Source organism: Aphanizomenon flos-aquae FACHB-1287, assembly GCF_014698755.1.
GTDB lineage: Bacteria > Cyanobacteriota > Cyanobacteriia > Cyanobacteriales > Nostocaceae > Dolichospermum > Dolichospermum flosaquae.
On the sequence record NZ_JACJTO010000012.1, the window covers coordinates 57,672 to 99,760 of the forward strand.

The 42,089-nt window shown below is 37.6% G+C and carries 34 protein-coding genes; 20 read left to right on the top strand and 14 right to left on the bottom strand.

The genetic code is table 11. The features are described 5' to 3' along the window. Positions 1 to 211 precede the first annotated feature (211 nt). The 3 genes from gpmI to H6G44_RS08135 all read left to right on the top strand — a co-directional run bounded on the left by gpmI (position 212) and on the right by H6G44_RS08135 (position 2,931). Positions 212 to 1,810 carry a 2,3-bisphosphoglycerate-independent phosphoglycerate mutase gene (gene gpmI / locus H6G44_RS08125; RefSeq protein ID WP_190385987.1) on the top strand — a complete coding sequence of 533 codons (1,599 nt, stop codon included), beginning with the start codon at positions 212 to 214 and terminating at the stop codon, positions 1,808 to 1,810. A 77-nt stretch (positions 1,811 to 1,887) separates the two neighbouring features. Beyond that, the gene (secG, locus tag H6G44_RS08130; protein WP_190385988.1) at positions 1,888 to 2,121 is read left to right on the top strand and encodes a preprotein translocase subunit SecG; all 234 of its coding nucleotides are present in this window, start codon (positions 1,888 to 1,890) and stop codon (positions 2,119 to 2,121) included. A 12-nt stretch (positions 2,122 to 2,133) separates the two neighbouring features. Then, positions 2,134 to 2,931 (top strand): peptidase, encoded by a 798-nt coding sequence (locus tag H6G44_RS08135; RefSeq protein ID WP_190385989.1) that lies wholly within the window; start codon positions 2,134 to 2,136, stop codon positions 2,929 to 2,931. A 270-nt stretch (positions 2,932 to 3,201) separates the two neighbouring features. On the opposite strand, the gene H6G44_RS08140 is transcribed toward H6G44_RS08135, so the two are convergent. Further along, on the bottom strand, positions 3,202 to 4,170 hold the full coding sequence (locus H6G44_RS08140; protein ID WP_190385990.1) for an orange carotenoid protein N-terminal domain-containing protein: 969 nt from the start codon (positions 4,168 to 4,170) through the stop codon (positions 3,202 to 3,204). Between the two features lie 312 nt (positions 4,171 to 4,482). On the opposite strand from H6G44_RS08140, the gene H6G44_RS08145 reads away from it, so the two are divergent. From H6G44_RS08145 to H6G44_RS08160, 4 genes are all read left to right on the top strand, one after another. Then, positions 4,483 to 4,689 carry a glycogen debranching protein gene (locus tag H6G44_RS08145; protein WP_190385991.1) on the top strand — a complete coding sequence of 69 codons (207 nt, stop codon included), beginning with the start codon at positions 4,483 to 4,485 and terminating at the stop codon, positions 4,687 to 4,689. Positions 4,690 to 4,813: 124 nt separating this feature from the next. Further along, positions 4,814 to 5,500 (top strand): uracil-DNA glycosylase, encoded by a 687-nt coding sequence (locus H6G44_RS08150; RefSeq protein WP_190385992.1) that lies wholly within the window; start codon positions 4,814 to 4,816, stop codon positions 5,498 to 5,500. Positions 5,501 to 5,633: 133 nt separating this feature from the next. Next, positions 5,634 to 6,491, top strand: coding sequence for a Tab2/Atab2 family RNA-binding protein (locus H6G44_RS08155; RefSeq protein WP_375379348.1), 858 nt, complete (start codon positions 5,634 to 5,636; stop codon positions 6,489 to 6,491). A gap of 107 nt (positions 6,492 to 6,598) precedes the next feature. After that, positions 6,599 to 7,912 carry a TldD/PmbA family protein gene (locus H6G44_RS08160; protein ID WP_190385994.1) on the top strand — a complete coding sequence of 438 codons (1,314 nt, stop codon included), beginning with the start codon at positions 6,599 to 6,601 and terminating at the stop codon, positions 7,910 to 7,912. A gap of 134 nt (positions 7,913 to 8,046) precedes the next feature. Here H6G44_RS08160 and H6G44_RS08165 read toward each other — a convergent pair whose 3' ends face one another. Beyond that, entirely contained in the window at positions 8,047 to 8,682 is a 636-nt protein-coding gene (locus tag H6G44_RS08165; protein WP_190386020.1) for a Uma2 family endonuclease, read from the bottom strand. Between the two features lie 143 nt (positions 8,683 to 8,825). Between H6G44_RS08165 and H6G44_RS08170 the strand changes: the two genes are divergently transcribed. Together H6G44_RS08170 and H6G44_RS08175 are read left to right on the top strand one after the other, a co-directional pair. Then, on the top strand, positions 8,826 to 10,190 hold the full coding sequence (locus tag H6G44_RS08170) for a serine/threonine-protein kinase (RefSeq protein WP_190385995.1): 1,365 nt from the start codon (positions 8,826 to 8,828) through the stop codon (positions 10,188 to 10,190). A 389-nt stretch (positions 10,191 to 10,579) separates the two neighbouring features. Next, a complete protein-coding gene (locus H6G44_RS08175) occupies positions 10,580 to 10,870 on the top strand; it encodes a hypothetical protein (protein ID WP_190385996.1) in 291 nt (96 codons plus the stop codon). An 88-nt stretch (positions 10,871 to 10,958) separates the two neighbouring features. On the opposite strand, the gene H6G44_RS08180 is transcribed toward H6G44_RS08175, so the two are convergent. Then, complete coding sequence (locus H6G44_RS08180; RefSeq protein ID WP_190385997.1) at positions 10,959 to 11,108, bottom strand: type II toxin-antitoxin system HicB family antitoxin; 150 nt, start codon at positions 11,106 to 11,108, stop codon at positions 10,959 to 10,961. A 29-nt stretch (positions 11,109 to 11,137) separates the two neighbouring features. Beyond that, positions 11,138 to 11,353, bottom strand: a complete 216-nt coding sequence (locus H6G44_RS08185) for a hypothetical protein (RefSeq protein ID WP_190385998.1) — start codon at positions 11,351 to 11,353, stop codon at positions 11,138 to 11,140. 200 nt (positions 11,354 to 11,553) lie between these two features. Here H6G44_RS08185 and ftsH2 point away from each other — a divergent pair, with 200 nt between their 5' ends. Both ftsH2 and H6G44_RS08195 read left to right on the top strand, forming a co-directional pair. Beyond that, positions 11,554 to 13,440, top strand: a complete 1,887-nt coding sequence (gene ftsH2, locus H6G44_RS08190; protein WP_190385999.1) for an ATP-dependent zinc metalloprotease FtsH2 — start codon at positions 11,554 to 11,556, stop codon at positions 13,438 to 13,440. Positions 13,441 to 13,952: 512 nt separating this feature from the next. Continuing rightward, positions 13,953 to 15,494: an NAD(P)H-quinone oxidoreductase subunit N gene (locus H6G44_RS08195; RefSeq protein ID WP_190386000.1), complete on the top strand. Its 1,542-nt coding sequence runs from the start codon at positions 13,953 to 13,955 to the stop codon at positions 15,492 to 15,494. An 83-nt stretch (positions 15,495 to 15,577) separates the two neighbouring features. Here the strand turns inward: H6G44_RS08195 and H6G44_RS08200 are convergent, their stop codons facing one another. The 5 genes from H6G44_RS08200 to H6G44_RS08220 all read right to left on the bottom strand — a co-directional run bounded on the left by H6G44_RS08200 (position 15,578) and on the right by H6G44_RS08220 (position 25,524). Then, positions 15,578 to 20,455: a hybrid sensor histidine kinase/response regulator gene (locus H6G44_RS08200; RefSeq protein ID WP_190386001.1), complete on the bottom strand. Its 4,878-nt coding sequence runs from the start codon at positions 20,453 to 20,455 to the stop codon at positions 15,578 to 15,580. Positions 20,456 to 20,584: 129 nt separating this feature from the next. Continuing rightward, positions 20,585 to 23,203, bottom strand: coding sequence for a methyl-accepting chemotaxis protein (locus H6G44_RS08205; protein WP_190386002.1), 2,619 nt, complete (start codon positions 23,201 to 23,203; stop codon positions 20,585 to 20,587). Between the two features lie 31 nt (positions 23,204 to 23,234). Next, the gene (locus H6G44_RS08210) at positions 23,235 to 23,768 is read right to left on the bottom strand and encodes a chemotaxis protein CheW (RefSeq protein ID WP_190386003.1); all 534 of its coding nucleotides are present in this window, start codon (positions 23,766 to 23,768) and stop codon (positions 23,235 to 23,237) included. A gap of 13 nt (positions 23,769 to 23,781) precedes the next feature. After that, positions 23,782 to 24,147, bottom strand: coding sequence for a response regulator transcription factor (locus tag H6G44_RS08215; RefSeq protein ID WP_190386004.1), 366 nt, complete (start codon positions 24,145 to 24,147; stop codon positions 23,782 to 23,784). Positions 24,148 to 24,303: 156 nt separating this feature from the next. Then, positions 24,304 to 25,524: a response regulator gene (locus H6G44_RS08220; protein ID WP_190386005.1), complete on the bottom strand. Its 1,221-nt coding sequence runs from the start codon at positions 25,522 to 25,524 to the stop codon at positions 24,304 to 24,306. A 370-nt stretch (positions 25,525 to 25,894) separates the two neighbouring features. Here H6G44_RS08220 and hmpF point away from each other — a divergent pair, with 370 nt between their 5' ends. Beyond that, positions 25,895 to 27,643, top strand: a complete 1,749-nt coding sequence (hmpF, locus tag H6G44_RS08225) for a pilus motility taxis protein HmpF (protein ID WP_190386006.1) — start codon at positions 25,895 to 25,897, stop codon at positions 27,641 to 27,643. A 222-nt stretch (positions 27,644 to 27,865) separates the two neighbouring features. Here hmpF and tilS read toward each other — a convergent pair whose 3' ends face one another. Then, positions 27,866 to 28,861 carry a tRNA lysidine(34) synthetase TilS gene (gene tilS / locus H6G44_RS08230; RefSeq protein ID WP_190386007.1) on the bottom strand — a complete coding sequence of 332 codons (996 nt, stop codon included), beginning with the start codon at positions 28,859 to 28,861 and terminating at the stop codon, positions 27,866 to 27,868. Between the two features lie 718 nt (positions 28,862 to 29,579). Between tilS and H6G44_RS08235 the strand changes: the two genes are divergently transcribed. Then, positions 29,580 to 30,191, top strand: a complete 612-nt coding sequence (locus H6G44_RS08235; RefSeq protein WP_190386008.1) for a hypothetical protein — start codon at positions 29,580 to 29,582, stop codon at positions 30,189 to 30,191. 39 nt (positions 30,192 to 30,230) lie between these two features. On the opposite strand, the gene H6G44_RS08240 is transcribed toward H6G44_RS08235, so the two are convergent. Both H6G44_RS08240 and ccsB read right to left on the bottom strand, forming a co-directional pair. Next, entirely contained in the window at positions 30,231 to 30,917 is a 687-nt protein-coding gene (locus H6G44_RS08240; protein WP_311138919.1) for a sterol desaturase family protein, read from the bottom strand. Between the two features lie 195 nt (positions 30,918 to 31,112). After that, a complete protein-coding gene (gene ccsB, locus H6G44_RS08245) occupies positions 31,113 to 32,150 on the bottom strand; it encodes a c-type cytochrome biogenesis protein CcsB (RefSeq protein WP_190386010.1) in 1,038 nt (345 codons plus the stop codon). An 857-nt stretch (positions 32,151 to 33,007) separates the two neighbouring features. On the opposite strand from ccsB, the gene H6G44_RS08250 reads away from it, so the two are divergent. From H6G44_RS08250 to H6G44_RS08260, 3 genes are all read left to right on the top strand, one after another. Beyond that, positions 33,008 to 33,409 (top strand): GxxExxY protein, encoded by a 402-nt coding sequence (locus H6G44_RS08250; RefSeq protein WP_190386011.1) that lies wholly within the window; start codon positions 33,008 to 33,010, stop codon positions 33,407 to 33,409. Between the two features lie 694 nt (positions 33,410 to 34,103). Further along, positions 34,104 to 34,412, top strand: a complete 309-nt coding sequence (locus H6G44_RS08255) for a type II toxin-antitoxin system HigB family toxin (RefSeq protein ID WP_190386012.1) — start codon at positions 34,104 to 34,106, stop codon at positions 34,410 to 34,412. 107 nt (positions 34,413 to 34,519) lie between these two features. Continuing rightward, positions 34,520 to 34,951: a helix-turn-helix domain-containing protein gene (locus H6G44_RS08260; protein ID WP_190386013.1), complete on the top strand. Its 432-nt coding sequence runs from the start codon at positions 34,520 to 34,522 to the stop codon at positions 34,949 to 34,951. Positions 34,952 to 35,009: 58 nt separating this feature from the next. On the opposite strand, the gene H6G44_RS08265 is transcribed toward H6G44_RS08260, so the two are convergent. Beyond that, positions 35,010 to 35,222: a FitA-like ribbon-helix-helix domain-containing protein gene (locus H6G44_RS08265; RefSeq protein WP_190386014.1), complete on the bottom strand. Its 213-nt coding sequence runs from the start codon at positions 35,220 to 35,222 to the stop codon at positions 35,010 to 35,012. 133 nt (positions 35,223 to 35,355) lie between these two features. Between H6G44_RS08265 and H6G44_RS08270 the strand changes: the two genes are divergently transcribed. From H6G44_RS08270 to H6G44_RS08285, 4 genes are all read left to right on the top strand, one after another. Next, on the top strand, positions 35,356 to 35,586 hold the full coding sequence (locus H6G44_RS08270) for a hypothetical protein (RefSeq protein ID WP_242031684.1): 231 nt from the start codon (positions 35,356 to 35,358) through the stop codon (positions 35,584 to 35,586). Between the two features lie 105 nt (positions 35,587 to 35,691). Then, positions 35,692 to 35,934 (top strand): hypothetical protein, encoded by a 243-nt coding sequence (locus H6G44_RS08275; protein WP_028088699.1) that lies wholly within the window; start codon positions 35,692 to 35,694, stop codon positions 35,932 to 35,934. After that, positions 35,931 to 36,335: a type II toxin-antitoxin system VapC family toxin gene (locus H6G44_RS08280; RefSeq protein ID WP_190386015.1), complete on the top strand. Its 405-nt coding sequence runs from the start codon at positions 35,931 to 35,933 to the stop codon at positions 36,333 to 36,335. Before H6G44_RS08275 ends, H6G44_RS08280 begins: the two co-directional genes overlap by 4 nt. 502 nt (positions 36,336 to 36,837) lie before the next feature. After that, complete coding sequence (locus H6G44_RS08285) at positions 36,838 to 38,634, top strand: AAA family ATPase (protein WP_190386016.1); 1,797 nt, start codon at positions 36,838 to 36,840, stop codon at positions 38,632 to 38,634. 113 nt (positions 38,635 to 38,747) lie between these two features. On the opposite strand, the gene gcvP is transcribed toward H6G44_RS08285, so the two are convergent. Continuing rightward, positions 38,748 to 41,675, bottom strand: a complete 2,928-nt coding sequence (gene gcvP, locus H6G44_RS08290; protein ID WP_190386017.1) for an aminomethyl-transferring glycine dehydrogenase — start codon at positions 41,673 to 41,675, stop codon at positions 38,748 to 38,750. Between the last annotated feature and the right edge of the window lie 414 nt (positions 41,676 to 42,089).

Genomic DNA, 42,089 nt, shown 5'->3' on the forward strand with positions numbered 1-42,089 from the left:
GGTTTCTGCCAAACCCTTATCTGCTATTATAAGCGATCGCACAACAAAATAATTTTTAGTCAATTCATCCAAAATGTGGTTCGTACATTATTTTATACAGTATATGTAATTTTAAATAGGAATTATTAATTCAATATGCAGAATTTAACCTCCAGAGGTCGTTGACAATGGTATCATTCAGGAATTACAAAAAGTAAAGGGCGATTTTACTATGACCAAAGCACCTGTTGCTCCTGTGGTGCTAGTCATTCTAGATGGATGGGGCTACTGTGAGGAAAAGCGAGGAAACGCAATTAGCGCTGCCAAAACTCCGATTATGGACAGTTTATGGGCTGCTTATCCCCACACCCTCATTCGCACATCAGGAAAAGCCGTAGGGTTGCCAGAAGGTCAGATGGGCAACTCGGAAGTTGGTCATTTGAACATTGGCGCTGGTCGAGTCGTACCCCAAGAACTGGTACGGATATCAGATGCTGTAGAAGACGGTTCTTTAGCGGCAAACCCAGCCCTTGTCAAAATTTGCCAGGAAGTTCGTTCTGCTAATGGCAAGTTACATCTAGTGGGGCTTTGTTCTGATGGCGGAGTGCATTCCCATATTACCCATCTATTTGGACTGCTTGACTTAGCAAAGGAACAGCAACTTTCACAAGTTTGTATCCACGCCATTACTGATGGCCGTGACACCAAGCCGACAGATGCCATCAACGTTATTCAGCAATTAGAAGACTACATAGATAATACTGGTATTGGTGAAATCGCTACAATCAGCGGTCGCTATTATGCCATGGATCGTGACCATCGTTGGGATCGAGTCCAACGGGCTTACGATGTGATGACAACAGATAGCGCCGGCAATGGACTCACGGCTGTAGAGGTATTAAAATCATCCTACGCTGAAGGTGTTACTGATGAGTTTCTTCTCCCAGTTCGTCTGCGTCCAGGCGCGGTAGAATCTGGTGATGGGGTAATATTTTTTAATTTCCGCCCCGACCGGGCCAGAGAACTAACTCAAGCTTTTGTTAGTCACACTTTTAGCGGTTTTGAAAGACAGCCAATTCAACCGCTTTCTTTTGTAACTTTTACCCAGTATGATCCAGAATTACCTGTTTCTGTGGCCTTCGCACCGCAAAATCTGAGTAATATTCTGGGTGAAGTGATCGCCAAGCGCGGTTTAAAGCAGTTCAGAACGGCGGAAACTGAAAAATATGCTCATGTCACCTATTTCTTTAATGGGGGAATGGAAGATGCTTGTGTGGGAGAAGACCGGGAATTAGTCAGTAGTCCCATGGTGGCGACTTATGATCAAGCCCCAGCGATGTCAGCACAAGCTGTGACAGATGTAGCGATCGCTGCCATTAGAAAGGGCATCTACTCCCTGGTGGTAATGAACTATGCTAACCCAGATATGGTAGGGCATACAGGGCAAATTCCCGCTACTGTCACAGCTATTGAAACAGTAGATCGCTGTTTAGGTCGTCTCGTTGATACTATTGGTAAGGCTGGTGGTACAGTAATTATTACGGCTGATCACGGTAACGCTGAGTATATGCTAGATGAAGGTGGTCATCCTTGGACGGCACATACTACTAACCCAGTTCCGTTAATTTTGGTAGAAGGTGAAAAAGCCAAAATACCTGGATATGGGACAAATGTAGAATTAAGAAATGATGGCAAATTAGCCGATATTGCCCCAACTATTCTGAATATTTTACAGATATCCCAACCGCAAGAAATGACAGGGCAATCATTACTTAAGCCCGCAGAATATGATTTACAACTAACTCGCACTCCTGTAAAAGTAGGGTTGTAAATTCGTAAAATGGTAGGGGTTTAGCATTGCTAAATCCCCACTGAGTTGATAACTTCTTATAAACAACATTTCTAAATATGGCAATTACTAACATCATCCAAGGTATTTGGGCATTTTCCGCTCTAGGTTTGATAATCCTCGTTTTGTTACATAGTCCTAAAGGTGATGGTATTGGCGCTATTGGTGGACAAGCGCAATTATTTAGCAGTACCAAAAGTGCCGAAAATACTTTAAATCGAGTTACTTGGGCATTGGTCGTAATTTTTATGGGTTTAACTGTGGTTTTAAGTGCTAATTGGTTGCCTAAATAATTGAAACTGAAAATGGGAAAAATTACCCAAAATCAAAACTTTTGGCAAAGATTAATAGCAGTTCTGACTTTAGCAATAACTACAGGACTGCTAGTTATTTTTATGAATTTTCAAGTTAATGCTGTTGTTAGGAAACAGGGAACAGATAACAGGGAACAGGAGAAAAATATTCAATTATCTAATTCTACCATACCTATTCTCCAAAAACCCCATCCTTTACCACCAACTTTGGAAAAATGGCAAGATAAAACAAATAGTGGTGATTATTTTGATCAAATTAAATCTACTAAAGTTGGTTATTTAATTTGGTCAAATTTTCCAGTCAAGGTAAAAATAGAATCACCAATAAATATCAGTGAAAAGCAGTCAGAAATATGGATTAATAATGTTTTACAAGCAGTGCAAGAATGGAGTATTTATTTACCTTTACAAGTAGTTGAAAAATCCGCTGTGGCTGAGATTACAATTATGGGAAAAGCGCCACCTTTACAGCGTGAACCTAATGGTAAAATACTGCGTGCACGTTCAGCTTTAACCATTTATGATTTATATACTGAAAATAATATTTTATCTCACCGATTTACAATTCTGTTGAGTCCCAACCAAACTAATAATTATGTACTATCAGCAGCCCGGCATGAACTTGGTCATGCTTTGGGAATTTGGGGTCATAGTCTTTTAGAAACTGATACTATGTATTTTTCTCAAGTTCGCAACCCGCCATTTATTTCTGTTAGAGATGTAAATACTTTAAAACGGGTTTATGAACAACCTACAGGTTTGGGTTGGTCTGTTTTGAGGAAAGAGTAAAGATGATACAGTGTTTTCCCCTGAATATGAGGTACAAAGTTAAATCATGAAACTCTTGTGGTGCGGGCATCTTGCCCCCTAGATATATACCTTATAACACTGATAAGTTATCATTTAGCTTAGTGGTTTTTTGTTGTGCTTATGCGCTAGAGATAGTTCTTCCTCATCGGTTCTATGATAACAAGTTTTTCCGTCGGTGTCAAGAGCTTTTACCAGCAAATTGCGAGGCTGTGAAAAGTAAATTTGATTTTTGACAGCCTCATGATTTGATTAAACGCGACGTAGGTTCATAAGTTCTTGAGGAGAAGCTAACATATCAATAGCTACAAAGAATATTTTTCCGTCGGGATTAATTAAGAAACGCCAAGAAATATTCATACCAACAGTCACACCAAACCAAGGAGTTTGTACTACTCCTGTGATTTTCAGTTGCTTAGAACCGTCTGGTTGAACTTCACAGATACCTTGTTGCGGCATCATGTTAAGTCCCTGCGCTTCTTCACGCATATATTTAGTAATTGCTTCCCGGCCTATAATAGGCTTTTGGAATGGTGGTTGTAGAGCACCGTCAGTAGTAAATAGCGCAATAGCAGCATCAAAATTATCTGCATTCATGGCTTCAATATAGCCTAATACAGCGGGTTCTGTAATCCCGTCAATTTGCACTGAAGAGATAACAGGGGTTGTGCGTTGGAAAGCAGGTTCGGTACTTGCTTTAGGATAACTACTAGGACCAAGATCAGAAGTATCAAACCCCATATCCACTACAGTATTCCGCAATACAGTAATTTGCTGACCTGGATCAAGTTTTTGTGTAGTTTCTAATACAAATTTTACACCAGGAGACATTTGATAACCAGGGGGGATAGGAGCAATAACTCCCTGTTTCATTAATTCTCCTAACTCATACCAGAAAGCTAGTTTGGTATTAACGCTGAAGAAACCATAGGAACGGCTAATAGGAGTATCAGCGCGGCTGGCTAAATCCCGCATGACCTTTGTTTGTTCTTCGCGGGTCATTTGCTTAATTTGGTTCAGCAGACCTTCAGCTAGTTGTAAACGGGCTGAACCGGGAGCGGCGGGAGTAATGGTTTTACCCATTTCAGTGTAAGCATACCAAAGATAAGCTAATTGATCATCAACATTAAGTTGATCAAATAACGCTATAGTTGCAGGAATAGGACTAGGAACTTGAGTATTAGAAAAAATAGTTTGAGCGGACTGGATAGTTAAAGCCACAATCGTTATCTCCAAGATTATGTGTTTATTAGTCGCTGTTAAGACTTAAGCCAAAAATGTTTATTATGAACTTAATATCTATATGAAGTAATTTAATTGAGATCTTAATTTTTGTAAAGATCTAGAAATTACCAATTGACAAAACGCTTAATTTATGATCAGAAAATCTTTTTCAAAAGGGGCTATTTCTAGTACCATAATTGTTACAGGATGATCCGGTAAGCGATACAATTGAGGGTGGGGAAAGCCTACAGAATTAACAATTGCATATCGATATGGTTGTTTTAACACCAAATTTTAGAGGAATAATATATGATTATTTGGGTAAATGAACAAATTGATCCTTCAGGGATGATTTATGCTTGTATTGCCTGTTGTAATGAATCCCAGGCTAAAGATTGTCATGAATCGTTTAAGAATAATTTGACAAAAACACAACAATCAGAGGGCTGGGTTGCCAAATTGAGAACGGTTAAGTCTTGGGATGATGTACCCGTGAATGCGTTAAAGCTTGATTAGTACAAGTATATTGTCTAGGGAAAAAGCGACTCTATACCTATAGATATAGTGAAGTATGGAAAGCCTTAATAACCATTAATTGATAGGATATAACCTAGAGTTCCTAGTTATCATCGCCAATTCCATGCAGCACGAAACTCAACTTAGTCTATTTAATCATTCTAACTTAAACCAAAGAGACCTAATTCCGACCAGTAATAAAATTCCCATTACTCCTGGAACCTATGAAAATGTAGAGTCATTGGCAAAAGACTGTAATAACTGTTACCGTTGTCCATTAGCTGAAAACCGTACTCATGCCGTAGTCGGACGTGGTAATCTGCAAGCCGAAATCATGATTATTGGGGAAGCGCCGGGAAAAACCGAGGACGAAACAGGTTTACCATTTGTAGGTAGATCAGGACAACTACTAGAAAATATCTTAGCTTCAGTAAATTTAAATACAGAAACAGATATATATATTGCCAATATTTGCAAGTGTAGACCACCAGAAAATCGTGTTCCCAGCAATGAAGAAGCAGCAGCTTGTAAACCATATTTATTCGAGCAAATTCGCCTAGTTAACCCTAAAATTATCTTATTAACAGGTGCAACCTCAGTAAAAGGTGTAATTGGTGACAAACGCCCAATTACTAAAATTCGTGGTCAATGGCTAGAGTGGGAAGGACGGTTATGTATGCCTATTTTTCACCCTTCCTACTTATTGCGTAACCCTTCCAGGGAACAGGGAAAGCCGAAATGGCTAATGTGGCAAGATATACAGGCAGTCCGGGCTAAGTTTGATGAATTTAAGAATCAGGATAAAAATTAATTACAGTAAAAATCAGAAATTTGGGAACAATTTCCCCAATTAGTAACAATGATCCTGTAACTTGGTAAAATTAAAACATCACAATTTTAAGTCATCAGATTTTTACTGCTAAAACATGGGCAACCAGAGAAAAATGTACTGGGAACTTGATTTTTACTCCCGTCCGATTTTGGACGAAAATCAGAAAAAAGTGTGGGAAATGTTAGTGTGTGAAAGTCCTGTAGATATTGGTACACAAACAGATTCTCTGTTTCGCTATGCTAAATATTGCCCAAGTACCCAGGTAAATTCGGGTTGGCTGCGGACAGCAATTCAGGAAGCCATAGAAGAAGCAGGTATAGCACCTACTAAAATCCGCTTTTTCCGTCGCCAAATGAATAATATGATTACTAAATCCTGTGAAGATGTGGGAGTACCCGCAGTACCAAGTAGACGTACTTTAGTGCTGAATCAGTGGATACAACAGCGCATGGCGGAAGTGTATCCCCAAGAACCGGGATATCAAGGGGTGACTAATCCTTCTGTGCGTTTAGATAGACCCTTACCCCAGCGTTTACCAGATGCTTTAGAAGGAAAGCAATGGGCTTTTGTCACCTTAACGGCTAGTGATTTTACGGAAATGCCAGATTGGGAAATTGGCTTTGGTGAAGCTTTTCCCCTGGAATTGGCGCAATTATCCCCGGAAACGCGAATTCCGGGAATTTTGATTTTCTCACCCAGGGCGTTACCGATAGCGGGTTGGATGTCCGGGTTGGAAATGGCTTATTTGCACTTTGACACCAAGCAAGGTGACAGATTGATTTTAGAAACAGGAGCTACGGAAAGTTGGGTTGTGGCTAATATCCGCACTCCCGAACTTCTAGCAGAAGCACAGGGTTTTGCGGTAGCGAAGGAACAGGCTAATGGCGTACATTTTATCGGTGTCCAGTCCGATTCTCAAGCCCAAGATTTTGCGGGATTTTGGCTGTTACAGGAAATTAATTTACCCTAAGGAAGTGGGGAGATAAAAAAACTGTAACTGTTAATGACAGGCTAATGGGATAATGGGATGCGTCTATTAAGCGATTTATATCCACAATCCATAATTGATAAGGGGACATGGGTTCTGCAAATTTGTTACAAGATACACTGGCGGAACAACTGTTAGAACTTGCCCTCAAGTCTGGCGCTGAGGCTGCGGAAGTGTATCAATCACGATCACTTTCTCGACCAGTTTTTTTTGAAGCCAACCGTCTCAAACAACTAGAAACCAGTCAATCTGAGGGGACAGCCCTACGGCTATGGCGGGATGGTTGTCCGGGTTTGACGGTAGCCTATGGAGATGTTGATCCTCAAGCTATGGTGGAAAAATCTTTGGCACTGAGTCAATTAAATCCACCGGAGACAGTAGAATTAGGGAGTCATTCAGGGCATTCTTACCCTAATTTAGGCAAGTCTGTATCTGTAGAAACTTTAATTAATTGGGGCAAGCAAGCGATCGCCCTAATTCGTGATGTCTATCCAGATATTCTCTGTCATAGTGACTGGGAATGTGATATAGAAAACACCAAACTCATCAACAGCAAGGGTTTAGATTCTCATTATACTGACACTACACTTAGCTGCTATATGTCCGCTGAATGGGTTAGAGGTGATGATTTTCTCAGTGTTGCTGACGGACAAACCCAACGTTATGAACTCAGCCCTGAAAAAATAGCCAGCCAAATTTTACAACGATTAAATTGGGCTAAAAAAAATGTTCCTAGTCCTAGTGGTCGTTCTCCTGTATTGTTCACTTCCAAAGCAGCAGATATGCTGTGGGGAACTGTACAATCAGCTTTGAATGGTAAACATATCTTGGAAAAAGCCTCTCCCTGGGTAGATAGATTGGGTAAACCAGTAATTGCACCGACCCTGACCCTATACCAAAACCCAGCAGCAGGCCCCTATAGCTGTCCCTTTGATGATGAAGGTCAACCTACGCAGTTATTAATATTTATCGAAAATGGGATTTTACGGAATTTTTATAGCGACCGCACCACCGGACGACAATTAAATGGCGGTAGCACTGGTAATGGCTTTCGTCCTGGGTTAAGTAGTTATCCCACTCCTGGGCTATTTAATTTCCTAATTCAACCTGGTGATCTTTCTCTCTTAGAATTGATTAAAAAAATGGATAATGGCTTAATTATCGATCAAATATTAGGTGGTTGTACTGGGCTATCTGGTGATTTTTCTGTCAATGTTGATTTAGGCTATCGGGTCAGAAATGGTCAAATAATTGGCCGGGTTAAAGATACAATGGTTGCAGGTAATGTCTACACAGCCCTAAAACAGGTAATACAACTGGGTAAAGATGCTGATTGGAATGGTTCTTGTTATACACCATCATTGATAGTAGAAGGACTATCTATTACAGGGAAAAATAGTTAAAATGCCAATATTACTGACTTTATGCTTCATATTTTATACAATTTGAATAATAAAGTAGGTATGGAGTGCTACCCTACATTAGAAAGAAATAAAGAATTTAAAGCTTGTAGAGAGGAATTTATTCCTCATTTGACTTACAAGCTGTTTAGCCAATTTCTAAAAGCCTTTAATGTCGCATTTCTTCCTATAGTTCGACTGTTTTCTAAATATTGAGGAATGACTGCAATTAAAGGTAAATTAGGAAAATTTAAACTAGATTTCGATTCCACATAAACACCATTTTCTAAAATATTAATTTGCAAAATTCCGTTTTCAAACCGCCATACTTCAGGAACTTTTAAACCTTCATATATGTTCAAATGAGTACGAGAAGTAATATCAATTTCTAAAGCTAAATCTGGAGGAGGGTCAATTGTTAAATCCAATCTTTTTTTCCCCCGAATTACAGCTTCATTTTGAATATAAAAACATTGATCAGGTTCTATACCTTGTTCCATAAATTGATTTTTAAAGGTCGTAGAACCAAGACTAATAAATTCAACATCTAACTGTTCTAACAATGCTTTGACTAAATCACTAATAATTTCTTTATCAAATTCATGTTCTGGTAAAGGACTCATAATTTCTAATATTCCCCTATCATAAGCAATTCGCGCAGCCCGGTGTTCTCCCAATTCTTCAATAATTGTTTCTAATTCTTTCCAAGTCACATTTTCTAATATAACTCTTTGTCCTGGTGGTACATGAACACGCTTTAATTCTAACAACATCATTGCCACTCCTTATGATTTGAATTTTTTAACATTATAACATCCGATATCCCCAACTTCTTGAAGATGTCGGGGATTTAACCAAGTCCATGATATAATTACCATGATATAATTAAATTAATCTTCACCATATCTACAAGGGTATGATAATCTGGCAACCAGGGCAACAAATTAATAACGGTAGATTTATCATTCAGGGTAAACCCTTGGGTAGTGGTGGTTTTGGGACTACCTACAAAGCCTTAGAACCTAGCACGGGTAAATTATACGCCATTAAAACCCTCAATCAGCAAATGCAATTGCGAGAGGATTTTCCAGAACAACAGGTTAAGTTTATTAACGAAGCCTTGACAATTAAAGGTTTTGATCATCAGCATATTCTCAAAGTCCATGAAGTTATTCAAGCAGGTGAGCTTTTTGGCGTGGTGATGGAATATATTGATGGAGTAACTTTATTTCAATATCTTCGACAAAAGGGACAACTTACCGAAAGCGAAGCACTATTATATATAGATCAAATTGGTCAGGCTTTAGAATATGTTCACGCTAAAGGTAGTTTACACCGGGACATTAAACCTGCAAATATTCTCTTACGTCAAAATAAACAAGAAGCGGTTTTAATTGATTTTGGTTTAACTCGCAGTATTGCTACTAAAAGTATGACAGCTTCTTTAACAGAAGGTTATGCACCTATTGAACAATATCGTCGCAAAGGGAGTTTTGGACCCCATACCGATGTTTACGCTTTAGCTGCTACTTTATATTATCTGCTGACGGCTGACGGACTCAACCAAGAGGGTGAATTTAGTCCCGTACCCGCACAAAACCGGAAATATGATGATGAACCTTTACCAGCGCCAAAACATTATAATTCTGGCATTAGTCAGAGGGTGAATGATGCTATTTTAGCAGGGATGGAAATAGAACCGGAAAACCGGACTCCGACGGTGTTGAAGTTTCGGGAAAATTTGGGTTTGGTAGTTCAACAACCCATTAATTTTGATATTCAACAACCCATTAATGTAGAGACGTTCCATGGAACGTCTCTACAAACATCTAATATGGACTACAGGAAACTGCGTGACTACCTCGCACAAGGGAAATGGAAAGAAGCAGACGAGGAAACAAGACGGGTAATGTTAGCAGTTGCGAAACAGGAAAAGGAAGGTTGGTTAGATGATAAAAGTATTGATAATTTCCCCTGTGAAGACCTGAGTATTATTGATAAGTTGTGGGTAAAATACAGTGATGGTAAGTTTGGTTTTTCTATCCAGAAACGAATTTATCAAGGTTTCGGTCGAACGAGAGAATATAACAGCGAAATTTGGAGACAGTTCGGGGACAAGGTAGGATGGAGAAAAGGAGGCGACTGGTTGTACTACAAAGATATTACTTTTGACAAGAAAGCACCAGAAGGCCACCTACCGGCATCGATCCCGAGGTGGAGATGGAGGGGGTGGAGATGGGGGGTCGGGTTCTTCTCTCGCGTCGAGACTTGTAGACTGTAACATTTAAGGGTTACAGAAAATTATTAAGTCAGAATCAGGATAACCAGGATTTAAGGATTAACAGGATGGTAGTTTATAGATGGTTTAAATTATTCAAGAACAATCATTCAAAAACATCCTGAAAAATCCCCAAGTTCCAAAAAACAATCATCCAAAAACATCCTGTAAATCCTCAAATCCTGGAAATCCTGATTCAGACAAAAAAATCACCAACTCCCACCAAAAATCATCCAACAACATCCTGAAAATCCTCAAATCCTGGAAATCCTGATTCAGACAAATAAAATCACCAACTCCCACCAAAAATCATCCAATAACATCCTGTAAATCCTCAAATCCTGGACATCATTTAGATATAATATAATAAATTGCCAGCAGGAGTATTACTTATGACGGTAAAAAAACTTATTCAAGCAGAAATTGACAGAATACCAGAACAAGAGCTAGATAATCTTTATCAATGGATAAAAGAATTTACAGATAAAATAAATAGTCTAAAAAATGGGATTTTCTCACCCCAAAATATACCACGAGAAACCTTGGAAACAGCAGAAGAACATCTTTCTTATCCTTACCATGATTTAGATTATCTTGCTGGAATATGGACGAAAGAAGATGAAACTGAATTTTTACTTAATACTGAACAATTTAATGAAATAGATCAACAATTATGGCAATAAAATCAATCTTACTAGATACTAATGCCTATGTTTAAACGTAATCAAAATGAAGCAGTTTCAATAATTGGAAATGTAGATATTATCGCTATCAATTCTTATATTGAATAGCAAGTTTCAAGTTTTCTTTCGCTTCCTCAATGGTTTCACCTTGACCATTAGCACCAGAAATTTCTGGACAAATTGCCCAGTATCCTCCTTCCGTTGCTCTCTCAATGATGGCTGTTAACTCTGCTTTCATAACAATTTCCACAAGAATTCCACTATATTTTAAACGATGACACTATTACCCATCACGAAAAATCTCTCTAAAACTATTACCTTCGCTTCTTCGTTTTTTCGTGGTTCATTCTCCATAACCTCTGTGTTGTATTGAGCTTTAAAGCATAAATAATATAAATGAATTTGGTAATCCTGTGCAGTCAAGCATAAAATTAGTAATAGAGATAGCAAAATATAAATTAGCCCCAAATCCTTACTAGGCATGACTTTGGGAATATTTAACTTTTAATTTTTAATTTTTAATTGGTATTAGTATGAGAATTAGGTTAAATTTAATTAAGATTCTAGACAAACTTCATGAATCTGCCATAAGCAAACTGACGTTTTATGGCTCAAATTACAAAATGGATTTATAAACATCCGTTACAAAAGCAGTCATATTAGTATCTAGAGGTAAATTAAAGATGAAATTCTCTTGGAGAGTCGTGGCACTTTGGTCAGTGCTGGCTTTGGTAATCGGCTTTTTCTTCTGGCAAGGATCATTTGCCAGCACTCCTGCGGACACAGGCAAAAATGCCGCCAATACCCGCATGACCTACGGACGCTTTCTGGAATATTTAGACGCAGACCGCGTTACCAGTGTGGATTTATACGATGGTGGGAGAACAGCAATTATCGAAGCTAATGACCAAGACATCGAAAACCGCATCCAACGTTGGCGGGTAGATTTGCCTGTGAATGCCCCTGAATTAATCCAAAAGCTCCGGGAAAAGCAAGTCAGTTTTGATGCCCATCCCATGCGAAATGACGGGGCAATCTGGGGAGTTTTGGGTAATTTAATTTTCCCAGTTTTATTAATTACGGGATTGTTCTTTTTGTTCCGTCGTTCTAATAATCTTCCCGGTGGTCCTGGACAAGCGATGAATTTTGGCAAATCTCGCGCTCGTTTCCAAATGGAGGCGAAAACTGGGGTAAAATTCGATGATGTGGCAGGAATTGAAGAAGCAAAGGAAGAATTACAAGAAGTTGTCACTTTCCTCAAACAACCTGAGAAATTTACCGCTGTGGGCGCTCGCATTCCCAAAGGTGTACTATTAGTAGGACCCCCAGGAACTGGTAAAACTTTACTCGCTAAAGCCATTGCGGGTGAAGCTGGTGTACCTTTCTTCTCTATCTCTGGTTCGGAATTTGTGGAAATGTTCGTGGGTGTGGGCGCTTCCCGTGTCCGTGATTTGTTTAAAAAAGCGAAAGATAACGCTCCCTGTATTATCTTTATTGATGAAATTGACGCGGTAGGTCGTCAACGAGGCGCTGGTATTGGTGGTGGTAATGATGAGCGGGAACAAACCCTTAATCAATTATTAACGGAAATGGATGGTTTTGAAGGCAATACTGGCATTATTATTATTGCTGCTACTAACCGTCCTGACGTCCTAGATGCCGCTTTGTTGCGTCCTGGTCGTTTCGATAGACAAGTAACTGTAGATGCTCCAGACATTAAAGGCCGTTTGGAAGTATTACAAGTTCATGCTAGAAATAAGAAGTTGGATAAAAGCGTATCCTTGGAAGCGATCGCCCGTCGCACTCCAGGATTTACCGGTGCAGATTTAGCTAACCTCCTCAATGAAGCGGCGATTCTCACTGCTAGAAGACGCAAAGAAGGTATCACTTTAGCAGAAATTGATGATGCTGTAGACCGCGTAGTTGCGGGTATGGAAGGTACTCCCCTGGTAGATAGCAAGAGTAAGCGGTTGATTGCTTACCATGAAATTGGGCACGCTTTAGTGGGAACTTTACTTAAAGACCATGACCCTGTACAAAAGGTGACTTTGATTCCTAGAGGACAAGCCCAGGGTTTAACTTGGTTTATGCCTAATGAAGAACAAGGTTTAATTAGCCGTTCTCAGCTAAAGGCCAGAATTACCGGGGCTTTAGGTGGTCGGGCTGCGGAAGAAGTAATTTTTGGAGCAGCAGAGGTCACAACTGGCGCTGGTGGAGATCTACAGCAGTTATCAGGAATGGCTCGACAAATGGTAACACGGTTCGGAATGTCTGATTTGGGTCCTTTATCTCTGGAAAGCCAACAGGGTGAGGTGTTCCTCGGTCGTGACTGGACAACCCGTTCTGAGTATTCTGAGTCTATCGCTTGTCGTATTGATGCTCAAGTCAGAATGATAGTGGAAGAATGCTATACCAATGCTAAACAGATTATGCGTGATCATCGTAGTCTCGCAGATCGTTTAGTTGATTTGTTAATTGAAAAAGAAACCATTAATGGTGATGAACTTAGACAAATTGTGGCTGAGTACGCGGAAGTACCTGATAAATCTCAGTTTGCTCCAATTCTGTAAGGGTTAATTTTCAATCATATCCCCGATTTCTTTGAGAGGTCGGGGATTTTGCCTTTTTATTGATTAAATAAAACCAAGGTTAAAAAACGAGTCTCAACCCCCTTATTTTCTCAAATTATTGCCATATCTCATCTTTAACCGCTTTGTACCCATTAAGATTAAAATCACGGGTTTAACAGGAATTCTGGGAATCAATAACTTTACAACTGCCTGTAACTTTTGCTATCATTTAACTTATCAGGGTGGAAACTGCTCACTTTCTGATCTGATATTAAAAAATACCTTCACTGTTTTCTGTAAGTTGGGTTAAGCAACAGCAAATACGCATACTTTGGGTTTCATTCAACCCAACCTACAAATCAAGGCTTTTTTCAATTTGGTGAAGCTATTGATCAAATATAAAAATTATCAACTGTTAAAGATAGAAAGATCAATGCAATTTTGGTCAAGAAGTATAGATAGAATAAACTTGTATCAGCCCTAATGTTTAATCGCTAAAACCTATATATCTCATGGATTTTGCTAATTTTGCATCCCAGTTAAATGCTGGAACGATTTTACCAGAAGGAATCGTCATGATTACCCTCTTGGGGGTTTTGATTGTTGATTTGATTTTGGGACGGACATCTGCTCGCTGGATTGGATATCTAGCTATACTCGGTTTAACGGCCGCGATTATCGCTCTATACTTCCAATGGGATACAACTACCCCCATTGCCTTTACTGGTAGTTTTAATGGTGATGACCTGAGTATTGTTTTTCGTGGTATCATCGCCCTGTCTGCCTTGGTGACAATATTAATGTCAATTCGCTACGTTGAACAAAGTGGTACGGCTTTAGCCGAATTTATCGCTATTTTGATGACTGCGACCTTAGGAGGAATGTTTTTATCCGGTGCTAATGAGTTGGTGATGATTTTCATCTCTCTAGAAGCGTTGAGTATTTCCTCTTATTTGCTAACAGGTTATACAAAACGGGACTCCCGTTCCAATGAAGCAGCGTTGAAATACCTGTTAATTGGTGCTTCCAGTACAGCAGTGTTTTTGTATGGTGTCTCGCTGTTGTATGGTTTATCTGGTGGACAAACAGAACTAAGTGCGATCGCTCAAGGCATCGCCAAAGCAGATGTTAGTCAATCCCTGGGTTTGGTAATTGCTCTAGTTTTCGTAATTGCGGGTATTGGCTTTAAAATTTCCGCAGCACCCTTCCACCAATGGACACCAGATGTTTATGAAGGCGCACCAACTCCAGTTATTGCTTTTTTATCCGTTGGTTCTAAAACTGCCGGATTTGCTCTGGCTATCCGTCTCTTAACCACCGTTTTCCCAATCGTAGCAGATGAATGGAGATTTGTCTTCACTGCCCTTGCGGTACTGAGTATGGTATTGGGTAACATTGTCGCCCTAGCCCAAACTAGCATGAAACGGATGTTAGCTTATTCATCCATTGCCCAAGCTGGGTTTGTGATGATTGGCTTAATCGCAGGAACTGATGCCGGTTATTCCAGTATGATTTTCTATCTCCTGGTATATCTGTTTATGAACCTATGCGGCTTTACCTGTGTAGTATTATTCTCCCTGCGAACCGGAACAGACCAAATTTCTGAATACTCTGGCTTATATCAAAAAGATCCTCTTCTTACATTAGGGCTAAGTATTTCTTTGTTGTCTTTGGGTGGTATTCCCCCACTAGCTGGGTTTTTCGGGAAGATTTACCTATTTTGGGCTGGTTGGCAAGCTGGTCTTTATTGGTTAGTTTTACTCGGTTTAATTACTAGTGTGGTTTCTATCTATTACTACATTCGTGTAGTTAAGATGATGGTAGTCAAAGAACCTCAAGAAATGTCCGAGGTAGTCAAAAATTATCCCCAAGTTCGTTGGGACTTACCAGGACTTAGACCCTTACAAGTGGGTTTGATAGTCACTTTAATAGCTACTACTATTTCTGGAATTTTATCCAATCCCCTGTTTACCTTGGCTAATAATTCTGTTACTAATACTCCCATGTTACAAGCCGCCAAAGTTGCTAGTACACAAGTTACAGGAAATAGATAACGGATAATGGGTAATAGGGAATAGGGAACAGTAAAGATATCCTCAAGGTGATTAATTGCCCATTATCTATTACCTGTTATCCATTAAACAGTAGCTACCAAATTTTCCCCTTTTAGCATTCGAGCAGCCGCTTCTAAAATAGCTTCTTCCAAATAAGGTTTGGTAAAGTAGCCACTAGCACCGAGTTGTAAAGCCATTTGTCTATGCTTATCAGCACCACGAGAAGTGAGCATCGCAATAGGTAAATTGGTGAACGAACCATCATTCTGAATCCGTGAGAGAAATTCCAACCCATCACAACGTGGCATTTCAATATCACAGAAAATGATATCGCAAGGTAAACCAGAACGGAGTTTATCCCAAGCTTCTTGGCCATCACGGGCTTGTTCTACACGATAACCGACTTTAGTAAAAGTCAGAGATAGAAGTTCTCGAACTGTAATCGAGTCATCAATAATTAATACCACCGTTTCCACCTTATTAGTAGGAATTGGCTGGTCGGGTGAACCTGTATGCTGCCAATTTCCACCCATATTTTTAGAGATCTTACCTTGGAAGATATCAATAATTTCTATTACATCAGCAATGGGCATAATCATTCCATCACCAAGAACCGTAGCACCTGCGACACCACTGGGTTTAGGTGCTGGACCTTCAAACTGCTTAATTGCAATTTCCTGCTCACTCAGGACTTGATCAACTTGTAACGCAATCATTGTAGTACCAGAGCGGACAACGATTACAGACATGATATCATCATCTTTGTGAGTACCATAAACCTTCCCCCGGGTCAGGTGACGATTAAAAACTAAAATCTCTTTTAAAGGTTGGAAAGGCAGGACAGTATCCCTCCAGACAATAAATGATTGTCCATCAGCGTCTCGCTGAATATCTTTAGTGGGGATATTAAGAGTATCCTCCACTCCGTCCATGGGGAAAGCGATTCTGGTTTGGTCGGAAATGCAGAATAAAGCTTTACAAATACTCAGTGTCAGGGGTAGACGAATTGTAAAGGTAGTTCCTTTACCTATGGTGGAGTCGGTACTCACGGTTCCGCGAATTTCGCTGATATCATTGTAGACGACGTTCATGCCTACACCCCTACCTTTGATATCATCTACTTCATCGGCGGTGCTAAAGCTAGGAAGAAATAAAATTTGATAGGCTTCTGTCCGCGACATGGTTTTTGCCTGTTCAGGGGTGAGGATACCTTTTTTGACCGCCTTGTTTTTCACCCTTTGATGATCAATGCCCCCTCCGTCGTCACTGACAGAAATGATAGTTTGGTTTCCTTGTTGTAAGGCGCGAATATTAATAGTACCTACAGGTGATTTACCTGCTGCTTGACGCACTTCTGGGGTTTCAATTCCATGGGCGATCGCATTATTGACCATGTGAGTTAAAGGATCTGTGAGTTGATCCAGAATCATCTTGTCAACCAAGGTCTCAACACCTTCTGTCGTTAACTCTACCTGTTTGCCATATTTAATCGCATTATCTCGTACTCCTCGCCGCAAACGATCAATAGCTTGGGAAAATGGAACCATTCGGGCTTTTGTCAATCCTTCCTGTAGCTGATTAGTTGCTTGGCGTAACTGTCGGGATACCTGTTCTGTTTCTTCAGTAATAAAATCAATATCACTGGCTGACTCCCGAATTCGCACAATAAATTCAATCATTTCTTGGGCTAGAATATGGAAGGGCGTAAATCGATCCATTTCGATTTCACTAAACCCACGATTATCGGCATTGGATGAATTATCATGTTCTCTAGAGCGACGACTGGCCAAAAGAGAAGCTTCTAAGAGCGATCGCTCATAATATTCCTCCATTCTCACACCTACGTCTGACAGATGCTGCACCTGAACCAATAAGCTATCTAGTGACTGTCGCAACCGCTCATGATCCTGCTCTAAAGTATTGCGATTTACCACCAACTCCCCAACTAAATTACTCATATCATCCAGTTGTTTAACTGGAATTTTCATACTTTCTTCTCGAGGAGTCCGCCGAGTAGTTGGACGAGGGATTTTACTAGTAGAAGTTTTTCCCGATATCGTTGATATGTTAGATATTTTATCGGACTGTTCTAATAAGTTCTCTAATTCACTAAATTCCTCTTCTAATTTCTGGATGTCCTGAGCAGGTCTTTGAGCAGAAAAGGTATTTTGAGATTTAACTAATGGGGGAATCGGAGCAGGGGTGTTGAGTTTTTGTTCTGAAGTCGAGGAATGAGAAACAGCGGGTCGGCTATGTAATGTCACCTCCGGTTTGTTATCTTCATTCCCACCTAACAAGGCTTCTAATTCTGCAAAATCTTCGTCTTGAGTAGCATCATCATGGGTAATTTCTGTCGCTACTGGGGATAAAATCGCTTCTAATTCTGCAAATTCATCCACTGAAAATTCTTCTACTGTAGTTTCGCTGACAGGTTCATCTAAAATTGCTGCTAATACGGCAAATTCATCTTCTAAAAATTCTTCTACGGTCGTTTTTGAATCTAATTCTGTAGAAGTTTTGCCCCCCGCAAAAACTAAATTTGTTGTCGGATTTGATTGTAGTTCTAAATTAGAATTAGTAAAATCTGAGTTAGCTTCTGCTTCCAATAATGCAGTCTCTTTTTCAGAATATATTACTAACTCATTAATTAATTCTTCCGAAACGCTATTTGAAAAATCTGTTATATCCTCCTCAAAAAAGATTAAATTATCATCATTGCTATCTTCAACAGCCTTAACCAGTGGTGTATTTGCTCTTGTTTCCTGAGGAGTGCGGAGTGTAGAAGATGAATCACTAAATTTAGTTACAGACAACTTATTAAATACAATACCGGGAACAGTGTTAGAGTTTGCATCTACAACATCATCAAATAAATTATCTTCTTTATCTGATGTGAAAAATAGATCAAATGACTGTTCTTGTTCTTGAAAAACTGGATTAAACTCTTTTTTATTTGAACTATTACTGACAGGTAATTGCTGATTTGTTGTAACAACTTCAAAGAAGGCACTAGACAAACTTTCCTCTAATTCCTTAGTTCCATCCTGATTAACTAAAGTAGTGCTTTCTGATTCTGTTGTACTTATATCGTCCCAGAAGTTATCAAGATCATCCATTGAATTAGAAACATTTGTTTTGATTTCAGGTGTATCAAATAAATCATCAATTTCCTGGGTTAGCGACGACCTATTTTTTCCTACCTCTTCAAACAAATTATCTAATGATGAACTTTCTGGAACTGATGGTTGTGTTTTTGATACCTCTGCAGTTTTAGGAATAATTTTTTCTGGAGAACTAGTATATTTTTGTCCCGGCTTCTTAGCTGAAAATAAGGAATTATCAACACTAATTTCCGGTTCTATACCTATTTTAGAGATGGTAATATTTTCTGGTTTGGTTGTTTTGGCAGTAACCGATAATTGAACAGCTTCCGGTGGTAATTTGCTATTATCTCCGGTATTCGGGTATAACTCTTCTAACTTATTAGTGCTAATTTCCCTATTTTTCAGATGCGGTTGTTGAGATTCTCTAGAAATTAAAATTAATTCTGTAATTACATCATCTGATGGGAAGTCTAAATCTGTATTACTTGACCACAGATTATTATTTTCTCTAGATTCTAAGCTAGATATTTCAGTTTCCAAATCTGCTAAATATATAGCCTCATGTTCTAAAAAATTATCATCAAATAAAATATTTAAATCGTCGTTATTACTTGCATTTATTTGATATTCATCATCATCTTCAAAGAAGAGTAAACTATCTAAATCATCATTTATATTCAGTTCTTGACTATCATTATCTTTGGTAATTCCCAGTTGATAATTAGTAACATTTCCTAATATTTCTCCTTGTTGCCAATTATCATTTAACTCTTGTGTATCATCTGCAAATAAATCAGCAAGATTATTTAGCTCAGAAACTCCTATTTCTGAATGATTGTGAATTAAAGTTGATTGATGATGAGTAAATAAAGATCTAGATTTATCAATAAGTCCAGTTAGATTAGTCGCATTTACTGACGCTGGTGGTTTTACATTTAGTTCTGTTGTTCCTGTCAATAAAGGTTCCTGAATTTCTGTGTTCTCGAATGCTAATAATGACTGTTGTGGACGAGGACAAAGAGTTTCTAATTGTTGACTAATAGCAATTTCTGCATCTTTATTTTTGAGAACTAATTCTTGAGCCTGTTTAATTTCAGTAATAATGATTTTCGCTAAAGTCAGATAACTATTATTGGGATTGGATATAGCTAGGGCTGCCGATTCACACAAAGTGCACCAATTTGATAAATTTAAGTCCCTGCCAATTTTTGATAATTGATGACAGCATTTTTGCAAATTTTTGCGGGAGATCTCCAAGTTAGTTTGCTTAAACTGCTGTAGCATTTCCCGAAGAATTTCTAATACCTGAGCTTGGAAATTTTTCCAATCCTGATGTTGTCTAGTGTCTATAGGTGGTTTCTGTGGGGGAACAGATGTCTCTACTTGTAAATGGGTTGTGGGTAAGTTATTAAGGTTTTTTACTCCACTATTTCCTTGTTTCAACAACGTTTCTATATGGTCATTCAGCCATTTTAGAACTGGTTCAGTTTTAGACATCAGAGCTTGAGCTTTTTCCTCCGACAAACCAAAGGGATTGCCAAGATTTTCTATCAGGGCTTTTAAGGTATCACAGACATCCAGTAGTAAAGATTCTAACTTTTGGTCTACTTGAATAGGATTTTCCTTAAGAATCTTGAAACAATCCTCAAGACGGTGTGATGTGTGCTGAATACTACTTAAACCTAACATAGCCGCACCACCTTTGATAGAGTGAGCGGCACGAAAGACCTCATTAATCATTTCTGAATCTTCCAAGGTAGTTTGGAGATTCAGTAATCCTTGTTCAATAGTGTTTAAGTGTTCTCTGGCTTCTTCGAGAAAATAACCTAAAATCCGTTGTTGTTGTTCCTGCTGCATAGTTAGTTAAATAGGGTTTTTAGTTGTCAGTTGTCAGTTGTCGGTGGTCAGCGGTAAGATTCTGTATTACCTGTTACTTATTACCTATTACCAATTACTTATTACCCATTACCTTTCCCCTGTCCCCTGTCACCTTGATTCGATAGCATCCACTCGGAAGCGTTCCACAGAGGAAATCAAGTCGCGGGATACCCCCACCAAATGTTGCAATGCTCCAGAAACCCGCTGTGCTTCTTGAGAAGTTTCTTGAGCCGCTAATTCCACAGATTGCATTACCTGTGCTACAGCGCGAGAAGTTTCCGTTTGTTCCATGGTATCACTAGTAATTGATCGTACTAAAAGATCAATATGATCAGCTACTTGAATGATGTTATCAAGCGATCGCTTGGCCTCTTCTGCTAATTTAGTTTGATGAATTACCTGTTGTGTACCCTCCTCCATTGCTGTCATAACTGAGCTAGTTTCGCTTTGAATTTGCATCACAATTTGTTCAATTTCTCTTAAAGACTTAGCAGACCGATCTGCTAACTGTCGCACCTCATCAGCCACAATAGCAAATCCTCGACCCGCTTCTCCCGCTCTTGCTGCTTCAATACTAGCATTAAGAGCTAACAAATTGGTGCGAGAGGCAATTTGTGAAACTATGGCAATGATAGAGTTAATTTCTTGAGAAGATTCTGCCAATCGTTTCACTTTTCGGCTAGTTTCTGCCACTGTTTCCCGAATTTCCAAAATCCCCGCTACCGTATTTTCGACCGCTTCCCCCCCTTTCTGAGCGATTTTACTAGCATCACGGGCTACAGCTTCCGCTTCCCTAGCTGCTTCTGCTACCCGTTGGATAGAAGCTGTCATTATCTGTACAGAATTCAGTGTCACAGCTAACTTTTCCGCTTGTCGTAAAGCATCCCCAGATAAGGCTCTAGCAAAGGTTTCTGAATTGGTTGAACCTTTAGTGACATCACGGGCTGCCACTTTTACCTGTTGAACAATATCCCGGAGGTTTTGAATTGTCAGGTTAAAAGCATCAGCTACCGCTCCAAGTACGTCCGCTGTCACTTCGGCTTGAACTGTTAAATCTCCTCTGGCTGCTCCTTCTACATCATCAAGAAGACGAATTACCTGCCGTTGCAGGTTTTCTTGAGCTTCCTCCATCTCCATAGCTTTACGTTGGGTTTCATTGGTAGTTGTGAAAATCACCCTAGTCATATCATTAAAGCTAGTAGCTAAGTCGCCCAATTCATCTTGTGAATAGACTGTCGCTTCTACGTTCAAATTCCCTTGATTGACCAAATCAAACTGATTTTGCAGATCCTTAGTAGTACGACGGATTTGTGTAAGAGTGAGATTACCCATCAACCCAGCGGTGGCTGCACCTGTAGCTCCTGCGACCAAGGCCATTAATAAACCCGTGTTTCTTACGGATTCCTGTTGTTTAGTTGGTGACATTGACAGGGCTAATGCAGTAGCTGACGCTATACCTACCATTGATACCAAACCCACAGTTCCAGCTATCCACCATTGTTTCTCGTCTAAGGAGGCATTTTTAAAGCGTGCAAATAATCCCTGTTCAACAGCTATATTGGATTTTACCTTGGCAACCTCTGATTTCGTAAACACAGGCGCTGGTTCTTTAGCGCCAGTACCAGGTCCAGTAATTGTGAATAGTTCTGGATCACTATGGTTATGATCTTCATAGGCTTCAATGTTTTCATCATCGAATGAGTTATCAATTTCATATATGGAACTTCCCCGACTGTTCAAAGATCCTGATTTCCATCTCTCATCTTCCGTGGGTTCTAATCCTGGTGTATCAGGGAGATCATCAAATTCATCAAAGTTGTTTAAAAACCCTATGTAATTGTTATTACTGTCTACATGAGAAATTTTGCTGATATCTTCAGCAGGATCAGTCTCTAAATTCGCCTCATCTTCTGCCCCGAAAGCAGATTCAAACTCGTCCAAATCAAAATCGTCATCCTCAAAGTCATCTTTTCTTTGCCGTTGTGGTGGTGGAGAATTGTTGATTTTGATAGATGATCTTGATATAGATGGGCTCGATATTGGTTCATGCTTATCAAGCGATAATTTAGTGTCCCCAATAGTTGAATAACTATCACTCCTGACTGAACCAACCTCGCCTACGTTGTTATTAATATCACTATGATTATAACTGGGAGCAATTTCTTCTGGCCAAAAAGGTGGTAATTGACCTGATATTAGCTCACCAGTAAGATTAGCAGTGGGTAGGCTAAATGGATCATCACTCATTTCATCATCCAAAAAATTGCCGTGGAAACTATCTGGATGACTAGCAAAGGGATTATCTTCTTGAGAATCTAGGGATGGTTTGTATTCTGCAAAAGAGTTTATTTCCGAACCACTGCTATTAAAATTCCCTGTTGTCCCCGAATTTAAAGATGCTTCATTTTCTACCTGATGATCATAGGCAGATTCATAATCATCAAATGGCTGTATATACTGATCTATAGTTGCCAGACAATTATTAACAAACCCGATAATTTCTTGATCATCTGTCAGGTGTAATACGCTTTGATATTCACTTTTAGCTACACTGTACTGTTGTAGCATATAGTAAATATGTCCCCTCAGTAAGCGTGAGTCAGGGTCATCTGGGGAAAGTCTTACTAACTCATTAATAACTTCCGCTGCTAATTCATAATCTTGTTGTTCATAGGCTGTTCTTGCTCGATCATAATTGATGTTTTGATATTCCATACGTGTTTCCATTTCCTCCCTCCCAAATTTATTCTGCTTAAGTTCACCCGGCCCATCGCGCACTTCGCAAAATTGCTATTTGATCCAGTAGTCGCAAATGTTTTTTTTCTTTTTCTGTATTAAGTAACCACTCTCCACGCAAAAACGGAGCCATTGCATCTGGGACATTATTTTGTGGCATTAGGTACTTTACATCAAGCCAGTCCATTCCACAAATTTTTTCCACTCCTAAACCCACCATTGTATCTTGATCTTCAATAGCAATGACTGGTATTTCCGAGCAGTCTGTGTTTAATGGGGTTGTTTCACCAAGAAATTGACCTAAATCAGCTACCCAGATCAAACGTCCCCGTAAATTTAGCGTACCTAAAAGTAAGGAAGACGTATTAGGGATTGGTGTAATCCGATCAGGACTAAGTTCAATGACCTCTCGAATTCCTGTGGCCTGTAATGCAAACTCCTGACGTGAGGGCAAGTAAAACCGCAAATGCAGCTCACCTTCAGGCGCTTCTAGTGGTAATTTGGGACGGAATTGATCTTCCTTGCTGTCATTTAAAAAGTCTGGGTTGCTAACCATGTTATTTTCATCCTTAGCCTCGCAGCAGTTGTTTAATTGTTCCTACCAACTCCGTTGGTTGAAATGGTTTAGCTATATAGGCATCTGCCCCTTGCCTAAACCCCCAAAAGCGATCAAATTCTTCACCTTTGGAAGAACACATCACTACAGGAACGTTTTGGGTTTTGGGATCGGATTTTAAGCGTCTACAGAGCTCATAACCATTCATCAGGGGCATGACAATATCCAAGACTACTAAATCTGGAGGTGCAATTTGAATCGCTTCTAAAGCTTCTGCACCATTGCTTGCATGGATAACTTTTAAACCACTAGCTTTCAAAAGATCTGTAATGATCTCCCTTTGGGTAATACTGTCTTCAACAATTAGAATTGTGTTCATAAGTGTCTATGTACCTCCTGATTTAGATTTTCCTCAACGGAAAATAATTTGCTCTCACTCACAAGAATAACTGTATAAATTAAGGCTATCTTCTCTAATTTACTGTATCATAAACTGAGTTAGACAAGTAATTTTACTCTTTCACATTTTTACCGATCAACAAGTCTTATATCGCTGTATAACTGGACAACCATCTAAATTAAGGTATTGCTCTACTATGATTAGCAATTCTTGATCTGTAAAGGGTTTAGTCAGATAATCATTTGCTCCTGCCATCCTGGCGCGAATACGATCCATAAATTCGTCTTTGCTGGTTAGTATAATAATTGGTACAGTTTGAAATATTGTGGAATGCCTCAGCATGGTACAAATTTCATAACCATCTAATTCGGCCATCATCATCTTACAAAGAATTAAGTCTGGCTGAAGTTCAAAAACTAGACTCAGAGCTTGCAAGGGATTGGTAATTGAAATCGTTTCATAACCCTGTAATGCTAAAATTGATTCTATCGTTTCACAAATCACTAGTGTATCTTCAATACATACTATCCGCCTTTTATATTTTTTTACCGCCATGGTTTGTTTTTCTTGACCAAATCTATCTATCTCTGAATATACCAATTCTAGCCAACCTTGTTCCACATAAGGATATATCGCTTTTGCTAAGGTTAAAGTATCGCGGTTGAGATAGCGAGCTAATTGGCGCAAAGAAGTTTTCCCGTCAGCCCATTTATGTAATTTTTTGACTGTATCTTCTGATAGTGAGGTAGTTAATTTAGCTTTATCACTTAAAATGAGTAATTGTTCTGTAGACTGAATATGTGGGTATAATTGCTTCCATTCTTTAACCTGTTTAGTAATTTTAGCAATTAGTGGCGCAATTTCTAAACTAGTTAGTTGCGGTGCTAGTGCTGTCCCCCGTTCAAAAATGAAACTGCCTTGATGTAAGCTCAAAAGATCAAATAAGGTCTCTTGTACTAAGCCATAAATAATTATCCGAGCAATTTTTGGAGTAATAATGTTTTGCTGCAAAAGTGCCCAGATATAAGTGTACTCTGGAAAGTTGGTAACTGCACGACAAGCCAGTTGTTGAGATTCAACTCTCGGTTTAACTCGATAACGGCGTAAATAATCGTCAATTCGCGCTAAACTACTGTCACCTGCTTGGCAATAGACAATTTGACCATTGAGAAAAAATATAAACCATGATTGCGGCTTACTTTCCCCTCTTTGGGGATTTTTATCAGTTTCTTCTTCGCTGAGTTTATGACTTTGACGTGCTGTGTGGGTTTTCACCCATAGCTGTCCAGTTCGCTGTCCTAATTCGATTAGTTTTAGGATGCTGCAAATATCAATCTCATTTAAATTTCCCTGCATTTAGCTACAAATTACTCCTGACGCTCCAGTTTTATTCCCTCAAACTCCACAACACCACTATTTTTATTTCTATATGTTACACTCAGTCCAAATAGATAATTTTTTCAGACGCGGGAATTTTTTGCTAGGACGCTCCTACCGGTCTTTGAAACTTATTTTGAGACTATCTATTGGTCAAAAACATAATTATGGGGTAATAAAAATGATTTTAATTAGGGATAAGCAAGTGTTAAGATATACCATGCGAAGGAAAGCAAATAATAATTAAGTTTAAGTCTGTAAAACAGATGCTAAATTCATCTCATTATCAATTTAATCGATTTATCAAAAGTATAAACCAGACAAAAAGTACATCAAAAGGATCAGGGGTGTGCTATATTTAGCAGAAATACAAAAACAGAGGGGTGGTCTACTTGGTGGCGGTGGTAAAAGTGAACTAAAATTACTTGCTTCTCAACGTAGTGACCAAAATTGGAGTTCAGTACCAGATGAAACGATTGTTGCTGATGAAGCAAGTAAATTCAATGACGGCGCATTGGTGCTTGTGGATTTAAGTCCTAATCGTCAGGTACAGCGGATTCAAGAAGCAGGTCGTCCATTAGTAAATATTTTACAGAATCTCTCCCGACAGGTAGAAAGGTTCAAACTCAAGGAAGAGGAAATTGACCAGTGGAAACAGTCGCTGAATTTACAGGTTCAAGAACTGAATCGCCGGGAAATGGAAATGGAATCTCTTTGGGAGCAAGTACAAAAACTAGAGAATGATTCTAAAAATGTAGAGAGACAACAGCAATCAATTGATACATCTCGCACAGAGACTGAACGCTTACAGGCAGAGCTTGAACGTAATCGTCAGGAGTTGGAAGGCGCGTGGGAACACTTACGAGTTGAACAGCGCTCTTTGCAAGAGACTATGTCGAAAGTTCAAAAGTCTCAATTTGTAGATGAAGAGCTTAAATCTGTACTAGATAGTTTAATTAATCGCTTATCTGCGCCAATTCTTTCCATTGACGAGGTGAGGAAGTATCTTAATTACGCTTTTGAATTTTCTGATCAGCAGCAGAATAATTTAAATATACATTGGCAAAAGTTGGAGGTTCAACGTCACTCAGCTAATCAGCAGCAGAAGGAGGGAGAAGAACTGGTGCAAATTCTGTTTAGTAACAAGCAACAATTGCAACAGGCACAAGATTATTTAGCACAACAACTTACCCAGATGCAATTAAAAACGGCTGTAGTTAATAGTAAACGGGAATTGGCTACTATACTCAAATGGCATCTAGGAAGTGAGGAGGAATTGTCTCAAAAGCTGCGTATTTTGGTAGTTAACACTGATGTTAAAGTTTCTAAACCAGAAGTTGATGTGACAGCTTTGGAGCAAATGCCCATGAAAGAATTGGAGAGAATGATCCAAGATTGTCAGGACAAATTGGAGCGTGATTCTGGCTTTGTACAGGAACAAGAACAGGAACTTAAATACAAGCAAGAACTTATAGAGGAAATTCAGCAAAAAATTGTTCATTCATCCGAAGAAGAAAAGGTTAATTTAGAATCAGAACTAGCTGATGAACAGGATCTTTACCAGATGCTAAACAAAAGTTTAGTCGGACAAAGATGTAATTTGATTGGTCAGCAAAAAACCCTCCAACAAAACCAAGTTGTTTTATGGCAAAGACAAGGGATTTTGTTGGATACAAAGGGTGAGCCTAGTGATTTTGAGTCCATAATTTCGGAACTTGAAACCCAAAAACAGCAAAAATCTGCGGAAATCGAAGGTCTAGAGATTTATATAGCTCAGATGCTAACTGCTATGGAAACAGATCAGGAGCTAATTAACCATGAAACCCAGGAAGTAGAAGAAAAGCGTCGAAAAGTCAACTCTCTAGAGGAACAATTCCTAAATTTACGAATGGCAAGTGCTGAATATATGGGAAGAATTAGTCTGTATCAAGAAGCTTTACAACCTATTCAAGATGCTCTTGATCGTTTACGAGAGCAGTTAGACATGATTGCGGGATCTTTAACTCAATTACAAGAATTTGATGATTCTCGGATGCAGGTTGTTGCTGAGTTGCGTCAGGTAATTGGGAGTTTTATGAATCTGTCAGAGGTTAATTAATACTAACCTTTGTTGATTATAGCAGTTCCCATACTCGTTAGATACAAAGTTTTTTAGTTTTAGGAACGGTGAACAATGAATAAACATATGTGTACTTGATTATAATGGGGGGAAATATATTTTAACAGATCCTTGTATCTTGTACAAGTTTCATGGCCAAATTAATCTCAATGTTACTGGAAAAGGCTTTTTAGAGCTTTTAGACTGGAATTTCTTGGCAGTTCAGAGGCTAATTGAGCCCGATAGTGTCAGGTAAATCCAGTCGCCTTGTACTGTGGCTGTAAAACCTCCAGGAAAAGGATCTGTTTGGGAACGATTGGGGGCTGTAATTAAAGCTGTTAATTTTTCAATGTGTTCAAAGTTGGGAGTATGGGGAAGTATTTCTTGGAGGATCTGACGCATGACGCGACGTTGTACTGCTAGGGGTGCTTTTTTTAATGTCCGCCTACTTATTTGTAAATCATCTTGATCGCTCTTTGCTGAGGCTTCTAGCCGCCATTGAAGGGCTGTTTGTTCCAGAAAGTCTACCTCTGCTTGTAGTAATTCTGCGGTTTGGGCCAAGTTTGCTTCTACTTGGGGGTTGAAATTTTCTTTGAGATATGGAATCAGTTCTTGACGAATACGGTTTCTTGCATACTGTAAATTTTGATTGGTGGAATCTTCCCAAATTGGTAAATTAAACTCTTGACAAAACTGTTCTGTTTGGGGACGGGTAATTTCTAATAAGGGGCGGACTAGGGTAATATTGTTGGTGAGGGGACGTTGCCAAGTTAGGGCTTGTAAACCATCTGCACCAGTACCACGGATTAAATTGTATAGTAAAGTTTCCGCGCGATCGCTGGCGGTGTGTCCGGTAATAATATATTGATAGTTATAACATTGGGCTATGTCTGTTAAAGCTTGATATCGCCAATTTCTGGCTGTAGCTTCAGTATTAATAGGTTGGTTGGCTGTTTTTAAATAAAAGGGTGTGTTCCAAGTTTTCGCTAAATTGGCGACGTGGTGGGCATTGGCTTGGGAGTCTTCACGCCAACAATGATCACAATGGGCTATAGCTAAGTTCCATCCCCATTTATATTGTAAATCTAATAGTAATTTAATTAAGCAGAGGGAATCTTGTCCACCGGAAACTGCGACTAATATATTTTTGTCGCGCTCAAATAAATGACGGACGCGGATGGTACGATGTATTTGGGCGTGGAGGGGTGTCCATGTCATAATAGATATTTAATCCAAGAGAGAAAAAGACCACTAATTACACATAGAACAACGAACTTATTGCTCCGATGAATTATAGCCCAGTGTTCCCACTATTGTTGTAGGAATAGTGTGCTTTTGAGTTTTTTGGATAAATTCTTTACCACAAGAGTTTCATGATTCAATTTTGTACCTCATCTTCAGCGGAAAACACTGATGCGGTGTGAACACTTATCTGAGGAGTTCCCTAGAGTTCTGTAGCTCTCGTAACAAAATTTTTATTAGGGTATATGTTTTTGTGTTTTTCTATGAAGTTATTAAATATACGCTCAAACTCTTGTTTATTCTTCCTGGATTTTAATTGTATTGGTTCTATATTCACTTTTATGACTATTTTACAGTAAGTTAATATCAATTATAATCTGTTGCTATTATGACTTGTAAAATGGTGGTATTTACGCAAGTAATCTGAAAAATTAAATCTCTATTATGGGGTTGACACTTATAAGTAAATATGTCACATTTGTGTTTGAGAGATATGTCACTGGATAGCAATATCAAATTTTGTGACATACCTGGGGTGGTAAGAAATGCTTTTATAACCAAAGCCAGTTAAATTCTGGACAGATTTTACTGATATCGCAGCAAAGTCAATTTTACACAGTCTCTAACTCAAAATAATTTCGTTTTTCAGGTTGAAAATTAAGGAATAACATTTTACTATCAGGAGCCATAAGTTATGAAATTGAATCCCAACTTAAAGCCAATTATAAGTTCTCTGTTCTCACTAGCTTTGTTGTCCATACAAAATCCAGCAATTGCATTAGTAAATCAAGGTAAATTAGAAAATTCTTCAATTAATTTAGGACTGAATATAACCAAAGAATTTACCAGAAAACAACCAATTCAAATTGCCACAGATGATGAATATTGGGGACCACAAGGAGATTTTAATATTTTGATGCCTGGAGATGTAGTAGAGAATAATAAAGAACTGCTGGTAACAGCAAATACGGCAACAGAAACAGTATATATGATCTTTCATGGAGATCTACCGACAGATACTGATTATTTAAGCTCGGAAGGGATTCGAGAAGTTTTACAAATCTCTCTGAGAAAAAACCTGGATATAAAAGGTAAAGTTGTGAAAAGCACAAATATGGTAATTGAAGGATATCCAGGTATTGAGTTGCTAGTACAACATTCTGATGGTAGTCTAGGACAATATCAAGGATATGTGGTCAAACGACGACTTTATTTAATCGGAGCTAGAGCAAAGGATGAATTAACCACAGAAGCGACTAATTTTTTCGATTCTTTTAGGGTGTATCCGAGCAAGATTGTTAATTAAATTTAGAGTGAGTATTGTCCTAAAATTGTCTGCTGACGGTTAAATATCTTTACCAACTCCCAACTTTTTTGTCATCACATCTGTATTCATCAATTTATCCCAAAACCGAAAATAAAGGCCATAATTGCAATTGAATTTATGATGATGAAAAGTATGGTGGGTTGGTGTAATCCAATTTTTACCCCAAAAACCAATCATCCAAGAACGGGGATAAATTTCATAACCGGTATGATTGACAACGCCAAATATGGTCATTAAAGTTAATAATAAAAGTACCATACTAATGTGAATGGGAATAATAAAAACTAGAATGGGAATAATAATTGCTTGAATAACACTCTCAAAAGGGTCAAAAGAAAAAGATGCCCAGGGTGTAGGATTAATAGATTCGTGATGTATTTGATGATAACGACGATATATTCTAGGAATGTGTAACCAGCGGTGTGTCCAGTAAAAATAAGTATCGTGGAGAAATAAATAAATAAATAAACTCAAAGGTAAATATAATAAACTATATTCCAGAGGATTAAAATAAACTTTCGTATTTCCTGAGACAATCATAGTGATCATTAAAGTGCCGGGTACGGCAAAAATGAGACAAGATAAAAGTGACCATTTAATTTCGCTGTTGATTTTGCTTTTACGTCCGTCGAAATCATGAAGACGACGACCCTCCCAAGATTTTGGACGACGAACCCAAAGCCACCAATAGAGAAATGAGGACACAACTAGGTATCGGATTGAAAGTACAAAAAACATAAACAAAGTCAAGATAGCAAATTGTATTAAGTTAGGGAGCATAGGGGTAGTATCTGAAGTTACAGGTCAAGCTTATCATCATTAAACAAAATGTTACTTAAAATATTAATTTGATTTCAATCCCCTCAATTTAAGAGTTAAGGGGGTTATTGGGTAAGATGATTACAAAAACCAACCGTAGGAGTGTAAACCTTTACCCAAAAGATTCACACCTAGGTAACAAATCCAAACTACTATAAAACCAGCAGCGGCTAAAATTGCGGGTTTTCGGCCTTGCCAACCGCGAGTTATTCTAGAATGTAGATAGGCTGCGAATACTAACCAGGTAATTAGCGCCCAAGTTTCTTTGGGGTCCCAACTCCAGTAAGAACCCCAGGCTTCATTAGCCCAAACACCACCAGCGATAATACCGATAGTTAGGAGGGGAAATCCTAAGCCAATAATACGGTAACTAATATTATCCAGGGTTTCAGCTAAATTTAGGCGTTGCGGTGAAAGGGTTTCAGTAGTTTCACTAGGGATAGTTGTGACTATATCTAAAACTGCTGTTCCATTCCCGGTGTTTTTGCTTTCTATGCGTGAAAAGCCGTTAGTTTCCGCTGTGGTTGTAGATGTAACTAACTCACCTGCTTTGAGTAGTTTATAGCCATTACTACGATAACCGCCATTACCGAAGGAACTACCTTGTAATTGGATGTTTTGTCCACCAGTAACAATTAAAAAAGCGATCGCTAATAATGCCCCTACCATTAAAGCAGAGTAGCTTAACATCATGACGCTAACGTGCATCATCAGCCAGTTAGATTTTAAAGCCGGGACTAAAGGCTCTGAAATCTGCATATTTGATGGTAGGGTTAAAGTAGCAAAAGCAGCAATTCCCATGGCTACAGGTGCAGTGACAACTCCTACCAAACGGCTACGACTGCTATTTTCAGCAATTAGATGTACAGCGGTAATTCCCCAGGTGAGGAAAAATAGAGACTCATAGAGATTACTGAGGGGAAAATAACCCGCTTCTATCCATCTTGCCCCTAATAAAGTAGCCATACACAGGTTAGCGATGGCCATTCCAGCAGTCCCCAAAGCCGCTGTCACGGATAAACTGGGAAAAGCTGCTCCCACCCAATACACTAACATTGTACAGAACAAGACAGCAAAGGAGGCGTTATCTAGCCAGTTCTGGAGTACAACCAGATTCATAAAAATTCTCTCCAGTAATACTTGAAAAATCAATTGCGATTATCTTGATTCTATCTGGTTTTGGGGATTTAATTTTCAAAATTCATTTGACTAAATTTGTCCACGTTTAGATATAATTTAGGATGGGGATGGTATTAAGACTTACGCAAATATCCTCCAAACTCTCATTTCTCTGTATTCTATGTACCTAAAGTGGTATGATCAATAGCAAATGAAGCTGCACTTGCTTCTTCTGAAGAATGACAGTATTCACAAAGAAATTTTGCTCTTTCTCTACCTAATTTTTTGCTTGTCTCGTTAACTGTTATGATTCAGTTTGTCAATGAAAACTATATTTAATTATTTCTACTTGTCCAGATTCTATTTTAAAAAACTCAAACATTTCTAAAAAACTACCATCTTTTAATATTTTTCATAAGGCTTGTTCTAACTTATGGATTTTTGTTAAAATATCTTTGCGGAGTTCGCATAAACTAAAGCATTCAAAAAAATCTATTTCATCTCCTAAACTTCCTGAGTTAAATTGTTCTACAAATTGTTCAGAAGTGAGTTGATATTTTTTTCAAACTTATCTATATCTAAGTTATATAGAGTTTTAGTGAAATAAAAGCTAGTTCCGTTTTTGCACCTGACTTAAGATTTAAGACAATTAATGGAATTAGGTAAAAATTAATGATTTGAGAAAAAGAATTAGCTGATCGTAGGGGTGGAATGTAACTGTATTTTATAGTCTTCAAATCTCACGAACAATTTATCAATAACAATCCTGTAAATCCTATAATCCTGGATATCCTGATTCAGACAATTACAATTTCAGCATCCCACCAATAACTTACAAATAACAATCCTGTAAATCCATGAACACAAGTAATACCCAAAATCTAAAATTAGACGAAATTACATATATAATCAATGGATGTGCAATGAAAATACACCGAACTTTGGGAAACGGTTTTCAGGAGGTTATTTATCAAAGATGTATGGAAATTGAGTTGCAAAAATCAGGTTTAGGTTTTGGAAGGGAGGCGGAACAAGTAATTTATTATGAGGGAATTGAAGTAGGAACAAGAAGGGCGGATTTTATAGTTGAAAATCAGGTTGTGGTGGAGTTGAAAGCGGTTATTTCTTTAGAAGATGTTCATTTAGCGCAAGCGAAAAATTATTTGGTAGCTTATAATTTTCCTGTTGGTTTATTGATTAATTTTGGTGGGTTGAAGTTGGAATATAAGAAGGTTTTTAATCCTAGATTTCAGGGTTAATTTGTCTGAATCAGGATTTCCAGGATTAGAGGATTTTCAGGATGTTGTTGTTTATTTGCAGTGGGGATTTGAGGATTTTAATTGTCTGAATCAGGATAACCAGGATTATAGGATTTACATGATGTGGTTTTTTATTTGAAGTGGGGATTTTGAGGATGTTTTTTGTCTGAATCAGGATAACCAGGATTTAAGGATTTTCAGGATGTAGTTGTTTGATTGTCTATAAAATGTAGAGATTTTGGGATGATAGATAAGTTATCAGTTAAATTATCCGCTGTTAATTCTTGACTATTACTGTAACTGGATTTTATAATCTTCAAATCTTCACAGACAATTTATCAAGAACAATCCTGTACATCCTAAAATCCTGGACATCCTGATTCTGACAATTACAATTTCAGCATCCCATCAACAACCTACAAATTACCATCCTGTACATCCTAAAATCCTGGATATCCTGATTCTGACAATTAAAATTTCAGCATCTCACCAATACTTTTAGTGATTTGTACGTAAGCCATAAGAGTAAAAAAAATTAAGTAAAATAATTATAAATTAAATACTTGCTTTTAAATTCGCATTTTGCTAAGATTATTTTACAGCCTTTTTAAGGCCTTTTAATTAATTCACTTAGAACTAATGTAAGAGGTAAGTATGATGTTGATTGCAAAATGTAGAGGAAAACCATACATATATGCGGATTATTTCAGAAACCAAACTTAAAAAAGCTTGTGAAAAGCACTCTGATGCCGAATTTAGCATACAAGCCTGGAAGAAGCTTGTAAAGGAGCAAGACTGGAAGAGTCCTAATGAAATAAAAGCTACTTCCGTTTTTGCACCTGACTTAGTTAAAAACTTTGTTATTTTTGACATTGGAGGAAATAAGTATCGGTTAATAACTTGTATTAACTATAAAACCAAAGTCATATATATCCGTGATTTTCTCACTCATGCAGAATATGATAGAGATAAATGGAAAGATGATCAATGGTTTAATAGCTAATACTAATGAGGATTGATGAATTAGGTAAAACTAAGATTGGTATTATTCAATCTTAGTCCTAATATTTTTAGTCCTAATATTTAAGCAAATAATACCATAATGAACGAATGTTGAATCATCACAGCAGCTATACACAATTACTTGTATCTTTCCCCCCACGTCCTATAAAGAATGAAGAAGATTTAGAAAAAATTCAAGCAGTTGTTGATAATCTACTTGACCAGGGGGAACTAACAGAGGAAGAAGAAGACTATTTGGATTTACTGGGAATTTTAATTTATGAATATGAGGAAAAACAAAATCTGATTCCAGATATCTATGGAGTAGAACTTTTAAAAGTTTTAATTGCGGAATTAAATCTGAAACAAAAAGATTTAGTTCCTATTTTTAAAACAGAGTCAATTGTTTCCGATGTACTTAAAAACAAGCGTAAATTAACAGTTGAACATATTGAAAAGCTGGCAAAGTTTTTTAATGTTTCAGTCGCTGTATTCTTTCCAAAAAATCCATCAGAAAGAGATTTTTTAGAAGTAGCATAATGCACTATTTCAATAACAAAATCAAAACCGTGCGTTACATTTCATTCATTAACGCACCCTACAATATTTCTGGTAATTCCAAATCTTCAAAATTGGCAAAGCGTTTTTCAATCAGAGTTGCTAAATTAATCGGATTTTGAGGATTTTCTGTGAGAACAAGACGGAGCATTTCTGTAATTTCTTGTTCTAGAGAATGTCCATGTTTTTCGGCTAGTTTTTGTAACTGATTTTGCAGATCATCATCAAGGTTAGAGATTGTAATATTAGTCATAATTAATTTAAAGTTAAAGGATATGTTTATTGTACACTATTAATCTGATTTTTTTGTCTGAATCAGGATATCCAGGATTTTAGGATTTACAGGATGTTATAATATTTATAAACTTTCACCAACATATACAGTTATGGCGATCGCTATTTCCCTAACTCCAGAACTAGAAGCAAGACTACGCGAAAAAGCAACCCAACAAGGAAAAGATATCAGTTTAGTTGCGGCTGAATTATTAACAAATATCCTAGATTGGGAATTAGAAGATTCAAAAGCAGCTATTCAAGGTATTCAGCAAGGATTAGAAGATTTTGAAGCAGGTCGCTTTCGGTCTTTTGATGATTTTGCAAAAAGAACAACGTCGTAAATATAACCTGGTTCAAGATGTATAAAATCATGGTTTAATTTGATGTGAGATTTGCTATTATTGAAAATAAGGTTTAAGACAATTAACTGAATTAGGTAAAAATCAATGATTTCAGAACAAGAATTATTAACAAAGTGGCGATCATTACCCCAGGATAAACAACAGGAAGTCTTAAAATTTGTGGAACTTATGCAATTGAAAACCACAGCAAAAAAACCTCCTTTGGGGGAACGTTTGCGAGAAATTCGCTCTAAAATTGTTGCATCTGGTAAACCTTTATTAAATGCAGATGAAATAGAAAAAGAATTAGCTGATCGTAGGGGTGGAATCCAAGGTAGAGAAGAATGATTATAACTTATATTGATTCGGGTGTGTTATTGAGTGCAACCAATGGTAATGGTTTAATTGCAGAAAAAGCATTAGAAATACTATCAGACTCACACCGGGTATTTGCTGCTAGTGAGTTTGTCAGATTGGAGGTAAGTCCTAAAGCAGTTTATCATCAGCAAACGGAAGAATCTCAATTTTATGAAGAGTTTTTTAATGATGTTATTTACTGGGCAAATGATTTAACTTATATTGTACAAGAGGCTTATAAAATTGCTTCTCGGTATGGATTAGCTGCTATGGATGCACTTCATGTAGCTGCTGCTTTTTCTGTTGGTGCTGAGGAGTTAATTACTACTGAGAAGAAAACAAAACCTATGCACAAAGTAGTTGGTATTAAAGTAATTTCTATTTTTGATTAGGATGTTTTTTGTCTGAATCAGGATAACCAGAATTAGAGGATGTACAGGATGTAATTTTTTTATTGTTTAGGAAAAATGGCAATTTTTGGATGATAGATAATATACTGTGATTGTAATTATCATTTTTCAATATTCACAGACAATTCACCAATAACAATCCTGTACATCCTAAAATCCTGGACATCCTCATTCAGACAAAAAATATGAATCAGATATTTTCATTATGTTGGGTTACGTTCCTTAATCTAAGCTAGAAGATGAGCGATTACAACCCACATTCCGCACCCTCAACTGTCACACAACGAAAATTGGTCGTTTGGGGATTTTGGATTGGCGATCGCTATCTGAAATTTCCCAAAGTTTGTATAAAAATTGTCCTCCAAGGTATTCAAAAATCCGAAATTACCGATTGTGACACCAGGGGGTGCGGAAGGTGGGTTACAATGACCCCACAATGAGTTATACTAGGTTAAACCCCGATATTTAAAATAAGGATTTTATTATGCGAAGAGAACACTCTATTAGTGACGAAACTTTAAATAAACTTCTGTATGAACTGCAAAATAACAATATTTTTGCTTTAGTTGGTGAAAATATGAGCGGCAAGACGGAATTAATGAGAAAATTTAGAGACTCTAAAAAATACCTTCGAGAAAACATTGAATTTTTAACATTGCATATAGAATTACCTTTAAACCAATATCTTATTAGTCATAATGATAAACCATCAGAAACTATTCGTTCTGATGAAGTCATCAAAATAGTAGATAAAATTCAAAACATTAATTCAATATCACCTAATGATGATATTTTAAAATCAATAATAGCCAATGTTAATGAATCTTTAAGGATATTTCATGGAAATAAGGTTGATATTATTTTTGCAATATCTTTGATTATACAAATTAATTTACACACACTCGCATTACTACTGCTACTAGACTACAAAAATCTAAAAGTAATAATAAGAGAAATAGAACCTAAGAAAGAACGGACAAAAAGGCCATTAAACCAGGTCATTAGAACTACTTTAGGCATTAATATTGAAGATTTAGATAATATACCTCCAGAAGATTTAAATAATTTACATGAATGTATTCTTGATTTAATAAAAAAGTCTAATTTCAAAATTAATAATGTAAACAATGATCAAATAAATCAGGTTAAAAAATGTATTAAAGTAGTATTTAATGGTAGAAGCGAGGTAAGTTTAACACAAGCAAGCGCAGGATTAGGTGTTTTAGTCTCATTGATTTTTGTGATAGAAGCTATTTCATATTTTCAAAATATAAACTGTCTTTTGTTAATAGACGAACCTGAAGCATATTTACATCCAGCTTGGCAGAAAGAATTAATCAAATATTTGCAAAAAAAATCCAATGAAAGAATAAATATTATGTTTTCAACCCATTCTCAACATTTAATACTTACAGATAAGTTAGATTCTATAGGTTTAGTAAAGTATAGTGATAAAAAAATTGATTTTGAAAAACTTTTTGATAATATTCCTTTTATAAACCCACAAAAGGATAGGGAATTAAATATATTAAAACCTATTGAAGATGCTCTTGGAATTGAATTAAATATTTTCTCTACTCCGTTTATAACTGTAGAAGGTGAAGAAGAAATGATGTTATTTTCATATCTTTTTCCGAAATTTACATCTCAAATTCCGCCCAGAATTATTAATCTACATGGTAAAGATAATTTGATACCATATATCCTTCTTTCCAAAATATACGAAGAGCAAAATAAGGGAATAAAAAGTGTTTTTGTATTAGATGCTGATGTAGATTTTCGTTCAGCAATTAAGCACATAGAAAAACGTAAAGAAGCAATAATTAAATTACAAAATCGCTTTATTTTTATCGGAAAAAAACTGTATGATTTCCAAGAACTATATCCTAACAATGATCTGACAAAACATACAGGTAACGAGGAATGCTTAGAGGATTTCTTTGCAGTAAAAATTCTAGGACAAAACAATCAAGATGGATATAAAGAAATAAAACAAATTACAAAATATTTAGTTAACCAAATACAAGATGAAATTTTAGTAAATAAATTGATACCTATTATAGAAAATAAAAATGTAACTAAATTTAAGGATATAACAAGTATTATTGGACAAAGTATTAAAACTCCTTTTTCTTCCAGTGATCCTGAAATATACAATCAAAAACAATTAGTTCAGAAAATAAAAGAATTAGTGTTAAAGAAAGTATTAGAAGAAGAAGATAAATTAGAGAATATTAGATTTCTCATAAATCAAATTCGTCAAAAAATTACTCAGCTTTAAAAATTAACAATAAAAACAGTATATGAAAAAAATTTAGATCCCCGACTTCTGATGTCAATTTATCATTTATTGGTGGGGTAAAAAAAGAAGTCGGGGATCTTAGAGACTACAAATTAACTATAAGCCTCCATCGGTAAACAAGAACAAACAAAATTCCTATCCCCAAAAGCAGCATCTATTCTCCCCACACTTGGCCAGAACTTATATTCCTTATTCCAAAGTGCAGGATAAGCAGCTTGTTCACGGGAATAGGGATGATTCCACTCACCAACAATCAAACTTTCCGCAGTGTGAGGGGCATTTTTCAAAAGATTATCGTGAATGTCCATTGTACCAGATTCAATTGCCGCAACTTCTTCACGAATCGCAATCAAAGCATCACAAAACCTATCTAATTCCTGTTTAGATTCGCTTTCCGTTGGTTCTACCATAATTGTCCCAGCAACAGGCCAAGATACAGTAGGTGCATGAAAACCATAATCCATTAACCGCTTCGCAACATCATCAATTTCAATCTGCGCTGATTTCTTCAAACTTCGCAAATCTAAAATACATTCATGTGCGACTAAACCATTTTTTCCCTGATACAAAACCGGATAATATGACTCTAATTTCTTAGCCATGTAATTAGCATTCAAAATCGCAATTTTGGTTGCTTCCGTCAACCCATCAGCACCCATCATGATAATATACATCCAGGAAATTACCAAAATACTCGCACTACCCCAAGGTGCAGCAGAAACAGCACCAGTGAATTTTGGATTTTGGATTTTGGATTTTGGATTATTTTCCTGTATTGTCGTCACAAAATGTCCGGGTAAAAACGGGACAAGGTGGGAAGCGACACCAATGGGACCCATACCAGGACCACCACCACCATGGGGAATGCAGAAGGTTTTGTGTAAGTTCAAATGACAGACATCTGCACCAAAATCACCAGGACGACAAATACCCACTTGGGCGTTCATATTAGCGCCGTCCATGTAAACTTGTCCACCGTAACTATGAATTACCGCACAAATTTCTTGAATTGCTTCTTCAAATACTCCATGAGTTGATGGATATGTCACCATTAAAGCTGATAATTCATGACTATGTTTTTCAGCTTTGGCTTTTAAATCTTCAACATCAATATTACCATGATCATCACAAGCAACTCCTACAACTTTCATCCCACACATTACCGCACTCGCGGGATTTGTACCATGGGCAGATTGCGGAATTAAACAAACATTTCTATGTCCTTCTCCCCGACTTTGATGATATTCATGAATTACTAAAAGTCCCGCATATTCACCTTGAGAACCTGCATTTGGTTGTAAGGAAATTCCCGCAAAACCTGTAATTTCTCCTAACCATGCTTCTAATTGTTGGAAGAGAATTTGATAACCTCTAGTTTGGGAAATTGGCGCGAAAGGGTGGATTTTCCCAAATTCTGCCCAAGTTACGGGAATCATTTCCGAAGTTGCGTTTAATTTCATGGTACAAGAACCCAAGGGAATCATTGAAGTTGTTAATGATAAATCCTTGCTTTCTAGTTGATGTAAATAACGTAATAATTCTGTTTCCGAATGGTAACGGTTAAAAACTGGATGAGTCAGATATTTACTTTCTCGTAATAATGGGTAATGGGTAATTGGTAATTGGTAATTGGTAAGAGAATTAAGTTCTGTTTCACTGAAAGGTAAGTTATCTGTACCTGCGAAAATTTGCCAAATATCAATTAAATCTGCTTCTGTGGTAGTTTCATCTAAGGAAATACCCACAGTGGAATTATCAAAAATTCTCAAGTTGATATTTCTCTCATTTGCAGCGTCGAGAATTGCTTCTAATTTCGTATTTCCTAATTCTACTCGCAAGGTATCAAAGAAGTTTTCCAAAGTGATTTTATAACCTAACTTTTTCAGTCCACTTCCTAAAGTTGCGGTTAATTGATGAATATTTTCCGCAATTTCCCTGAGTCCATCAGGTCCATGATAAACTGCATACATACTCGCCATCACTGCCAATAATACCTGGGCTGTGCAGATATTACTGGTGGCTTTATCTCTGCGGATATGCTGCTCACGGGTTTGTAAGGCTAAACGGTAGGCAGGTTTGCCATGAATATCTTTTGATACTCCCACAATCCGCCCTGGAACTAAGCGTTTATACTCTTCCTTGGTGGCAAAATAAGCAGCGTGTGGTCCCCCAAAACCTAGGGGAATACCGAAGCGTTGGGTACTACCTACCGCAATATCAGCCCCTAATTCGCCGGGAGGTGTGAGTAATGTTAAACTTAAAGGATCTGCGGCTATTGTCACCAATGCACCCTGAGCATGGGACTTTTCTATAAAGTTGTGGTAGTCGTGAATTGTACCATCAGTTGCGGGATATTGCAGAACTGCACCAAAGATGGTTTCTGTAAAATCGAAGGTTTGATGATCACCGATAATGATGTTTATACCTAAAGGTTTGGCGCGTGTTTGCAATACATCAATGGTTTGAGGATGACATTCACGGGATACAAAGTAGTTATGGGATTTGTTTTTGCACACACCATAACTCATACTCATTGCTTCTGCGGCTGCTGTGGCTTCATCAAGTAAAGAAGCGTTAGCAATTTCTAAACCCGTTAAATCAATAATCATCGTTTGAAAATTTAACAACGCTTCTAAACGTCCTTGGGCAATTTCTGGCTGATAAGGCGTGTATGCTGTATACCAACCGGGATTTTCTAAAATGTTCCGTTGAATGACCGCCGGGGTGATACAATCGTAATAGCCCATGCCTATGTAAGAACGATAAACCTGATTTTTGCTGGCTATTTGCTTTAATTTGTCCAATGCTGCATATTCGCTTTGTGCTGCTGGTAATTTTAACTGTTGATGAAAGCGAATTGCCTGTGGTACTGTTTTATCAATGAGATCATCAAGGTGGGAAATACCTAATGTGTCAAGCATTTGCTGAATATCATCAGGATTTGGTCCAATGTGTCTTTGTGTAAAGTTACCCAATTTTTGATTAGTTTTGGGTTGAGTACGGGGAAGATTAGCTACCACAAGTTGTTCTCCAAAGGTTTCTATATTAATATATTGTAATGATCACTTTTGGATATTAGGGTTTTTTCTATATCTTGATTTTTTTCTCGCAGAGACGCAGAGGCACAGAGGGAGGAATTTTGAGATTAAATTGATTGGTAATGTTTCCATTTTTGCTGTAGTCGTTTTCTTTTTTCTGGTGTTAAGGTATGGAAGCAGTGAGGACAGGAAATACTTTTTTCATATTTTGGGGAGGTTTTATCTGTTTCGGAAACGGGATATCCACAACCAAAGCATAGTTCCTGATTTCCTGTTTCTAAGTTACAGCAGTTTGATATCAAGTCCAGTACAAGAATAGCTATCTAAATAGGGTCAAAAAACAATCCACAATGATTAAACCAATTGAGAGCATTTTCATCAGTAATAGCATTAACC

What these genes read in the sequence shown, in the direction of transcription:
- gpmI (WP_190385987.1), top strand. Translation starts at nt 212, where the DNA reads ATGACCAAAGCACCTGTTGCTCCTGTGGTGCTAGTCATTCTAGATGGA.
- secG (WP_190385988.1), top strand. Translation starts at nt 1,888, where the DNA reads ATGGCAATTACTAACATCATCCAAGGTATTTGGGCATTTTCCGCTCTA.
- H6G44_RS08135 (WP_190385989.1), top strand. Translation starts at nt 2,134, where the DNA reads ATGGGAAAAATTACCCAAAATCAAAACTTTTGGCAAAGATTAATAGCA.
- H6G44_RS08145 (WP_190385991.1), top strand. Translation starts at nt 4,483, where the DNA reads ATGATTATTTGGGTAAATGAACAAATTGATCCTTCAGGGATGATTTAT.
- H6G44_RS08150 (WP_190385992.1), top strand. Translation starts at nt 4,814, where the DNA reads ATGCAGCACGAAACTCAACTTAGTCTATTTAATCATTCTAACTTAAAC.
- H6G44_RS08155 (WP_375379348.1), top strand. Translation starts at nt 5,634, where the DNA reads ATGTACTGGGAACTTGATTTTTACTCCCGTCCGATTTTGGACGAAAAT.
- H6G44_RS08160 (WP_190385994.1), top strand. Translation starts at nt 6,599, where the DNA reads ATGGGTTCTGCAAATTTGTTACAAGATACACTGGCGGAACAACTGTTA.
- H6G44_RS08165 (WP_190386020.1), bottom strand. Translation starts at nt 8,682, where the DNA reads ATGTTGTTAGAATTAAAGCGTGTTCATGTACCACCAGGACAAAGAGTT.
- H6G44_RS08170 (WP_190385995.1), top strand. Translation starts at nt 8,826, where the DNA reads ATGATAATCTGGCAACCAGGGCAACAAATTAATAACGGTAGATTTATC.
- H6G44_RS08175 (WP_190385996.1), top strand. Translation starts at nt 10,580, where the DNA reads ATGACGGTAAAAAAACTTATTCAAGCAGAAATTGACAGAATACCAGAA.
- H6G44_RS08180 (WP_190385997.1), bottom strand. Translation starts at nt 11,108, where the DNA reads ATGAAAGCAGAGTTAACAGCCATCATTGAGAGAGCAACGGAAGGAGGA.
- H6G44_RS08185 (WP_190385998.1), bottom strand. Translation starts at nt 11,353, where the DNA reads ATGCCTAGTAAGGATTTGGGGCTAATTTATATTTTGCTATCTCTATTA.
- ftsH2 (WP_190385999.1), top strand. Translation starts at nt 11,554, where the DNA reads ATGAAATTCTCTTGGAGAGTCGTGGCACTTTGGTCAGTGCTGGCTTTG.
- H6G44_RS08195 (WP_190386000.1), top strand. Translation starts at nt 13,953, where the DNA reads ATGGATTTTGCTAATTTTGCATCCCAGTTAAATGCTGGAACGATTTTA.
- H6G44_RS08200 (WP_190386001.1), bottom strand. Translation starts at nt 20,455, where the DNA reads ATGCAGCAGGAACAACAACAACGGATTTTAGGTTATTTTCTCGAAGAA.
- H6G44_RS08205 (WP_190386002.1), bottom strand. Translation starts at nt 23,203, where the DNA reads ATGGAAACACGTATGGAATATCAAAACATCAATTATGATCGAGCAAGA.
- H6G44_RS08210 (WP_190386003.1), bottom strand. Translation starts at nt 23,768, where the DNA reads ATGGTTAGCAACCCAGACTTTTTAAATGACAGCAAGGAAGATCAATTC.
- H6G44_RS08215 (WP_190386004.1), bottom strand. Translation starts at nt 24,147, where the DNA reads ATGAACACAATTCTAATTGTTGAAGACAGTATTACCCAAAGGGAGATC.
- H6G44_RS08220 (WP_190386005.1), bottom strand. Translation starts at nt 25,524, where the DNA reads ATGCAGGGAAATTTAAATGAGATTGATATTTGCAGCATCCTAAAACTA.
- tilS (WP_190386007.1), bottom strand. Translation starts at nt 28,861, where the DNA reads ATGACATGGACACCCCTCCACGCCCAAATACATCGTACCATCCGCGTC.
- H6G44_RS08235 (WP_190386008.1), top strand. Translation starts at nt 29,580, where the DNA reads ATGAAATTGAATCCCAACTTAAAGCCAATTATAAGTTCTCTGTTCTCA.
- ccsB (WP_190386010.1), bottom strand. Translation starts at nt 32,150, where the DNA reads ATGAATCTGGTTGTACTCCAGAACTGGCTAGATAACGCCTCCTTTGCT.
- H6G44_RS08250 (WP_190386011.1), top strand. Translation starts at nt 33,008, where the DNA reads ATGAACACAAGTAATACCCAAAATCTAAAATTAGACGAAATTACATAT.
- H6G44_RS08255 (WP_190386012.1), top strand. Translation starts at nt 34,104, where the DNA reads ATGCGGATTATTTCAGAAACCAAACTTAAAAAAGCTTGTGAAAAGCAC.
- H6G44_RS08260 (WP_190386013.1), top strand. Translation starts at nt 34,520, where the DNA reads ATGTTGAATCATCACAGCAGCTATACACAATTACTTGTATCTTTCCCC.
- H6G44_RS08265 (WP_190386014.1), bottom strand. Translation starts at nt 35,222, where the DNA reads ATGACTAATATTACAATCTCTAACCTTGATGATGATCTGCAAAATCAG.
- H6G44_RS08270 (WP_242031684.1), top strand. Translation starts at nt 35,356, where the DNA reads ATGGCGATCGCTATTTCCCTAACTCCAGAACTAGAAGCAAGACTACGC.
- H6G44_RS08275 (WP_028088699.1), top strand. Translation starts at nt 35,692, where the DNA reads ATGATTTCAGAACAAGAATTATTAACAAAGTGGCGATCATTACCCCAG.
- H6G44_RS08280 (WP_190386015.1), top strand. Translation starts at nt 35,931, where the DNA reads ATGATTATAACTTATATTGATTCGGGTGTGTTATTGAGTGCAACCAAT.
- H6G44_RS08285 (WP_190386016.1), top strand. Translation starts at nt 36,838, where the DNA reads ATGCGAAGAGAACACTCTATTAGTGACGAAACTTTAAATAAACTTCTG.